53 protein-coding genes, 1 tRNA gene and 4 pseudogenes (1 of these 58 running past the window's edge) are annotated in these 56,167 nt (G+C 69.0%); 22 read left to right on the top strand and 36 right to left on the bottom strand.

Translation table 11 applies throughout. The features are described from left to right. From ppk2 to rsmI, 13 genes are all read right to left on the bottom strand, one after another. Positions 1-504 carry the 5' portion of a polyphosphate kinase 2 gene (ppk2, locus tag V7E05_RS00310; protein WP_333617682.1) on the bottom strand. Its footprint begins 495 nt before the window's first position, so the window shows 504 of its 999 coding nt (coding positions 1-504); the start codon lies at positions 502-504; its stop codon lies off the left edge, out of view. A gap of 99 nt (positions 505-603) precedes the next feature. Further along, positions 604-1,401 (bottom strand): LLM class F420-dependent oxidoreductase, encoded by a 798-nt coding sequence (locus V7E05_RS00305; RefSeq protein WP_333617681.1) that lies wholly within the window; start codon positions 1,399-1,401, stop codon positions 604-606. 90 nt (positions 1,402-1,491) lie between these two features. Continuing rightward, positions 1,492-2,730 (bottom strand): MFS transporter, encoded by a 1,239-nt coding sequence (locus V7E05_RS00300; protein WP_333617680.1) that lies wholly within the window; start codon positions 2,728-2,730, stop codon positions 1,492-1,494. Positions 2,731-2,791: 61 nt separating this feature from the next. Continuing rightward, positions 2,792-4,636: an ABC-F family ATP-binding cassette domain-containing protein gene (locus tag V7E05_RS00295; RefSeq protein ID WP_333617679.1), complete on the bottom strand. Its 1,845-nt coding sequence runs from the start codon at positions 4,634-4,636 to the stop codon at positions 2,792-2,794. Positions 4,637-4,716: 80 nt separating this feature from the next. Then, positions 4,717-5,148: a hypothetical protein gene (locus tag V7E05_RS00290; protein WP_442891556.1), complete on the bottom strand. Its 432-nt coding sequence runs from the start codon at positions 5,146-5,148 to the stop codon at positions 4,717-4,719. Between the two features lie 803 nt (positions 5,149-5,951). Continuing rightward, the gene (locus V7E05_RS00285; RefSeq protein WP_333617678.1) at positions 5,952-7,019 is read right to left on the bottom strand and encodes a 4-(cytidine 5'-diphospho)-2-C-methyl-D-erythritol kinase; all 1,068 of its coding nucleotides are present in this window, start codon (positions 7,017-7,019) and stop codon (positions 5,952-5,954) included. Continuing rightward, positions 7,012-7,986 carry a 16S rRNA (adenine(1518)-N(6)/adenine(1519)-N(6))-dimethyltransferase RsmA gene (gene rsmA, locus V7E05_RS00280; RefSeq protein ID WP_333617677.1) on the bottom strand — a complete coding sequence of 325 codons (975 nt, stop codon included), beginning with the start codon at positions 7,984-7,986 and terminating at the stop codon, positions 7,012-7,014. The genes V7E05_RS00285 and rsmA overlap by 8 nt, the downstream gene beginning before the upstream one ends. Positions 7,987-8,112: 126 nt before the next feature. Then, positions 8,113-8,508, bottom strand: coding sequence for a hypothetical protein (locus tag V7E05_RS00275; RefSeq protein ID WP_333617676.1), 396 nt, complete (start codon positions 8,506-8,508; stop codon positions 8,113-8,115). 243 nt (positions 8,509-8,751) lie between these two features. Then, complete coding sequence (locus V7E05_RS00270) at positions 8,752-9,957, bottom strand: transglycosylase family protein (protein ID WP_333617675.1); 1,206 nt, start codon at positions 9,955-9,957, stop codon at positions 8,752-8,754. 170 nt (positions 9,958-10,127) lie between these two features. Continuing rightward, positions 10,128-10,976, bottom strand: coding sequence for a TatD family hydrolase (locus V7E05_RS00265; RefSeq protein WP_333617674.1), 849 nt, complete (start codon positions 10,974-10,976; stop codon positions 10,128-10,130). 34 nt (positions 10,977-11,010) lie between these two features. Continuing rightward, complete coding sequence (metG, locus tag V7E05_RS00260; RefSeq protein ID WP_333617673.1) at positions 11,011-12,930, bottom strand: methionine--tRNA ligase; 1,920 nt, start codon at positions 12,928-12,930, stop codon at positions 11,011-11,013. A gap of 141 nt (positions 12,931-13,071) precedes the next feature. Then, positions 13,072-14,835 (bottom strand): BCCT family transporter, encoded by a 1,764-nt coding sequence (locus tag V7E05_RS00255; RefSeq protein WP_333617672.1) that lies wholly within the window; start codon positions 14,833-14,835, stop codon positions 13,072-13,074. Positions 14,836-14,979: 144 nt separating this feature from the next. Then, positions 14,980-15,882: a 16S rRNA (cytidine(1402)-2'-O)-methyltransferase gene (gene rsmI, locus V7E05_RS00250; protein WP_333617671.1), complete on the bottom strand. Its 903-nt coding sequence runs from the start codon at positions 15,880-15,882 to the stop codon at positions 14,980-14,982. Between the two features lie 72 nt (positions 15,883-15,954). On the opposite strand from rsmI, the gene V7E05_RS00245 reads away from it, so the two are divergent. Continuing rightward, on the top strand, positions 15,955-17,895 hold the full coding sequence (locus tag V7E05_RS00245) for a dolichyl-phosphate-mannose--protein mannosyltransferase (protein WP_333617670.1): 1,941 nt from the start codon (positions 15,955-15,957) through the stop codon (positions 17,893-17,895). 25 nt (positions 17,896-17,920) lie between these two features. On the opposite strand, the gene V7E05_RS00240 is transcribed toward V7E05_RS00245, so the two are convergent. The 4 genes from V7E05_RS00240 to V7E05_RS00225 all read right to left on the bottom strand — a co-directional run bounded on the left by V7E05_RS00240 (position 17,921) and on the right by V7E05_RS00225 (position 23,556). Then, entirely contained in the window at positions 17,921-18,325 is a 405-nt protein-coding gene (locus V7E05_RS00240; RefSeq protein WP_333617669.1) for a DoxX family protein, read from the bottom strand. Positions 18,326-18,489: 164 nt separating this feature from the next. After that, positions 18,490-19,383 (bottom strand): SDR family oxidoreductase, encoded by an 894-nt coding sequence (locus tag V7E05_RS00235; protein ID WP_333617668.1) that lies wholly within the window; start codon positions 19,381-19,383, stop codon positions 18,490-18,492. A gap of 139 nt (positions 19,384-19,522) precedes the next feature. Then, the gene (locus V7E05_RS00230) at positions 19,523-22,189 is read right to left on the bottom strand and encodes a bifunctional lysylphosphatidylglycerol flippase/synthetase MprF (protein WP_333617667.1); all 2,667 of its coding nucleotides are present in this window, start codon (positions 22,187-22,189) and stop codon (positions 19,523-19,525) included. After that, entirely contained in the window at positions 22,159-23,556 is a 1,398-nt protein-coding gene (locus tag V7E05_RS00225) for an alpha/beta hydrolase (protein WP_333617666.1), read from the bottom strand. Before V7E05_RS00225 ends, V7E05_RS00230 begins: the two co-directional genes overlap by 31 nt. Before the next feature lie 327 nt (positions 23,557-23,883). Between V7E05_RS00225 and V7E05_RS00220 the strand changes: the two genes are divergently transcribed. The 4 genes from V7E05_RS00220 (at position 23,884) to V7E05_RS00205 (ending at position 26,930) form a co-directional block, all read left to right on the top strand. Beyond that, the gene (locus V7E05_RS00220; RefSeq protein WP_333617665.1) at positions 23,884-24,528 is read left to right on the top strand and encodes a sugar O-acetyltransferase; all 645 of its coding nucleotides are present in this window, start codon (positions 23,884-23,886) and stop codon (positions 24,526-24,528) included. Positions 24,529-24,841: 313 nt separating this feature from the next. Then, positions 24,842-25,432, top strand: coding sequence for a methylated-DNA--[protein]-cysteine S-methyltransferase (locus V7E05_RS00215; RefSeq protein WP_333617664.1), 591 nt, complete (start codon positions 24,842-24,844; stop codon positions 25,430-25,432). A gap of 95 nt (positions 25,433-25,527) precedes the next feature. Further along, positions 25,528-26,151 (top strand): alpha-ketoglutarate-dependent dioxygenase AlkB family protein, encoded by a 624-nt coding sequence (locus V7E05_RS00210; protein WP_333617704.1) that lies wholly within the window; start codon positions 25,528-25,530, stop codon positions 26,149-26,151. A gap of 122 nt (positions 26,152-26,273) precedes the next feature. Next, entirely contained in the window at positions 26,274-26,930 is a 657-nt protein-coding gene (locus V7E05_RS00205) for a DNA-3-methyladenine glycosylase I (RefSeq protein WP_333617663.1), read from the top strand. A 6-nt stretch (positions 26,931-26,936) separates the two neighbouring features. Here V7E05_RS00205 and V7E05_RS00200 read toward each other — a convergent pair whose 3' ends face one another. The 6 genes and pseudogenes from V7E05_RS00200 to V7E05_RS00175 form a co-directional block, all read right to left on the bottom strand. Further along, on the bottom strand, positions 26,937-27,941 hold the full coding sequence (locus V7E05_RS00200; protein ID WP_333617662.1) for an LLM class oxidoreductase: 1,005 nt from the start codon (positions 27,939-27,941) through the stop codon (positions 26,937-26,939). A 15-nt stretch (positions 27,942-27,956) separates the two neighbouring features. Next, positions 27,957-28,223, bottom strand: coding sequence for a TM2 domain-containing protein (locus V7E05_RS00195; RefSeq protein WP_333617703.1), 267 nt, complete (start codon positions 28,221-28,223; stop codon positions 27,957-27,959). 756 nt (positions 28,224-28,979) lie between these two features. Continuing rightward, positions 28,980-29,682: pseudogene (locus V7E05_RS00190) on the bottom strand (magnesium transporter); the annotation flags it as partial. A 52-nt stretch (positions 29,683-29,734) separates the two neighbouring features. Continuing rightward, positions 29,735-29,848: pseudogene (locus V7E05_RS00185) on the bottom strand (nucleotidyltransferase family protein); the annotation flags it as partial. Between the two features lie 192 nt (positions 29,849-30,040). Then, a complete protein-coding gene (locus tag V7E05_RS00180) occupies positions 30,041-30,484 on the bottom strand; it encodes a MarR family winged helix-turn-helix transcriptional regulator (RefSeq protein WP_333617661.1) in 444 nt (147 codons plus the stop codon). Further along, complete coding sequence (locus V7E05_RS00175) at positions 30,481-31,197, bottom strand: SDR family oxidoreductase (protein WP_333617660.1); 717 nt, start codon at positions 31,195-31,197, stop codon at positions 30,481-30,483. Before V7E05_RS00175 ends, V7E05_RS00180 begins: the two co-directional genes overlap by 4 nt. Positions 31,198-31,424: 227 nt before the next feature. Here V7E05_RS00175 and V7E05_RS00170 point away from each other — a divergent pair, with 227 nt between their 5' ends. From V7E05_RS00170 to V7E05_RS14240, 4 genes and pseudogenes are all read left to right on the top strand, one after another. Then, entirely contained in the window at positions 31,425-32,582 is a 1,158-nt protein-coding gene (locus V7E05_RS00170; RefSeq protein WP_333617659.1) for an MFS transporter, read from the top strand. A 48-nt stretch (positions 32,583-32,630) separates the two neighbouring features. Then, a complete protein-coding gene (locus V7E05_RS00165; protein ID WP_333617658.1) occupies positions 32,631-32,834 on the top strand; it encodes a hypothetical protein in 204 nt (67 codons plus the stop codon). A gap of 284 nt (positions 32,835-33,118) precedes the next feature. After that, positions 33,119-33,879 (top strand): annotated as a pseudogene (locus tag V7E05_RS00160) (transposase). A gap of 12 nt (positions 33,880-33,891) precedes the next feature. Continuing rightward, positions 33,892-34,062 (top strand): annotated as a pseudogene (locus V7E05_RS14240) (recombinase family protein); the annotation flags it as partial. A gap of 68 nt (positions 34,063-34,130) precedes the next feature. Here the strand turns inward: V7E05_RS14240 and V7E05_RS00150 are convergent. The 6 genes from V7E05_RS00150 to V7E05_RS00125 form a co-directional block, all read right to left on the bottom strand. Beyond that, positions 34,131-34,529: a hypothetical protein gene (locus tag V7E05_RS00150; protein WP_333617655.1), complete on the bottom strand. Its 399-nt coding sequence runs from the start codon at positions 34,527-34,529 to the stop codon at positions 34,131-34,133. 88 nt (positions 34,530-34,617) lie between these two features. Beyond that, positions 34,618-34,690: transfer RNA gene (locus V7E05_RS00145), tRNA-Ala, on the bottom strand. 117 nt (positions 34,691-34,807) lie between these two features. Then, positions 34,808-36,172, bottom strand: a complete 1,365-nt coding sequence (gene sepX / locus V7E05_RS00140) for a divisome protein SepX/GlpR (protein WP_333617654.1) — start codon at positions 36,170-36,172, stop codon at positions 34,808-34,810. A 312-nt stretch (positions 36,173-36,484) separates the two neighbouring features. Then, the gene (locus tag V7E05_RS00135; RefSeq protein ID WP_333617653.1) at positions 36,485-37,147 is read right to left on the bottom strand and encodes a GNAT family N-acetyltransferase; all 663 of its coding nucleotides are present in this window, start codon (positions 37,145-37,147) and stop codon (positions 36,485-36,487) included. A gap of 10 nt (positions 37,148-37,157) precedes the next feature. Beyond that, a complete protein-coding gene (gene glp / locus V7E05_RS00130) occupies positions 37,158-38,615 on the bottom strand; it encodes a molybdotransferase-like divisome protein Glp (protein WP_333617652.1) in 1,458 nt (485 codons plus the stop codon). Positions 38,616-38,685: 70 nt separating this feature from the next. After that, entirely contained in the window at positions 38,686-39,591 is a 906-nt protein-coding gene (locus V7E05_RS00125; RefSeq protein WP_333617651.1) for a UTP--glucose-1-phosphate uridylyltransferase, read from the bottom strand. 117 nt (positions 39,592-39,708) lie between these two features. Here V7E05_RS00125 and V7E05_RS00120 point away from each other — a divergent pair, with 117 nt between their 5' ends. The 4 genes from V7E05_RS00120 to mscL all read left to right on the top strand — a co-directional run bounded on the left by V7E05_RS00120 (position 39,709) and on the right by mscL (position 42,159). Next, positions 39,709-40,308 carry a 5-formyltetrahydrofolate cyclo-ligase gene (locus V7E05_RS00120; RefSeq protein WP_333617650.1) on the top strand — a complete coding sequence of 200 codons (600 nt, stop codon included), beginning with the start codon at positions 39,709-39,711 and terminating at the stop codon, positions 40,306-40,308. Between the two features lie 72 nt (positions 40,309-40,380). Further along, complete coding sequence (locus V7E05_RS00115; RefSeq protein ID WP_333617649.1) at positions 40,381-40,725, top strand: FmdB family zinc ribbon protein; 345 nt, start codon at positions 40,381-40,383, stop codon at positions 40,723-40,725. Positions 40,726-40,867: 142 nt separating this feature from the next. Beyond that, complete coding sequence (locus tag V7E05_RS00110) at positions 40,868-41,578, top strand: SAF domain-containing protein (RefSeq protein WP_333617648.1); 711 nt, start codon at positions 40,868-40,870, stop codon at positions 41,576-41,578. 152 nt (positions 41,579-41,730) lie between these two features. Then, positions 41,731-42,159 (top strand): large-conductance mechanosensitive channel protein MscL, encoded by a 429-nt coding sequence (gene mscL, locus V7E05_RS00105; protein WP_333617647.1) that lies wholly within the window; start codon positions 41,731-41,733, stop codon positions 42,157-42,159. A gap of 362 nt (positions 42,160-42,521) precedes the next feature. On the opposite strand, the gene V7E05_RS00100 is transcribed toward mscL, so the two are convergent. After that, positions 42,522-43,085 (bottom strand): MogA/MoaB family molybdenum cofactor biosynthesis protein, encoded by a 564-nt coding sequence (locus V7E05_RS00100; protein WP_333617646.1) that lies wholly within the window; start codon positions 43,083-43,085, stop codon positions 42,522-42,524. A gap of 209 nt (positions 43,086-43,294) precedes the next feature. Here V7E05_RS00100 and V7E05_RS00095 point away from each other — a divergent pair, with 209 nt between their 5' ends. From V7E05_RS00095 to V7E05_RS00080, 4 genes are all read left to right on the top strand, one after another. After that, positions 43,295-44,254, top strand: coding sequence for an ABC transporter substrate-binding protein (locus V7E05_RS00095; RefSeq protein ID WP_333617645.1), 960 nt, complete (start codon positions 43,295-43,297; stop codon positions 44,252-44,254). A 33-nt stretch (positions 44,255-44,287) separates the two neighbouring features. Then, a complete protein-coding gene (locus V7E05_RS00090) occupies positions 44,288-45,337 on the top strand; it encodes a FecCD family ABC transporter permease (protein WP_333617644.1) in 1,050 nt (349 codons plus the stop codon). Continuing rightward, positions 45,334-46,464, top strand: a complete 1,131-nt coding sequence (locus V7E05_RS00085) for a FecCD family ABC transporter permease (RefSeq protein ID WP_333617643.1) — start codon at positions 45,334-45,336, stop codon at positions 46,462-46,464. The genes V7E05_RS00090 and V7E05_RS00085 overlap by 4 nt, the downstream gene beginning before the upstream one ends. Positions 46,465-46,584: 120 nt before the next feature. Further along, entirely contained in the window at positions 46,585-47,520 is a 936-nt protein-coding gene (locus V7E05_RS00080) for an ABC transporter ATP-binding protein (RefSeq protein ID WP_333617642.1), read from the top strand. Here V7E05_RS00080 and V7E05_RS00075 read toward each other — a convergent pair. From V7E05_RS00075 to V7E05_RS00050, 6 genes are all read right to left on the bottom strand, one after another. After that, entirely contained in the window at positions 47,483-48,445 is a 963-nt protein-coding gene (locus V7E05_RS00075) for a siderophore-interacting protein (protein ID WP_333617641.1), read from the bottom strand. The two genes, V7E05_RS00080 and V7E05_RS00075, sit on opposite strands and share 38 nt — an antisense overlap. 211 nt (positions 48,446-48,656) lie before the next feature. Further along, positions 48,657-50,321, bottom strand: a complete 1,665-nt coding sequence (locus V7E05_RS00070) for a S1C family serine protease (protein WP_333617640.1) — start codon at positions 50,319-50,321, stop codon at positions 48,657-48,659. A gap of 112 nt (positions 50,322-50,433) precedes the next feature. Beyond that, entirely contained in the window at positions 50,434-52,080 is a 1,647-nt protein-coding gene (locus V7E05_RS00065; RefSeq protein WP_333617639.1) for a sensor histidine kinase, read from the bottom strand. 215 nt (positions 52,081-52,295) lie between these two features. After that, complete coding sequence (locus tag V7E05_RS00060) at positions 52,296-52,979, bottom strand: response regulator transcription factor (RefSeq protein WP_333617638.1); 684 nt, start codon at positions 52,977-52,979, stop codon at positions 52,296-52,298. 230 nt (positions 52,980-53,209) lie between these two features. Further along, positions 53,210-53,380, bottom strand: a complete 171-nt coding sequence (gene rpmF / locus V7E05_RS00055; RefSeq protein ID WP_333617637.1) for a 50S ribosomal protein L32 — start codon at positions 53,378-53,380, stop codon at positions 53,210-53,212. 71 nt (positions 53,381-53,451) lie between these two features. Beyond that, complete coding sequence (locus V7E05_RS00050; protein ID WP_333617636.1) at positions 53,452-53,712, bottom strand: type B 50S ribosomal protein L31; 261 nt, start codon at positions 53,710-53,712, stop codon at positions 53,452-53,454. An 825-nt stretch (positions 53,713-54,537) separates the two neighbouring features. Here V7E05_RS00050 and rpmB point away from each other — a divergent pair. From rpmB to V7E05_RS00025, 5 genes are all read left to right on the top strand, one after another. Then, on the top strand, positions 54,538-54,774 hold the full coding sequence (gene rpmB / locus V7E05_RS00045; RefSeq protein WP_333617635.1) for a 50S ribosomal protein L28: 237 nt from the start codon (positions 54,538-54,540) through the stop codon (positions 54,772-54,774). Continuing rightward, positions 54,774-54,938, top strand: coding sequence for a 50S ribosomal protein L33 (gene rpmG, locus V7E05_RS00040; protein WP_333617634.1), 165 nt, complete (start codon positions 54,774-54,776; stop codon positions 54,936-54,938). Before rpmB ends, rpmG begins: the two co-directional genes overlap by 1 nt. Before the next feature lie 4 nt (positions 54,939-54,942). Continuing rightward, positions 54,943-55,248, top strand: a complete 306-nt coding sequence (rpsN, locus tag V7E05_RS00035) for a 30S ribosomal protein S14 (RefSeq protein ID WP_333617633.1) — start codon at positions 54,943-54,945, stop codon at positions 55,246-55,248. Between the two features lie 6 nt (positions 55,249-55,254). Next, entirely contained in the window at positions 55,255-55,506 is a 252-nt protein-coding gene (gene rpsR / locus V7E05_RS00030; protein ID WP_333617632.1) for a 30S ribosomal protein S18, read from the top strand. 274 nt (positions 55,507-55,780) lie between these two features. Beyond that, on the top strand, positions 55,781-56,167 hold a 387-nt coding region (locus V7E05_RS00025), incomplete at its 3' end, for an AEC family transporter (protein ID WP_333617631.1).

The raw sequence follows: 56,167 nt of genomic DNA, 5'->3' as shown, positions 1-56,167 counted from the left end.
GCGGTTGTACCACGAGCGATCGAGCAGGACGATCTCCCCGGCGGCAGGCAGGTGCTCGATGTAGCGCTGGAAATACCACTGGGTCTTCTGCCGCTCGGTGGGCGCCGGCAGCGCGACCACGCGGCAGAGCCGCGGGTTGAGGTATTCCGAGATCCGCTTGATCGCCGAGCCCTTCCCCGCCGCGTCGCGCCCCTCGAAGATCACCACGAGGCGACTTCCGGTCGCCTTGACCCACTCCTGCATTTCTACGAGGTCCGCCTGCAGGCGCTTGATCTCTTTGTTGTAGGCCTTTTTCGGCAGCTTCTCGAGGCCCGAGGGCAGGAGATCATTCTTCGCCTTGCCGGCCTTCTTGGCCGGCTTCTCCGCCTTCGCGGTCTGCGCGGTCTTCGCGGTCTTCTCGGTCTTCTCGGTATTGGCGGTCTTCGCGGGCTTTGACTGCTTTGCCTGCGCGGACGCCTTTGCCGGCTTCGACTTCTTGGACTCGTCCTTCTTTTTCTCGCTCATGGGAAAATCTTACGTTTATGACGGCGGAGGCCGGACACGCCGGGCCGATCCGAGCTCCAATCTCCCCTGACCCAGGCGGCCCCCTCGAGGCCCCGCCGCCTACGAGTTCTGCTCGTCCCGCCAGTCGATCCACTTCTGCACGGCGTCGAGGTCGTAGTCGGGTCCGGAGATCCCGACGGTGAACAACGAGGCGCCGAGCTCCCGGATCGCCTCGACCTCGGAGCGTTCGCGGTTGCCGACTTCCGTGGAGATCTCGATCTCGGATACATCGCGGCCCACGTCCTCGCCGTGCTTGGCAAGCACACCGAGCTTGTGCCGCAGCGTCTCCGGATCGGAGAAGCTGTGCCAGATATCGGCGTGCTTCGCGACGATGCGGAGGGTCTTCTTCTCCCCGCCCCCGCCGATGAGCACTGGGATCTTGCGCGTGGGCGCCGGATTGAGCTTGCCCCAGCGGTTTTCGATCACGGGAAGCGCCGCGGCGAGCGCGTCGAGACGGCTGCCCTTGGTGCCGAACTCGTAGCCGTATTCGTCGTAGTCGCGCTCGAACCAGCCCGAACCGGTGCCGAAGACGAAGCGGCCCTGTCCGCCCTTGGCGCTGATGTGGTCGATGGTCCGGGCCATGTCGGCCTGGAGATTGGGGTTGCGGTAGCTATTGCAGTTGACCAGCGCGCCGATCTCCACGCGGCTCGTCTGCTCGGCCAGCGCGGCGAGCATCGCCCACGACTCGAAGTGCGGGCCGTCGGGCTCGCCGTAGAGCGGATAGAAATGGTCCCAGTTGAAGATCACGTCGACGCCCATCTCCTCGAGCGCCGCGGCAGTGGTGCGGATGTTCTCGTAGGTCGTGTGCTGCGGCGCCATCTGGGCGGCGATGCGGACGGGGCGAAGTTTAGGGCTCATTGTGGAAGTCCTCCTGTAGGCGACGACCACACGTTACGCGCGCTCGCGGGCCTGGAACGGTCGCCAGCCCCGATGACCGGTCCGGCGCGATTATCGCTCCACGGGCTCGGCAGGCTTCTTCCGGAACGCGGTGATCACCAGCGCGCAGATTCCCGCGACCATCGCGAGCGCCACGTACCCCGTGCCCACGTCGGGCAGTGACATCGATTTCGAGGCCTGCCCGGCTGCGAGGCCCGGGAGGGCCGCGCCGCTATAGGAAATCAGGTACATCGTGGCGAGCGTGCCCGCGCGGTCCTTGGTCTCCACGTTGTCGAGCACGGCGCGCATTCCGCTGCTGTTCGCGGCGCCCTGCGCGAGGCCGCCGACGAGGCTGATGACGAGGAATGGCACGACAGCCTCCGCGTGGAGCGACACCATGATCGCGACGGTGGCGATGAGGAAGGCCACGATGCCGATGCGGAACGCCGTCACCGGAACCATGCGGCCCGAAATGCTGCCGCCGAGGGGCGCGAGAAACACCGCGGAAGCGAAGACCACCGAGATCATCAGCGCGCTGTCGGAATGGAAGTAGTCCGCCGTCATACCCGGGGCGAAGGCCTGGTAGAAGCCGGAGAACGACCACGTGGCGACAAGCGCACAGCCGGCTGCCGCGAGGATCCGGCCCGAGCCCTTGGGCACGTGGACACGCGGCATGAGCGCGCCGAAGGCGCCCGGTCGGCGCGGCATGGTCTCCGGACACAGTGCGACGAGGACGGCGACGGCAAAGAGCACGCCCGCCGTCAGACACAGGGTGAGTGTCCGGGGGAACGGAGCGAACTGCGAGAGCGTGCCGGAGACGAGCGCGCCTGCGGGAATGGCGAACGGCGGCGCACTGCTTGTGACCACTGCGGGGAGCCACAGCAGACGGCTGCGCGGCGCCGAGTCGATGACGAACGCGCCGGCCGCCGTCGAGGCGAGGCCGCATGCCAGCCCCTGGAGCATCCGCGCGGCGAGGAGAACGGGGAGCGAGTGGACCTGGGTCATCACGGCGCAGCCCGCGATGGCGAAGAACAGCGCCGCGAAGATCACCGGCTTGCGGCCGAGGTGGTTCGACAGACGCCCGAGCAGCAGAAGCGAGAGCGCCGTGAAGGCGAGGTAGGTGACGGTGGTGAGCGCGAGGTCTCCGTCGGTGATGCCGTCGGCCTCGCGGAACATGTTGTAGAGCGGGACGGGCACGCCCGAGGAGACGAAGATGAAGATCAAGGCGGCCGAGGCCATGGCGAAGACGCCGGCGCGGGGCAGCGTGGGGACGTGGGGCCGGCGTTCGATTCGGGCCTGCGCCGCGCTCATGCGCGCATAGCCGATTCCGCCCGAATCGCCTCATGTTGTTCGATCGTGTCTGCCACCATCGCTAGTCGAGCCCTTCCGAGAGCTCCATCCACTGCTCTTCCAGCGCGTCGACCTCGTCTTGCTTCGCCGACACCTTCTTGCCGAGATCGGAGAGCCCGCCGACATCACTCTGGTCGTGTGCGGCCATCTCGGCGTTGAGCGCCTCGATCTCCTTGCTCACTTTGTCGAGCTTCCGCTCTACAGCCGCCACCTGCTTCTCGGCGGCGCGCCGCTCCGCACCGGAGAGCTTAGGTTCGACTGACGGCGCAGGTGCCTCTCCGTCCCGGTTCGCCGCGGCGCCGCCGGATGGGGTCGCGGAGCGCATCCCGCCGGAGCTCTCGGCGCCCTTCGCGGCCTCCGCGCTGCGGCGCAGATATTCGTCCACGCCGCCCGGGAGATGCCGGAGGTGCCCGCCGAGGATCGCGTACTGCTGATCGGTGACGCGCTCGAGGAAGTACCGGTCGTGGCTCACCACGACGAGCGTGCCCGGCCACGAATCGAGGAGGTCCTCCATCGCCGCGAGCATGTCGGTGTCGAGGTCGTTGGTGGGCTCGTCGAGGATGAGCACGTTGGGCTGCTCGAGGAGGATGAGGAGCAGCTGTAGGCGGCGCTGCTGCCCGCCGGAGAGATCCTTTACGGGTGTAGAGAGCTGCGCGGCGGCGAAGCCGAGGCGCTCGAGGAGCTGCGAGGGAGTCATCTCCTGCGCCTTCGAGCCCGAGCCGAAGGTGTAGGAGGTCTGCAGCTCGGCGAGCACGGCCCGCACCGGCTGGTCCATGTGCTCGTCGAGCTCGTGGGTCTGCTGCGTGAGCGTCGCGACCTTGACCGTCTTGCCGCGCTTTACCCGCCCCGCGCTCGGCTCGACGGCACCGGTGATGAGCCCGAGGAGCGTCGACTTTCCCGCCCCGTTGGCGCCGAGGATGCCGGTGCGCTCGCCCGGCGCGAGCCGCCACGTGACGTCCTCGAGCACCTCGCGCTCGCCGTACGACACCGAGGCGTCCTCGATGTCGACGACGTCCTTGCCCAGCCGCGAGACCGCGAGCGATTCGAGGGCGACCTTGTTGCGGATCTCGGGCTCGTCCGCGATGAGCTCGTTCGCCGCGTCGATCCGGAACTTCGGCTTCGAGGTGCGCGCGGGGGCGCCGCGGCGCAGCCAAGCGAGCTCCTTGCGTGCGAGGTTCTGGCGCTTCTGCTCGATGGTCGCGGCCTGCCGGTCGCGCTCCACGCGCTGGAGGATGTACGCCGCATAGCCCCCCTCGAACGGCTCGACAATCCGGTCGTGCACCTCCCACGTGGTGGTGCACACCTCGTCGAGGAACCACCGGTCGTGGGTCACCACGAGGAGCCCGCCGGCGTTCTTCGCCCAGCGGCCCTTGATGTGCCGTGCGAGCCATGTGATCGCCTCGACGTCGAGGTGGTTGGTGGGCTCGTCAAGCGCGAGAACGTCCCAGTCCCCCGCGAGCAGAGCGGCCAGCGCGACGCGGCGCCGCTGCCCGCCGGACAGGGTCCCCACTTCGGCGTTCCAGTCGAGGTCCGAGAGCAGCCCGCCGATCACGTCCCGCACCTTCGGGTCCGCCGCCCACTCGTGCTGTTCAGCGTCCCCGACCACCGCGCGGCCCACCGTCAGCTCGTCGGCGAGGGTGTCCTTCTGGTCGAGCACCCCCATGGTGACGCCGCCCCGCACCGTCACCCTGCCGCCGTCCGGCTCGCGGAGCCCCGCGAGCATGCCGAGGAGGCTGGACTTGCCGTCGCCGTTGCGGCCGACGATCCCGATCCGGTCCCCCTCGTTGACGCCGAGGGAGACCGAGTCGAAAACGACCTTGGTGGGGTATTCGAGGTGCAGGGCTTCGGCCCCGAGAAGATGTGCCATATCGAGGTCCGATTCTAGCGCCCGCCCGTGGGTGTCCGGACCTTCGCTGTGTCTCCCCTCCGCCGGCTGTCTTCCGACCGTCAGTTGCCTGGCGAGCCAGTACATGCCGAAAGGACCGAGAGGACGCACTCGGGCGCGGCGGGATCGTCGGAGCCATCGGGATCTTCCTCCCTGGCGCCGTAGGCCAACTGAACTCCCTTGCGGTCGAGCTCGGAGAGCTCCATGTCCTCGGAGATGCCGTTGCAGTGCGGGTAGTGCATGATCGACCGGCTGTCGTATGGCGTCAACGGGACCAGGTTGTCGTCCTCGAAGCAGGTCCCCGCCTCGGGCCGATTGTGCTCGTGCCGGAAGCCGAGCACATGCCCGAGCTCGTGCCCCATGACGCTGGCGGGCGAATATGCGTTATCCGCCACGATCGGCGACACGAGGATGTTCCGCCGCGACTTCGAAGCACCGGGAAGGAACGCCCGCGCCACGTAGTTCTCCGATTTCGTCGGCTCGATCGAGAACATGACGTTCGAATTGTCGGTGTCGCAGTCCGCGTCCTCGCCCGGGAGGTGCCGGAAGTCGATCGCGGTCGAAGCATTCTCCCAATTGGCGGCGCCGGAATCCGTGGCATCGACGATGGTCTCCTTGAGGTCGCCGAATTCATCGGAGAGGCAGTAGGTGACGTTGCCGACGTGCTCCTTGCTCCACAGCTTCGGCTTTCCGCGGTCGTTCTTGTTCGCCCGGAGGTCCGCGAAGTGGCTCTCGTGTGGGTCCTACGGCATCGCCTCGTAGAACTCGCGCAATTCCTTCTCATCGGCGATCGGGATGTCCCCGTCGACGATGTACTGCCCGTCGGAATCGGCATAGGTTCCGACTCGAATTCCTCCCAACTCGGCTTCTGCATGGCAGCCTGCGCCGGTTCCGCTTAATCCGACGGCGCCGAATCGGCAACCGCAGGAGAAACGGCTCCCGCCGACAGCCCCGCGCAGCCCGCCACGAACAGCGCCGACGTGCGGTTTCTCATAGATTTTCCGAAGATGGTCGTCCCCCCAGGGTGCTCTCGCGCCCTTCGGGTACTTCAGGAATGAAAAGCCCCTACGGACCGTCCTTTCGGTACGGCCCACTTTCCGCAGCACACGTTAGGTGGGGCAAAAGCCCCCGGCAATCGGTTGACCGGCTCGGGAATCTCGCCTGTCGGCGGCCCCATGCCCGCCGAGACCGCCATGCCTCGTGCCTCGTGCCTCGGACGAACGCAGCACTCGTACGGGCCCTCACTACCCGCCGCGAACATGCCCCTCTTACGGATGGAACAAAGCGCCTCGTCCGCTCACTCCTCGATAAGTCGCGCCCCACCTACGGGGCTGCTCGCCGTGCGGATCGCGTGTGCTGCTCCGCTCGTCGCGAGCTCCGTGGCGATGTCCACAGCAGCCTCCGCATCGGCGCAGAGGAAGAGGCAGGTGGGACCCGAACCGGCAACAAGCGCGGCGAGCGCGCCTCCCTCTCGCCCGTCCTCCAGCGCGCGCCTCAGCGCCGGGCGCAGCGCGAGTGCCGCGCCACCCAGCTCGTTGCGCACGTTCGCGGCGATGGCCCGAGCGTCGCCGCCGGCGAGCGCGCGGGCGAGATCGATGTGGCCGTCGTCGATGGCGTCGCCTTCGGCATCGAAGCTCACCGACACCGGAGCGCTGCCGGCCTGCCTGCGACGGTCGAGTTCCGCGTAGGTCTCTGCCGCGTCGAGCCCGTCCCGCGCCATCGCCACCACCCAATGGAGGGCGGACCCGCGGAACGGCATTGGGGTGATCGACTCGCCGTGCCCGATCCCGAGCACGGTCCCTCCGTGCAGGGCCAGCGGGACATGCGTGCCGAGCGAGGCGGCAATGCCGGCGAGCTCGCTGATCCCCAACCCCAGTCCGAACACCTCGTCGGCGGCGAGGAGCGCGGCCGCGGCGTCGGCCGCTCCCCCGCCGAGGCCCGATGCGACGGGAATGTCCGTGTCGATCTCGATGCGCACCGGCTCCGGCGGTCTGCGCGCCACCTCGAAGCACCGCCTGATCGCGCGCTGCACCAGCGCCCCGGGTTGCGGGATCAGCTCGGTTCCGGGTCCGGAGGCGACGAGGGAGTCCTCGGCGGAATCGGGCTCCGCCGTCAGGGTGACGCGCGAGTAGAGCGAAAGGGATTGCGAGACGGCGACCAGCCCGTGGAGACCGTCGGGGCGGAGCGGGCCGACGCCGAGGTGGAGGTCGATTTTCGCGGGCGCGAGCGCCGAGCGCCGGCGTTCTCCGCCCGTCTGCGGCCGGGACACGCCGGACCCGCGGGAGCCTCCGGGAGCCCGGGACCAGCGCGGTTCGCGGGCCGACGCAGCGTTGCGCCCCGCTCCCCCGGCTCGACCCTCAGGCACGCGGGAAGTCCTTGTCGCCGTCGCCCGACCGCAGCGGGCCTTCGGCGACTTCTGTGGCTTCGGCGGCTGATGCGATGCGCACGAAATCGGCGACCTCGAGCTGCTCCCCGCGCGTCCGCGGATCGATCCCGGCAGCGCGAAGGATCTCCTCCGCCCGGGCCGAGGTACCGGCCCAACCGCCGAGAGCCGCGCGGAGGGTCTTGCGGCGCTGCGCGAACGCGGCGTCGACGAGCGGGAAGAGGCGCTCGCGCAGCTCCGGTCCCCGTTCCCAGCCGATCCCTCTACCGATGTCGATGCGCACGAGCCCAGACTCGACGTTGGGCACGGGCCAGAAGACGTTCCGCCCCACCGCGCCGGCGCGGGAGACGCGGCCGTAGTACGCGGCCTTGACGCTCGGGACCCCGTAGATCCGGGAGCCCGGTGCCGCGGCGAGGCGGTCGGCAACCTCGGCCTGGACCATGACGAGCACGACCCGGAGGTCGCCGAGCTGCTCGAGGAGGTGGAGCAGCACCGGGACGGAGACGTTGTACGGGAGGTTCGCGACGAGGGCGGTCGGCGGTTCCCCGAGCTCGTCGGCGCTCACTCGGAGAGCGTCGCCGACGACCACGTCGAGGTTTCCGGAGAGCTCCTCGGCGCGCTCGGCCACCGTGCGCGGGAGCTGCTCGGCGAGCACCGGATCGATCTCGACCGCGACCACGGAGCCGGCCGCGTCGAGCAGGGGGAGCGTGAGAGAACCGAGGCCCGGGCCTACCTCTAGGACCCGGTCCGAGCGCGTGATCCCCGCGGCCGTCGCGATGCGGCGCACCGTGTTCGCGTCGTGGACGAAATTCTGCCCGAGGGTCTTGGTGGGGCGGATGTCGAGGGACGCCGCGAGCTCGCGCACCTGGTTCGGTCCCAGGGGCGCGGCGAGCCCGCGGAAGCCGCCGGGATCGGCGCGGTCGGCGGGATCGTGCTCGCTGTTCGGCATACTCACCCCTCCATCCAAGCGCACGGCCACCGCCCGGGGCGAATGCGACGGGCCGGGGAGGGCGGATCTGCGGCGTCAGGCCACATGAAAGAACGGAAGAACGCCGGATGACGGCGGAGGCCGCTTCTACCCGAGAGGGGTCACGAGCCGCAGGTCGCGTTCGACGCTGTCGGCGAACCCGAGATCTCCGCTGATCCGTTCCACCCACGAGCGGAACTCGGAGTCGAGCCAGGGGGCCGGCTCCTCGGTGCCGGCTGAGGCGCAGCGGCCGGAATCGGCGGGAGTCTCGGCGCCCTCTTCTGCCGCAGCGGGCTCGGTGCCGAAAACGGCCTCGAACTCCCCCTCGTCTTCGAGCGCCGCGAGCAGGTGAATCGACTGGTCGGGCGAATCCGCCCCGAGGTCGGCCGCCGTCCGGGCTGCGTCGAGAGAGGTGGAATCAGTGGCCGTGTCCGTGAAGGTGAGTGTGGACTCCTGCACGGAGAGCGACTCGCCAGCCACCAGGGGAAAAGCGGAATGCTCCATCAACCATCCTGGAATGCGTCGTGGGATGCCGGGCGGGATGCGGCCGCTCGGCAAGGTGGAGAACTGGGGTGGATGCATCGTGGTCGACGCACCTGCCGACAGGGCGCCACCCCGGATCACGGCTCAGCCTAGGACATACCCGGCGCTTTGGCTACACTCCTCCGGCCCCGATTCGGGGACCGGAAAAGCCCGGTTACGAGCGACTATCCGAGTCTGCGGCGAATCGAGGGGCCGCTAGGGCGACTAGCCGATGCCGAGCTTGGCCGTGCACGCCGGCCAGGCACCCCAACCCTGTGCCGCCTGGACCTTCTCGGCGACGGCGATCTGCTGCTCACGCGAGGCCTGCCACGCCTGCGGGGCGTATTCGCCTCCGCCGAAGGCCTGCCAGGTCTGATCGGTGAACTGGAGGCCGCCGGAGAACCCGTTGCCCGTGTTGATCGACCAGTCGCCGGTCGCCTCGCACTGCACGATCTGGTCCCAGATCGTGCCGCCAGCGGCGACAGAAGGCGCGGCGGGCGCAGGCTTCTTCGAGCCGACACGGACCGTCGCCGGCTTCGGTTCGGTGATGGTCCGCTCCGAGGCGATGTGACGCTCGGTCTCCTGGCCGTTGACCTTGGTCACGGTCCAGGTCTGCTCGGTCTCGCCCGGCGTGCCGGGATCGGTGACCTCCTCGTTGCCCTCCTCGAGCTCTGGATCGTCGACCTCGTTGCGCGGCGGATCGATGTGCGCGGTGGTCTTCTCCTCTTCGTCGGTGACCCGGAGGACCTTGACGAACATGCCCGGCAGGACCGGGGTATCGGCCGAGGGGAGGATGATGTCGCGGTCGCCGACCTGGTGACCGGAGGCGTTGAGCGCCTCGCGAACCGTCTTGCCCGTGAGCGCGACGCGAGTGGGCGCGCCCGTGCCGTCGAGGAGGGTCACCACCCGGGGCGTGTCGACCTCGACCTGGGCGCCCTCGAGCGGGAGCTTGTCGTCCGGCGAGCCGGCGCGCAGCGCGCCGGCATCGAGGCCGTTCTCGGAGAGGAACTCCCCGATCGTCGTGGCGGTGGTCTGGGTGTCGATGACGCCGGAGTCCGCGACAAGCTCGACCGTGCGGTTGCGCTGAACGGTGACGGTCTCGCCGTCGCCGAGCTGGGAGTCCGCCGCGGGGTTCACGACGTCGTTGTCGCCGATCTCGTATCCCGCGTCCTCGAGTGCGCTCGAGACGTTGCGCTTGAAGGTGGTGAGCTCGACCTGCTCGCCGTCGATGTCGACGGTGACGTTCTTGCGCATTTCGAGTGCCGAGACGCCGCCGATGGTGACGGTGGCGAGGATCGCGGCGATCGATACGCGGAGGAACTTGGAATTCGACGTCCGCAGGCGGTTGACGTGCCGGTTGCCCTTGCGCCGGCGACCGGAGGGGGCATCGGGGTTGACCTGGGTCGGCTCGGCCTGGAGCGGGGAAGTCACGTTGCAGTCGTCCTTGCTGTTTTTCGGGCGCGCCGATCGACGCGCAAACAATAACGACACGATAACGAAGCTGACCTAATGGTGACAAAAAACGTGTGCCCAGCGAGTCGACGTTGGTCAGATGATTCTTTTGTGACCAAAGTTATCGATTTTCGGGGCCCGATCGGGACCTACCGAGAGTCGAGACCGAAGATCCGGCGGGCGTTCGCAGTGGCCTGCGCGGCGAAATCCGCGGGATCCTCGCCGCGCGCCTCGGCGAGCACTCGCGCGGTGTAGCCGATCAGTTGCGGTTCGTTCCGGGCGCCGCGGAACGGGACGGGAGTCATGAACGGCGCGTCGGTCTCGATGACGAACTGCTCGCGGCCCGCCGCCGCGCAGGCCTCGCGGAGGTGGGAGTTCGCGGGGAAGGTCGAGTTCCCGGCGAAGGAGAGGATGTAGCCGCGGTCGAGGACCTTCTCGGCGACCTCGAAGGGCGAGGAGAAGCAATGGAGGATCACGGTTTCCGGCTCTCCCGCCCCCGCGAGCTCGCGGAGCAGGTCGGCATCGGCTTCGCGATTGTGGATCATGAGCGGCTTGCCGAGACGCTTGGCGAGATCGATGTGCCAATGCAGCGCCTCGATCTGCGTGTCCTTGTCCGCGGTGTCCCCCGTGGTGTCCTTGTCGATCCAGTACCAGTCGAGGCCACACTCCCCCACGGCCACGACCTTGGGGTGCGCGGCGAGCTCGGCGAGTTCGGCCCGGATCTCGTCGGTGAGGTGATGCGATTTGGTCGGGTGGATCGCCGCCGCCGCGACGATCCGCTCGTCCCATTCCGCCTGCGCGACGGCCTCGCGGGTCTCGTCGATGTCGTCACCGACGTTGCACACCATCTCGACGCCGGTCGCCGCGGCGCGGTCCATGAGCTCGCGGACCTGCTCCGGCGTGCGCGCTCCACACGACCACAGGTGCGTGTGCGCATCGAAGAGCGCGGGCAGGGGCTCCGGCGGAACCGGGATCGGACGGGGCTTCTTCTTTCCCACGGTTCGGGCCTTTCGGGCTGTCGGGTAGTGCTGTCTACTTCTCGGCCGTCTCGGCCTGTGCTTCCGTTGCCTCGGACGCCGTTTCCGCCTCCGGCGATGCGATCGGCGCCCACTCGGGCCCGGTCTCGCCGAGCTCGGGGTCGAGCTTCGCGAAGATCGGCTTGGGCTTGACCAGCGCCGTTCCCGGCACGATCGGCGTGCGGGCCCACGTGGCCTTCGCGGAGGCGTAGTCCCCGGTGATCACCGCGTAGCTGCGGCCTGCGGCGGGGACGCCCACGCCCACGGGCTCGACCGGCATGTCGTCCGTCTCTTCCCGCGCCTCGGGCATCGCCGCCCACACGCCCTCGCCGCCGAGGGCCTCGAAGACCTGCTGGGAGGAGTGCGGGATAAAGGGGGTGAGCAACGCGTTGGCGTCGGAGACCACCTGGAGTGCGGTATGAAGAACCGTCGCGAGGCGCTCGCGCTGCGCGGGATCGCCGGCCTGATCGCCGTCACCCTTCGCCGCCTTCGCCAGCTTCCACGGTTCGGTCGCCGCGATGTAGCGGTTCGCGGCGCCGACGAGCCGCATCGCCTCGGTGGCGCCGGGCTTGAAGCGAGAGTGCGAGAGGTGCCCGCCGACGGTGTCGAAGGCTTCCTCGGCGGTGCGGAGCAGCTCCGTGTCGATCTCCTGGAGCTCGCCCGGTTCCGGGATCTCCCCGAAGTTCTTGTGCGCCATGGAGATGGTCCTGTTGACCAGGTTCCCCCATTCGTTGGCGAGCTCGAAGTTGACCCGGCGCACGAACTCGTCCCAGGTGAAGTCCGTGTCCTGGTTCTCGGGGCCTGCGACGGCGATGAAGTACCGGAGCGCATCGGCGCCGTACGTCTCGAGGAAGTCCTTGACGTAGATCACCACGCCGCGCGAGGAGGAGAACTTCGAGCCGCTCATCGTGAGGAACTCCGAGGAAACGACCTCGGTGGGCAGCTCGAGCGCGCCGAGCGCGCCGGGCTCGCCGCCCTTGCTCCCGCGGCCTGTGTAGCCGAGGATCTCGGCCGGCCAGATCTGGGAGTGGAACGTGATGTTGTCCTTGCCCATGAAGTAGTAGGCGAGGGCCTCGGGGTTCTGCCACCACTCCTTCCAGGCCTCCGGGTCGCCGGAGCGCCACGCCCACTCGATCGAGGCGGAGAGGTAGCCGACGACCGCGTCGAACCAGACGTACAGCTTCTTGTCCCCGCGGTCCGCCCAGTCGTCGATGGGGATGGGGATGCCCCAGTCGATATCGCGGCTCATCGCCCGCGGGCGGACGTCCTTGAGCAGGTTGAGCGAGAACTTGAGCACGTTGGGGCGCCAGTCGCGGCGACCTTCGAGCCACGCGCCGAGCGCGTCGGCGAGCGCCGGGAGGTCGAGGAACCAGTGCTCGGTCTCGATGAACTCGGGGGTCTCTCCGTTGATCTTCGACACGGGCGAGATCAGGTCGATGGGGTCGAGCTGGTTGCCGCAGTTGTCGCACTGGTCGCCGCGCGCCTCGGTGTAGCCGCAGATCGGGCAGGTGCCCTCGATGTAGCGGTCGGGCAGCGTCCGTCCGGTCGACGGGCTGATCGCGCCGGTGGTGGTCTTCTCCACGAGATAGCCATTCTCGTGTAGCCCGCGGAACAGCTCCTGCACCACGGCGTAGTGATTGCGCGTGGTGGTGCGGGTGAAGAGATCGTAGGAGAGGCCGAGGCCGACGAGATCGTCGACGATCACGCGGTTGTAGCGGTCCGCGAGCTCCTGGACCGCGACGCCCTCCTTCTCCGCCTGGACGAGCAGCGGCGTGCCGTGTTCGTCGGTACCGGACACCATGAGCACACGGTCCCCCGCCATTCGGTGATACCGAGCGAAGACGTCCGAGGGGACGCCGAATCCGGACACGTGGCCGATATGGCGAGGACCGTTGGCGTACGGCCACGCCACGGCGACGAACACAGCTTTACCCATGCCTTAGACCCTAATGGACGCGAGCTCACCGCCCCGAATGGCCGGAGCGCTCAACCGTCCGGGAACGACGACGCCCGCCACGGATTCCGTGACGGGCGTCGTCATAGCGGGTCGAGCGCGCTGCGCTGCGACCGAAGGGGCCTAGGTCGAGAGGCCGTGCTCTCGTGCCTCTTCCTCGGCGAGTTCGGCCTCCATCCTCTTCGCCTCGTAGGTCCCCGGCATGGGAACGGGCCCGTCGATGTGGGCCTGCTCCGTGCTCGCGCCGGAGAGGCGGCGCCACGCGTACGGGCTGCGCATCGCCGAGAGCGTCCTACCGGTGGGATCGGAGCGGAGCATCCGCACGATGGAGACGCCGAGCGCGATAATGATGAGAAGGAACGGCGAGGCCGCGATGATGGTGAGCGACTGCAACGAGTCGAGCGCATCGGATTCGCCGCCGCCGGCGAGAAGCATGATCACGGCGATCACGGCCGTGCACGCGCCAAAGAAGACGGTGACCAGTCGGCTCGGCTCCTCGATGCCGAACTGCCCCATGCCGCCCATGACGACGGACGCCGAGTCCGCGGAGGTGATGAAGAAGATCGCGATCACTGCCATCGCGATGACCATGGCCACCTGCGAGAGCGGGAGGTTGCCGAGGACGTTGAAGAGCTCACGCTCGGACACATCGGTGTCGACGATCTTCTTGCCGACGTCCTCGAGGTGGAGGGCGGTGCCACCGAAGATCGAGAACCACACGATCGACATGCCTGCGGGGACGAGCACGACGCCCGAGATGAACTCGCGGACCGTGCGCCCGCGCGAGATGCGCGCGAGGAACATGCCGACGAACGGCGACCACGAGACCCACCAGGCCCAGTAGAAGATCGTCCACGAACCGAGCCACTCCCCGGCCTCGCCGTTGCTGCTCGCGCCGGTACGCGCGGACATCTCGAGGAAGTTCTGGAGGTACTCGCCGATGGTCGTGGGGATGAGGTTGAGGATCATCACGAGCGCGCCGGAGAACAGCGCGACGAAGAGCGCGAGGAGCCCGGCGAGGACCATGTTGATGTTCGACAGGAGCTGGATGCCCTTGGACACGCCGGATGCCGCGGAGGCGAGGAACGCGAGCCCGAGGACCACGATGACGCCGATGACCACGAGAATGCCGGTCGTCGAGATCATGCCGGTCTCGTTGAGGCCGGTCTGGATCTGGAGTGCGCCGAGGCCGAGCGAGCACGCCGTGCCGAAGATCGTCGCGAGGATCGTGAGCACATCGATGAACTTGCCGAAGGCGCCCTTCGAGTTGCGCTCGCCGATGACGGGGATGAGCGCCTGCGAGATGAGGTGCGTCCTGCCGTAGCGGTACGCGGTGAGGGCGAGGGCCAGGCCGACGACGGCGTAGCCCGCCCACGGGTGGAGCGCCCAGTGGAACGCGGTGGTCGACATCGCGATGCCGTAGGTCGACTTGTCGACCCCGGGCGGCGGGGTGTGGAAGTGCGAGAGCGGCTCGGAGACGCCGAAGAACATGAGGCCGATGCCCATGCCCGCGGCGAACATCATCGCGATCCACGAACTCGTCTTGTATTCGGGATTCTCACCGTCTTGACCTATACGGATCGAGCCGTATTTGGAAAAGGCGAGGTAGACGACGAAGATCACGGCGCCGGTCTGGACGATGACGAAGAGCCAACCGAGGTTGTCCGTCGTCCAGGAGAAGGCGTTGGTCGCCGCGGTGTTGAAGCCGCTGGTCCAGAACACGCCCCACACGACGATCGCCGCGACGACGACGAGCGTCGAAATGACGACGACCCAGTCGGTCTGCTTCTTCGGGGCCACGGCCGGGGCGCTGGATCCGCCCTCGTCACCCGCCCCCTCATACAGGTCCCCTCCCGGGGATTCGACGTTCTCTGAATAATCCGACATAAGAACAAGCTGTCATTATATGAAGGTTCTGACAAACCGTTTCGCCGAATTCGATCCGGGTATCCCCTGAGCGGAGCCGAGCACTCCGGGGCAAAATACGAGCGTCCCCGCAGGTAAAGCAACCGGGCAGATGCCCGGGCTCCCTCAGTGCCGCGAAACCGCCGCGTCGTAGAGAGTTTTCCGGGACAGTCCGCTCGCGGCGGCAACGCGGCCCGCGGCGTCCTTGACCCGGATCCTCTCGGCCTCGGCGAGGCGGAGGACTTCGTCGACCGCGGATTCGACGTCGTCGACCGTCGCCTCCTTCTCCTCCGCCGGGCCGAGAACGACGACGATCTCGCCGAGCACCCCGCCGGCGGTCCGTTCGGCGAGTTCGCCGAGTCCACCGCGCAGCACCTCCTCGTAGGTCTTGGTGAGCTCGCGGCACACCGCGGCGGGACGCTCCGCGCCGAGGACCTCGGCGGCATCGGCGAGAGTCGCGCGGAGGCGGTGCGGGGACTCGAAGAACACCACGGTCCGACGCTCGTCCGCGAGCCCTGCGAGCCAGGTCCTGCGCTTCCCCGCCTTGCGGGGCGGGAATCCGTCGAAGGCGAAGCGGTCCACGGGGAGGCCGGAGAGCACGAGTGCCGTGGTCACGGCCGACGGGCCGGGAAGGCAGGTTATGGGGACCTCCGCCGTCATCGCTTCGGACACCACCGCGAAGCCGGGATCCGAGACCGAGGGCATCCCGGCGTCGGTGACCACGAGGACGGAGTCGCCGGCCTCCGCGCGCTCGATGAGCCACGGCGCGCGGGCGGTCTCGTTGTGCTCGAAGAAGGAGACGACCCGCCCGCCGATCTCCACGCCGAGGGCGGCGGCGAGCGCACGGGCCCGCCGGGTGTCCTCGGCGGCGACGATGTCCGCGGCACCGAGCGCATGGCGCAGGCGCTCCGAGGCGTCGGCGGGGTTGCCGATCGGCGTCGCGGCGAGGTTGATGCCGGCGGGCAGCTCCCGTCCGGCTCCGCCGTCCGCCTCGGTTGCTTCGTGTCCCGTTCCCGGCTCTCGCTCCATACCGCCACGGTACGGCTGCCGCCCGGCGGCGCCGCACGGACACCCTCGGGGCCTGCCGTTAGAGTGATCCGGGTGAAGTCCAGCCACGATGCAGCCGCCGCCGATCCGAGCGCCGCCGGCGCGCCCGCCGCGACGATGGAGCGCGGGGGTCGCCGCTTCGGCCCCGCCCTGCCCGTCCCGGATTTCGGTCCCACGGACACGGTGCGCGGCTGGGTCATCACAGGCGTGGTCACGCTCATCGCGCTGGTCACGCGCTTCTGGTCCCTCGGCTCCGCCTCCGATGGCGGCACGCCGATCTTCGACGAGAAGCACTATGCGCCGCAGTCGTTCCAGGTCTCGCAACTCGGGATCGAGGAGAACCCCGCGTACGGGCTCGTCGTCCACCCGCCGGTGGCCAAGCAGGTCGAGTCGATCGGTGCGTGGATCTTCGGATACACGCCGATGGGCTGGCGATTCACCGCAGCGATCGCCGGCGTGCTCGTCATCACGCTCATCGTGCGGATCACCCGCCGGCTCACCCGCTCGTCGTGGCTCGGCGGCCTCGCCGGACTGCTGCTGTGCTGCGACGGCGTCCTCTTCGTCACCTCGCGGGTGGGGATGCTCGACATCTACCAGGTGTTGTTCGTGACGGCGGCCGCCGCATGTTTCCTCGCCGACCGCGACGCGATGCGCGAGAGAATGCACTCCGCGGCGCTCGCCGGGCGGATCCGCTCGCTCGTGGCCGGTGATGCCCGCGACGACGAACCGGTCGTCGGCCTGCGCTGGTTCGCCGTGGTCGTCGTGCTCGGGGTCCTCGGGGTCATGGCGGTCGGCGTCGTCACCCTGTCCGGTGGGGTGTCCTTCGGCGCCCTGGCCGCCATCGTCGCTGCGGCGGCCGCCGTCACGGCGGTGTGCCTGTACCTGCTGCGCGCCTCCCACGGCGGCCGGCTCCCCGTCGCCGACCTCGGGCCGCGACTGGGCTTTCGCTGGTGGCGCTTCGCCGGCGGCGCGATGCTCGGGCTGGCCATGGGGGTCAAGTGGTCGGGCCTGTACTACGTCGCGTTCTTCGGGGTGCTCGTCGTGTGCTTCGACATCGCCCTCCGCGCGCGCTACAAGGTCAAGGCGCCGGTGCTCGGCATGCTGCTGCGCGATGCCGTGCCGGCCTTCGCCTCGATCGTCGTGTGGCCAGCGATCCTCTACATGCTCTCGTGGCTTCCCTGGTTCGCCGACGAGAACTCGGTGTACCGGCACGCGGCGCCGGCGAAGGTCGACCCGGGCGGACTCGCCTCGCTCCTCCCCGACTCGGTGCGCTCGTGGATCTACTACCAGTCCTCGGTGATGGACTTCCACTCTTCGCTCACCAACTCCAACGGCAACATGCACCCGTGGGAGTCGAAGCCGTGGACGTGGCCGATGTCGCTGCGGCCGATGCTCTACTTCCTCGAGCAGGGGCAGGACGTCCAGGGCTGCGGGCAAAACGAGTGCGTGCGGGCGATCATGCTCAACGGCACGCCGGCGATGTGGTGGCTCGCGATTCCCGTGCTCGCGTTCGCGCTGTGGCGCGCCGTGTTCTGCCGCGACGGGAGGTATGCGTTCGCGCTGGTCGGGTACGCCGCGGGGATCCTGCCGTGGTTCTTCATGTTCGACCGACAGATGTATTTCTTTTACGGGGCGCTGCTCATCCCGTTCTTCGTCATCATGCTCGCGATGATCCTCGGTGAGCTCGCCGGGCTCCTCCGCGCCGGCCGGCGCTTGTCTCCCGTGGAAGCGGCGGACCTTCGGCTCGGCGAGGCGCTGCGGGCGCGGGCCGTCGGCCGCGGCGGCGCGGAGGAAGCCGGCAGAGTCCGCGGTGTCGGCGGTATCGGTGTGGCGCTGCAGTCGCTCACTCCGCGGCGGATCGTGGGGATCGCGATCGTCGCTGTCTATGTGGCGCTCGTGGTGCTCAACTTCGTCTACATGTGGCCGGTACTTACGGGCGAGCCCATCACACAGGCCGCATGGCACAATCAGCAATGGCTCCCGAGCTGGTCTTAGCTGCCTGCCGGCGCGGCACCGGGAGCTAGCCGCCGAGGACGTGGTCGAGGCTGAACCTCCCGGCCCCGACTGCGGCGAGCATGACCACCCCGACGAACAGCGCGACGACGAGCTCCCAGCCCTGGTTCTCCACGAAGGGACCGTGGGTGGCATGCACGAAATAGAACGCGCCGAGCATGTCGACGGCCAGGAGGATGCCGGCGAGCGGCGTGAGAATGCCGAGAACGAGGGCGATGCCGCAGACGAGCTCGACGCCGGCGACGGCGGCTGCGGTGATCTCCGGCTGCGGGACCCCGATGGTCTGGAACTGCCCCGCGACGGTGCCGAGACCGGTGTCGAAGAACTTCTGCCAACCGTGCAGCAGGAACACCACGCCGAGGCCGAGGCGGCCGAGGAGCAGCGCGAAATCCCGCAATCCATCGAAACTCATCACGGATCGGGATACTAGCGCGGCGCGTGGCCTCCGCCGCGACGACCGGGCCGCGCCCGCGCGCCTTACGTGCCGATTGCTGGCCGATCTCTGCGTAAATCTCTGGGCCAATCTCTGCGCCGAACTCTGCGCCGAACTCTGGGCCAATCTCTAGGCCGATCGCCCTACGCGTCGATCCCCGCGTCCCGCGCCACCCGCATGAGCTTGCGGTTGAGAAGCCGCATCGCGAGCGAATACGCCGGCGGGAAATAGCGCTGCGCGGCGAAGGCCAGGGCGATGTCCGGCGAGGTCTGGATGATGTATTTGCCCTTGGTGACGCCGGCGATCATCTTCGCCGCAGCCTGTTCCGGGCTCACCGCGTGCCGCGAGAACTGCTGCTGAGCCTTCGCCACCGCAGGGTCCGAGGTGTCGACTCCCGAGATCTCGAGACTCTTGACCAGGGGCGTATCCACCGCGCCCGGGGTGACGACGTGGATCGAGATCTGCTTGGACTCGAGGTCGAAGCGGAGGACCTCCGCGATCCCGCGGACTCCGAATTTCGTGGCGCTGTACGCCGAATGCCACGGCATACCGATGAGCCCGGCCGCCGAGGAAACCATGGCCAGCGCGCCAGGGCGGCCCGCGGAGATCATCGCGGGGACGAAGGCACGGACCACGCGGACGGTGCCCATGAGATTGATATCGATGAGGCGTTCCCAGTCCGACTGCGGCATCACGTCGATCGCGCCCCAGATGGAGATCCCGGCGACGTGGAAGACGGCCTCGGGGACCCCCAGCTCGGCGAACACTGCCGCAGCGAACGCTTCGGTTGCCTCCGTCGAGGTGATGTCGAAGGCCTGGACGAACGACTTCGTGGCGGCTCCGGCCGTCGATCCGCTTGCGGCACGAGCCGCACACTCGCGGGCGGTCTCGGCGAGGGCATCGGGGTTGCGGTCGCATAGCGCGAGCCGCGCTCCCTTGCCGGCGAGCTCGATCGCGGCGGCGCGGCCGATCCCGCTGGCCGCGCCGGTGACCACGCAGATCCGCCCGTCGAAGTCCTTGATCCGTGCTCTGCCCATCCCGGGGACCGTGCCCTTTCCGCTGCGCTGATGATTCGGATGCTCGATCCGGCCGAGAACGTTGACCCCGCTCGGCCGGCCCGGTAGCCCCCACCCACGGTAGTGAGGTTCCCCTGGGAACGGGGGCGAACGCCCGGGACTACTCGGCTGCCTTCTTGACGGTCTTGGCACCCGCCTTCTCCGGCGCCTCCGTTGCTTTCCCGGCGGTTTTCTCCTTTTCCTTCCCTTTCTCCTTCGCCTTCTGTTCCGCCTTCTCCGAGCGCCGCCCGCGCACGGCGGTGCCGAGCGCCGCGAGGAGCCGCGCGCTCTTTGCCGTCGAAACGTCGCCGAGGTACGCGCGGGTCACGGCGGCGCCGATCGCGCCTAGGGATGCCGTGTCCTCGTAACACATGTAGAGCGGCTCGTAGCGCGGCTGGAACTTCGCCTTGAAGAACAGCAGCGAGCGGAATCCGTAGACGGGTTCGAGGGTGTGGCCCGTCCACTCCAGGAGGGCGTCGAGGGAACTGTGGTCGACGTCGGTCCCGGCCCCTTCGCCGTCATCGGCGATGACCCCCTTCGCAGCGGTCGCGGTGGAGGCGAGGGGCGCTGCGGAAAGGGAGACGAAGCTCAGCCCCTCGTCCTTCGCGTCGAGGGCGCACGTGGCGATGAGGAATTCCATGACCGGGCGGAAGCCCTCGGAGCGGCGGCGCATGAAGTCGAGGGTGAGCCCGACGAGCTCGCCGTCGCGATACACGGGCATCCACGAGGTCACCCCGTGGACGAGCCCGCGCGCATCGCTCGCGATGAGCAGCCGCACGGCCGGGTCGTCGAGCTCCTCGATCCCGCCGAGCGTGAACCCCATCTCGGGCAGCCCCTTGTCCGACACCCACGACTCGGAGATCTCGACGATCTGCTCGCGCACGGCCAGCGGGCAGTCGGACCACGTGGTCCAGTGCCCCGCGATCTCCTCCTTCTTCGCACGATTGAGCGCCGTGCGGATGTCCTGGAACTTCTTTCCGCGGAACTCGAGCTCGGGGAGCTCGATCACGGTCTCCTCGGCGACCCGGACGCTGCGGAAGCCCGCCGCCTCGCACGCGGCGCGCGCGTCTTCCGACACGCTGTAGAAGCACGGGATCGCGCCCGATGCCAGCGCGAAGTCGGTGAACCCGCGGACGGTCTCCGCGCGCGCATCCGCGTCGGCGATCGCCTCGCCGAACGCCTCCCCCACCGTGAGGAACACACCACCGATGTCTCGGTACGCCACCGCCGAACGCTCACCCGGGGCGATCCAGTGCGCGTTGCCGTCCCACGTGCTCATCCACGACAGATCCGCCCCACCGGGGTTCTCGAGGAGGGCCCGTGTGACGCCGGAGGTCCCGTCGCCCGGTCGCTCCACCCTCGCGCGGCACAGGAGGACGAGCGCCGCCCCCACGGCGAGCCAGGTGAGCACCGGCACCCACTCGATGACGAAGGTCGCCGGGAAGGACACGGGAAGCGGCGTGGTGGGGAACGGATCGGAGGCCGAGGCGCTCGCGGCGCGGAGGTCGAAGGCGCCAAGGAAGCGCGGCGGCAGGAGGCGCCGTGGGAAATCGACGACGAGCGCGAGGAAGCCGGGCCGCGTGGCGAAGCCGGAACCCACTGCGAGCGAGAGGCCGACGTAAGCGATCCAGCCCGCGGCAAACGCGGCGAGGAGCCGCACGCCCGCGACGCGGCCTGCGGACCTCGGCACGGTGATCCGGAACAGTCGCCGCGCGCGGAAGAGCACAACGAGCGCCACGAGCAGCGGAAGGATCGAGCAGACGGTCCACAGGTAGGCACCGACGCTCTCCTCCCCGTTGACCCCGAACGCGACGATCTGCGCGACCGCCGCGGCGAACCACACCGCGAACACCGCGCACACAACGATCCACGCGGCGCGCCGGCCGCGGCGCAGCGCCGGGGCGAACACGAGGACACCGAAGGTGGGGAGCAGGGACATTGCGAGCGGGCCGACGCCGCCGACGCGGAGTCGCTCGGACGCGTAGAGGCACCGCTGCCCGTCGGCTGCGTTTTCGCAGATCTCGGCGACCTCGGACGGCGAGAACTGCGAACGGTCGAGGAGGCCCGCAATGGGGCTGAGCAGCCCGTCCGCTCCGGGCAGTAGGTGCGCGAGCAGCGGGCCGAGCGCGGCGATGCTCACGAGGAGGGCGACGAGGTTGCGGCGCTCCCGCATGGTGGCGGCGCGCGTACCGCGGAAGCCGGGGCCGCCGGGACCGCCCGTCACATCGGGCCCGAGCACCAGGCCGATGAGCGCCGCGGCGAACAGCTCGGCATTGGACTCGTGGCCGAAGTAGAGGACGGCCGTGGTGCACGCGCCGAACACCGCGATGCGCACACGGCGCTTCCACAGCGTCGACATCCAGCCGCTGCTCGCGAGGAGCACGGCGACGAGCCATGGGAAAGGCGAGGATTCAGTCCACGACGGCCGGTGTTCGGCACCGCCGCGCACGTACCCGCGCGAGCGGTCCCACTCGAGGTGGTGCCAGCCGACGTGGCTCCCGAGAAGATCGAGCCCCCAGGTCACGAGCGCGCCGAACGCCGCGGCACCGACAGCGGAGAGCACGATGACGACGAGGGTTCGACGCCAGCCGAGCCGCGGCTCGAGGAACTTCCCGAGCGCTGCGACGCCGATGAGCGCGAGGAGGAACTCCGCGACATTCACCGTGGTGAAGCCCGGGATGTGGAGCCGGGCGAGGTGCGCGATGATCAGGGCTACGGCCGCGACGGCGCTCACCGGGGCGCCGGCGATCCGGGACCTCACGCCAACCTCAGCGTCTGTGCGAGCCATGGCAAGTACTCCTCGAGCGAACGATGCCACAGCGCGAAGTTGTGGCCTCCGGGAACTTCCTTGAGCTGAGTATCGATACCGGCCTTCTCGGCCGCGGCCGCGAGCGTCTCCGTTCCCGGCCGGAACTCCTGGTCCTCTGTGCCGACTGCGAACGCCCCGCGCAGTGTGGGGAACTGCGTCTTGGCCATGATATCGATCGGATTGTGCGCAGCGAAGGCTGCTGGGTCGCCTGCGAAGAACGCGTCGAGCGTCTCCTGTCGGGTCCCGATCGTCGGCTCGACCTGCGGGGAGAGCGCGAGGAAGTTCGGGTACAGGGCAGGGTGTGCGAGCGAGAGCTGCACCGAGCAGGTGGCGCCGAAGGAGAGGCCGCCGATCATCCAGTTGCTCTTGTCCTCAGACGCCTGGAGGTTCCCCTCGATCCAGTTGGGCACGTCGGTGGCGAGGTAGGTATCGGCATTGCCGCGCGGGGAATCCACGCACAGGGTGTTGCCGAGCCGCTCGCCCGTGGGATCGGCGACCACGACGATTGGCGCGACGCCGTTGTGCGCGGCCGCGAACCCGTCCAGCACCTGCGGCATCTGCACCGAGTTCGTCCAGTCGTCGGGCCCGCCGGGGATTCCGGCCATCATCACCACGACGGGCAACTCCGGCCTGGTGCTCGCGAAGTACGCGGGCGGCAGGTATACCTCCGCCGGGCGCGCGCGGAATCCGGATGCCGTCGCGGGGATATCGACCTGGGTCACGACACCGCGGCTCGGCCGGCCTCCCCCGGGCGCCGTCCAGTCGGTCGGCACGAGGTTCTCGAAGGTCTGCCCCGCCCCGAGCGCCACGGTGTTCTCGCGCTTGACCAGCGCCTCCTGCGCGGGCTCGCTCGCGTAGCCCTCGATGCCGAAGATCCCGCCCAGGTTGGGGAAGGCGGAATATTGCAGGTTGATCTGGGTCAGGGTCCCACCGAGCATCATGACGACGGACGCCACGACCACCACGCCCCGCCCGATCCGGCGGCCGATTCCCCTGCCGCGCCGCCTGCCCATCGCGGGCACGGCGACCGCGATCGCCGCGACGGTCGCGTAGATCATCGCCCACGTCGGCCACGGGACCGGGTCGGGGAAGGGCTTCCACACGTCCTCGATGAGGACCTTCGCGATGAGGATCACCGCTGCCGCGACGAGGAGCGAGGCGAGGACCCGGAGCCAGGACCTCGTGGCGGTCGGAGCGGTGGCCGGACCCGGCCGGTGGCGGGCGCGAAGAACGGTCGCCAGGGAAACGAGGATCAGCGCGGCGACAGCCATGACCACGCCCGACACCCACGCGGGTGTCAGGCCATTGAGCTGCACCGTCGTCATCCAGGTCTTGAAACCACTCACGGCTTCTCCCCTTCGCGTCGTGAGACGGTCTCTCGTCGGGCGTCGCCGGCGGTGGCAGCCGAGTAGCCACGGGTGGCTCCCACCGGCGCCGGGAGCGCTCGCGCCCTGGCCGCGCCGGAAAACTCATGGACGTGTGTCTGCACCGGATCAACGTAGAGCACGTACCTGTGGGCGCGCTGGGAGTCCGCCCGGGTCGTCCGGGAGTTTCGTGTATCGAACCTGTGTGCCGAGATTCGGTGGGCCGCGCCGGGCTGCGCGCGCGGCCACGGTCGGGCACGATCGAGGGTGCGCGGTCGCATGTGTGGAGCCCGCGCACGGCATCGATGAGTGACTTGGGAGGTCGCCGTGGGACTTCCGCGCGAGGAATCGGAAAACGACGCTTGGAAACGGATGCTCGGCGGCCGGTGGTATCACCCCGTCTCCCCCGAGCTCGTCGCCGCGCGCGGACGGGCGGCAGAGGCGCTCGCTCGCGTAGAGGCGTGCGGCACCGCGGGACGGGAGCATGAGCGAGACGCAGCACTGCGCGAACTCCTCGGCTCCCTCGGCGAGGGCGCACAGATCTCCGCCGGCCTCCGCGTCGACTACGGGTGCAACATCCACGTGGGCCGGGACGTGTTCGTCAACTACGAGCTCGTTGCCCTCGACTGCGCGGAGATCCACATCGGAGATGGGGTACTCATCGGCCCGCGCTGCCAGCTCCTCACCCCGATCCACCCGATGGACGACGTAACGAGCCGCCGTGCCGGCTTCGAGCGGGCGCTGCCGATCGTGCTCGAGGAGAACGTGTGGCTCGGCGGCGGGGTCGTGGTCAATCCCGGCGTCCGGATCGGCGCGGGCTCGGTGATCGGCTCGGGTTCCGTGGTGACCCGCGACGTCCCCGCAGGGGTGTTCGCCGCGGGCGTTCCGGCCCGGGTGGTTCGACCTCTTTCCGAGGATGTGCTCGATCCTTCGGAGCTGCCCGGCGAGCGGTAGAAGGCGAGCCGATATGGAACCTGAATACGCGAAGCTCACGTTTCGCCCGTGGCGGGCGACTGCACGACGTACGGGGATTTCGGGCGTTTCGGGTGTCTCGGGCGTTTCGGGTGATTCGGGCGTTTCGGGTGATTCGAGTGATTCGAGTGATTCGGGCGCCATGCCCCGGGCTCGCCCCGACCCGGCACGGCGCGCTCGGCGGTCCACAGCGGCGGCCCGAGCCTCCGCAGCGGACCCAGAATGTCCGGGAGGTCCCGTAGCGTGTGCCGCAGATCGAACGGGGGGTGTGGAGATGGATGAGAGGGAAAGGTGTGTGAGGACGGTGGACTCGAGCTCGGTGGTGGAGATGGAGGTGGACGCCGGGTGTGGTGATCGCCGCGGTTCGCCGGGCACCGATCGGCGCCACGCCTTCGTTCCGTCCCCGCTCGGGGACCTGCTCGTTGCCGCGGAAGGTCCCGCTCTGTGCGGGCTGTTCTTCTCGCCTCACAAATACGCCCCGGACATCGGCGAGCTCGGCCCGCAGGTCTCCGCTCCCTCGGACCCCGTATTCGCCGCGGCGGCGGCCGAGCTCGGCGAGTACTTCGCGAGCCGGCTCACGGAGTTCACGGTCCCCGTCGCCGCGCGCGGAGACGCGTTCTCCGAATCGGTGTGGCGCATCCTCACCGAGATCCCGTGCGGCGCGACCCGGAGCTATGGGGACATCGCGGAACAGCTCGGGAACCGGAGCCTCGCCCAGCGGGTCGGCCAATGCGTCGGGCACAACCCCGTGTCCATCGTCATCCCGTGTCACCGCGTCGTCGGCTCCGGCGGGGAGCTCACGGGATACGCCGGCGGACTCGAGCGCAAGCGCCGGCTCCTCGCCATCGAAGAGCCACCGGCGGAGGTCGCCGGCAGGCTCTTCTAGGAGGCGCAGTGTCGAATTCCAGGCCTCCCACCGGGCCATCGCCCCGCACCGGGGAACTCTTCGGGCGCGAGGCCGTCCCTCGGGCGCGCCGCGAGATCGCCCCCGGCGCCCACTGGATCCCCGACTTCCTCCCGCTCACCGAGCAGGAGCGAATCGTCCGGGAATGCAGGGAGCTCGGCCGCGGCCCGGTCCCGTATCACTCGGCGCAAATCGGCAGCGGCAGGATGAGCGTCTCGTCGCTCTCCCTAGGCTGGCATTGGTACCCGTACGGCTACAGCCGCATCGCGGGAAACGTCAACGGCCGGCGCGTTCTCCCCGTTCCCGAGTGGCTCCTCGAGATCGGCAGGCGCGCGGTCGCCGCGGCCTCGGGCGACCCGGCCGCGGGGCGCCGCCATGCGCCCGACGCCGCGCTGGTCAACTTCTATTCGCCCACGGCCACGATGGGAATGCACCAGGACGGCGAGGAGAAGTCCTCCGCCCCCATCGTCTCGCTCTCGATCGGCGATACCTGCACCTTCCGCTTCGGCACCCCGGAATCGCGGGGCCGCCCCTACACCGATATCGCGCTCGCCTCCGGGGACCTCGTGGTCTTCGGCGGCTCCTCGCGCCGCGCCTTCCACGGGGTGCCGAAGATCCATGCAGGCACCGCGCCCGAGGGCTGCGGCCTCGCGGAGGGCCGCCTCAACATCACCCTCCGGGTTACGGGCATGCAGGACTGAGCCGCCCCGAGGGCATCAACCAAGACCACCGCCTCCGCCATCTGTCCCGGTGCCGCACCGAATTTCTCGAATAGCGAACGATCACAGAACAATAGAGCGCTACAGCGAACACGAGGACGACCATGGCTGCCGAAGACCCCACCGACACCGCGACCGCTACCGCTACCGACTCCGGCGACGCCGCTCCACTCGTCACCGGCGAGGATGGGCTCCGCCGGCCGACCTGGGCCGAATCCAGCGCGCTCATGCGCGAGTACTACGACACCGAATGGGGCCTACCGGTCCGCGACGAGCAGGGCATCTACGAACGAATCACCCTCGAGGGCTTCCAGTCCGGGCTGTCCTGGGCGACGATCCTCCGCAAGCGTCCGGCCTTCCGCGCAGCGTTCGCGGACTTCGATCCCGAGACGGTCGCCGCGTTCACTGAAGCCGATGTCGAACGGCTCATGGGCGACGCGGGGATCGTCCGGAACCGCGCGAAAATCAACGCCGCCATCCGCGGCGCGAAGGCGACGCTCGACCTGCGCGCCGAGGGTGGACTCGCCGAGTTCGTGTGGTCCTTCCAGCCCGCGGAGACGCCCCGCCCACTCACGTTCGAGGACGTTCCCACTACATCTCCGGAGTCCGAGGAGCTCGCCAAGGCTTTGCGGGCCAGGGGTTTCCGCTTCGTCGGCCCGACCACGATGTTCGCGCTGATGGAAGCCATCGGGATCGTCGATACGCACCTCGTGGGTTCGCACCGCCGCGGCAGTTCGGGGGTGTGGCCGGAGTCGGCGTAGCTGCTCTCAGCACAGCGACGGGAAATGCGGGAGGACGTGCTCGGCGAGTTCGGCGAGCACCTCGTCCGCGGGGCGCGAGGAGGGCTTGAGCCCGAGGATCACGTGCCCGACCCCGATGCTCTGGAGCGTGCCGAGCAACTCGATCAACCGGTTCCGGCCGAGGCGCCAGCCGAAGCGCATGGGTACCGGCGGGGCGTCGGGATCGGCGAGGAGGTCGAGCGGCAGGGATTGCGCGAAGGGTTTTTCGCCGGCCTCCGGAGCGTGCTCTCGGACAGCCTCCCGCCACAGCTCGATTTTGAATCGCTGCTCGCGCAGCCCGCGCGGGTACGTGAGCCAGCCGTGGGCGTTCTTCGCGATCCACGAGAAATCTTGCTGGCTCGTGCCCGTCACGAGCAGCGGGATCTCGGCTGCGAGCGGCTTGGGAACCACGTCTCCGCCCATCAGGGCGCCGCCGGGCCAGCGCGTTGGGCGGAAACTCGTGGCGTGGGCGTGCCGCATGACGCGCACGTGTTCCCGGAAGATCGCGCCCCGGTCCTCGGTCTGCTGGCCGAAGCCGGCGAATTCTCGCGGCCGGTCGCCGGAGGCGACACCCATGACGAAGCGACCGCCGCTGAGGCGATCGATGCTCGCGGCCGATTTCGCGAGGAGAAGGGGGTTCTGGAACGGGACCACGAGGGAGCCGGTCCCCAGGGCGATGTTCCTTGTCTGCCCTGCGATGTAGCCCAGGTACGTCCACGGGTCGTAGACCTGCCCGACGTCACCGAAGTCTGGGTCGCGGAGAGGGATGTCGCGCACGAAGAGCGAGCCGAAGCCACCGTCCTCTGCCGCGCGGGCCAGCTCGACTTGGCCGGTCATGCTCGGGGTGTCTCCGCTATACGCCTCGATGGGAAAGAACAGCCCGAGCGTGAGGCGTCCGGGCGCGAAGATCCGCCGCCACCCGGGCAGATCCGAGTGGCGGCGGCCCGATGGCTCGAAAAGCGAATCGCTGGTGTGGATTTCAGGGTCCGACATGGGGCTGGCGACCGGTTAGACCAGCGGGACCCCGTTGCTGTCGTACCCGTAGGAGCCTGAGCGGCAGAGGATGAGGATGAACTCGATGAACGCCCAGATCCAGACCGCGAGCAAGAGGAGGAACCCGACTCCGATGATGGTGGTTACGAAGCCGAGAATCGTGATGATGAGCTGCGCGACGCCCTTGCCCGTGTAGCCGAGGTAGAAATTGTGGACGCCGAGGCCTCCGAGGAAGAAGGCGAGGAGGGCCGCACCGGCGTAGGACTTCGGCTGGTAGCCCATGGGCGCGTAACCGTAGGCCGGGACTAGCGGCGCGCCAGGACCCGGATACTGGCCCATCGGCGCCGCGCCTGGGGCGAAGCCCGGCTGGAAGCCCTGGGAGTAACCAGGCTGCTGGAAACCCGGCTGGAAGCCCGATTGGTAGCCGAGTCCGGGTTCGACGAAGGGGGCATCCTGCCCGACTCCGGGAGGCACGGGATTCCCGTATCCGCTGCCCGAGGCGTAGCGGTTGTCGTAACCGGGATCCGCGCCCACGCCGGAGTCGGGGAACTCGTAGGGTGCCGGGCCCGAGGGGAACGCGCCGGAATCGGTCGACCCGGTGGAAGCAGATCCGCTCGAGTCGGAGCCGTACGCCCCCGAGTATGCGGAATCGGCGGCGCTCGAACCGCCGTACTGGCTGTAGCTGCTGCGGAAGCCGTCCCCGCTGCCGCCGAAACCGGCGTCGCCGTTGTTCTCCCCAGGCGTTGTCATGAGCCCCTCCTTCTGTGTGTATCCGCTGTCGGCGTGCTGCATTCGTATGCGAACGGCGATCGTCGAGCTCGTCCTTGCGACCCTATGAGAGCAACGCTCCTCGGAGATCGTCGACGGCCGATTTGTTCCGCAAATCGTGTGCTCGCGTCGCGCTGTCTGTGTTGACCTGCGCTCAACGTTAGCCGCCGGCGAGCGACCGCGAATCGGGGCCAACCCTGATTTCCTGCCATTCCCTACCCCGAGGCCGTGGGGATTCCGTGGCCCGGTTGCATAGCCGCGGCTCCCTAGCAATCCGAGGATCGTGATTGCGACCGAGAAGCACAGGAGTAGGCCGGTGGCATCGCAGAACGTGGAGATGAACGGCGTGGAGAAAACGGCCGGGTCGACCTTGCACGCTTGGGCCACGAGCGGAATGAGGCCACCCATCGTCGCGGCGATCGGACAATTGGCAATAATCGTGATCCCGATGACCAGCCTGATATCGACGCCGTAGACGAGTGAAGCGACGCAGAACGCGATGATCCCGAGGGCGAGTCCGAGGGCGATGCCCGTGCGGAACTCCTTGAATGCGACCTCGGCGAAGTCCCTCTTTCGGACGTTTCCGAGGGACAGGGCCCTCGTGACCGTCGTCGCCGCCCGAGAACCCGTGTTCCCCCCGATTCCCGTGAGCAGAGGGATGAAGAGCGCGAGGGCAACGACTTGATCCAGTGTCGACTCGAAGATCTCCAGCACCTCGACAGTGAGGACCGCCGAAATGGCGAGGGCGAGGAGCCATACGACGCGGGCACGGGCGATGCGGAAGACCGGCGTCAACAAGTAGGGGCGACGGAGGGGTTCGGAACCGCCCGCTCTGGCGGAATCCTCGTCCATCGCGCTTGTCGAGACCCGCAGCATCGCCGATGGGAAAAACGCCGACGAGTCGCTTCTCCGTGTCGACGACGGGGAACAGGAGATCGCCGGAGTCGAGGACGCGGCGGGCGACCTGCTCGGCGGGTCACGGCATCCACGGCCTCCCAGGACAGGTCGGTGTCGTCGAAGTAGAAGACGTCGAAGTCCTTGATCCCATACCCCGGAGCATGCCCCTCGACGGCGTTCCACACGTTCTGGACGACGGAGCCTGCAGTGATCCACCATTCCGAGAGCCCGAGGTGAGGCATTCGGTCGAGGATCGCAGCGCAGACGGGATCAGCGGCAGCGGCCGCAATGGTACCGACCTCCAGGGACGACGCGGGTTGGTTCACCCCGCCCTTCATGGTTCATCGACCCCCACCGCGTCGGCGACGCCACGAGCGCAACCCCAGCCTCCCCGCGGCAGTTGAGTGCGTTCGCACCCTCCCAATCGCGCGGAATCAGGATCGAAGCGCTTGCACCAAAGATGCGAATTCCTCCTCGTCCGCGAGGGCGTCCAGGGCATGATTGAGGGACTCCTGGTTGGACGGCCGAGCTCGTTCGAGCAGGGCGCGCCCCTTGTCGGTCACCTCGGTGTAGATCCCGCGGCGGTCGGTGGGGCAGATGTAGCGCGTGAGAAGGCCGCGCTCCTCCAGGCGTGAGACCAGCCGGGTGGTGGCGCTCTGGCTCAGGGCGACGGAGCGGGCCAGCTCCTGCATCTTCAGATGGCCGCCCTCACCATCGTGCTGGCGTTCGAGCACCTCCAGCAGCGAGAATTCGCGCACGCTGATTCCGTGGCGTGGTTGCAGCACCTTCTCCACGTCACTGGCGATGCGGTCGTGGAGCAGTTGCAAGGCGCACCAGCGCTGGGCCAGCGAGGTCTCGCCGTTCACCACCTCGCTCATGCGAACCGCGCCCCACCGTCGACGTGGACGGTCTCGCCGGTGACGAAACCAGCACCCAGCAGCCAGACCACCGCTTCGGTGATGTCGTCGGATTCGCCGTGGCGCCCCACCAGAGTGCCGGCGGCGGCGCCCGCGAGGAAGCCCTGTTTGTCATCCATCTGGTCCCAGCTGCCGGAGTCGATGATGCCCGGCGACACCGCGTTGACGCGGATCGGCGCCATCTCGCGGGCCAGGTGAGAGGCAGCGAAGGAGACTGCCCCGTTGGTGATGCCCATCACCGCGTATCCCGGTGTCGGGGTCCAGGCGGCAACACCCGAGATCAGGACGAGCGAACCGGTGGGCGGAAGCACCGTGGCGGCGTGCTTGGCGAGCAGCAGCGGCCCGGTCACTTTTGCGGCGACGGCTCCGGCGAGCCCCTCCGCGGTGAACTCCGTGACGGGGACGTTGTGGTGAGCCGAAGCGAGCACCACGATGTGATCGATGTCGCCCACCTGGGCCAAGGCCCGGGTGATGGACGTCTCGTCGGTCACGTCGACCTGCACTGCCTCGGCGCCGGGGATGGTGGCGGCGGCCTCTCGGGCATGTTCGATCGAGCGTGCTCCGACCAGGGCGGTGGCCCCGGCGTCGCTGACGCGACGGGCGATAGCCAAACCGAGGTCACGTGCGCCTCCGACGATCAGCACACGCTGGCCGGTGAGTCGTGCGGTGTCCATGTCTCCATTCCTCCTGTGTTCCATCGGCGATGGGGACTTCGCCCCAGATGCCACCAGCCTAGCCCTCGAATGCTGGCGCGTGAAGTGTCGCATCAAAACAGACGGCGTTTGCAATGGATTTGTCATCGGCCTATCGTCAACTGCATGCGCCGATATAACGCGTCTGCAATCAAATCCTCTGATCGCTTCACGCTGTGGGCACTCGCCTTGGTGTCTTCGGTGTGGGCGTGACCGAGTTCGTCCCCGTCGGGCTGTTGCCGCAGGTGGCGGCGAACTTCGCGGTCTCAATTCCCGGGGCGGGCTGGGTGGTGTCGTCCTATGCCGCGGGCGTGCTGGTCGGCGCGCCACTGATGACGATGGCCACCGTTCGCATGTCGCGCAACCGTAGTCTCGCACTGCTCATGGCGATCTTCACGATTGGCAATGTGGTCGCGGCCCTCGCCCCCAGCTTCGCCACGCTGCTTGTCGGGCGCGTGATCACCTCGTTCACGCACGGATCCTTCTTCGGGATCGGCTCGGTGGTCGCCGCCGAGCTGGCGGGGCCGAAGGGGCGGAGCAAGGCCGTCGCGTTCATGTTCAGCGGGCTTGCCGTCTCGAACCTGGTGGGTGTTCCGTTGGGGACGTGGCTGGGTTCTGCCGCCGGTTGGCGCGCCACATTTGCCGCCATCGCCGTGCTAGGGGTCGTGACCGTCGCCGCAATCACTTGGCTCGTCCCGCACCTACCGGCCCCGCAGGGCGTGCGCCTGGGCACCGAGTTCAAGGCCCTCGGCAATGTCCAGGTGGTGCTTGCCCTGGCCATGACGCTGCTCGGTTTCGGTGGCGTCTTCGCCGCCCTCACCTACCTGGCACCGATCATGACTCAGGTGGCCGGCTTCGGGGAGTCCGCCATGACCCCCATCCTCGTGGTGCTCGGTCTGGGCATGTTCATCGGCAACTGGCTGGGCGGCAAGATGGCCGACCGAGCACTGATGCCCACCGTGATCGCCAGTCTCGCGGCGCTGGTCGTCGCCTTGGCGGCGTTCGTTGTGACCGCCCACGTTCCGGTGCTGGCCGTGGTCACCGTGTTCTTCCTCGGCCTGCTCGGCATGGCCACCATCCCGCCCCTGCAGACCGTCGTGCTCCAGCGCGCTTCACACGCCCCGACCCTCGCCTCCGCGGTGAACATCGGCGCCTTCAACTTCGGCAACGCCGTGGCGGCCTGGCTCGCCGGTGGCGCGATCGCCCATGGTCTCGGCCTCACCTCCGCCAGTTGGGTCGGCGCCCTGATGAGCCTGGGCGGACTGGTCCTCGCGATCATCTCCGTGGCCATTGCCCGCCAACAAGCCGCCACATCCACCACCAGCATGACTGCCGCCGGCGATCGTGACCTTGCGCTGGCTGACTGAGCTGCATCCCCTCCTCGTACCCATCCCATCTCCACTCAGGAGAACCCCATGTACCGCCTCACCGCCACGACCCTCCGATGCTTCGTGCTCTCCTACATGAGCACCCGGCAGGCGCTGTACATGCAGCGACAGGCCATCGTCCTCGACGAGAGGGACTACCGCGGAGCCCCCCGCGGCCGCGTCACGACGGACCGCGCCGGCCAGCTCGGCCTCACCCGCGGCGTGACCCACCGGAACACACCCGAGCCCTGATCCAAACAACACCTGGTGGCCGCCCTACGGCGGCCACCAAGTATTGAAGCGGACCCAATGCGACGAGCGTTCGGATCAACTACCAGACACACGAGCCCGGGTGGGTCTGTCCGGAACTTTATGTAAATGACTCCTGCTGGACAGCCCGTGTTAGCGGGCAGGAAGGAGGCTGCGAGCCATGGGCGCGCAGCGTATACAGCGTAGGACGGTCGAGCCTGGCCAGGAGGTGTTTGAGGCCGCGTCTTCGGCGGTCGTGCCCGCGGGTGCAGGTGCGGATCACGCACATGCAACGCATGGTCGAGTCCCGGCTGCGTGCCGTGCTCGAGGCGTATCACCCGGCGCCGCTGCACCTGTTCTCCTCGTTGGACCGCGACATCACCCTCGCGTTCCTACGTGACTACCCGAATCCCGACGCCGCGCGACGGGTCGGTCTCGAGCGGATGGCCAGGTTCTGCCGCCGGCACGGCTACTCCGGACGTACCGATCCCGCGGTCCTGGTGGAACGGCTTCGCCCGCACCTGCTGAACGCTTCCTCGGGCACGAAGGCTGGCCAGCAAGTCGCAACGCTGGCGATGGCCGACCTGCTCAACCGGCAGCTGCGCAGCTACGACGCGCTGATCACCGACGCCGTGTCCGCGCACCCGGACGGGGCCCTGTTCCTCAGCTTCCCCGGCATCGGGCCTGTCATCGCCGCCACCTTCATCGCCGAGATGGGAGACGATCGTGCCCGGTACCCAACGCAGCCGCGCTGCTCGCCGATACCGGCCTCGCGCCCGTGACCCGCGCGTCCGGGCGCACCCACCAAGTGCGGTGCCGGTACGCCGCGAACAAGCGGATGCGCCACGCGATCGACTTCTGGATGACCGTAGCAGCCCGTGAGTACGACTGGTCGAAGACCATCTACGAGAGCGCCCGCGCCCGTAACCAGGGCCGCTTCCGCGCCTATCGCGGTCTCGGCGCCCGATGGACCCGGATGCTGTGGCGCGCCTGGGCCGACCACCAGCTCTACGACCCAGCCCGAGGCCACAAGACCCTCGCCGCCTGACCCGCCCCGGTCCTGACGACCCGGCCCACCCCCTCTCAGCCCGGCAAGCCAGTCACCACCACCGGGCTGCACAAGATCCTGACCAACCCCTACTACCAGGGCACCGTCACCTTCCGCGGCGTGACCTACGACGGCACCCTCGAGCCCGTCGTCGACGCGGAGACCTGGCTGCGCGTCCAAACCAACCTCGACGCCAACAACGCCCGCGGCGAACGACCACAGAAGTACGACCATTACCTCAAAGGCACCCTCTACTGCGCCTGCGGAGCCAAGCTCATGATCGAACGCCCCGCGACAAGACCGGGGACCGCTACGAGTACTTCACCTGCTCCGGACGACGCCGCAAGACCACCAACTGCACTCGCTCCGCGATCCTCGCCGAACGCGCCGAAGGCGAGATCGAACGCACCTACCAGCGCAACTCCCTGAGCCCTACCCAGGCTGAGCACGTCCGTAAGGTCCTCAACGACGTGTTCGACCAGCTCGAAGGATCCAGCGAGGACGAACGCAAGCTCCTGACCGCCCAGCGCGACAAGCTCGAAGCCGAACGACGCATCCTCAACCGCGCCCTGTTCACCCTCATCACCATCGACGACGAAGAAAACGCCACCTACACACCCGACAAGACCACCGCCAGCATCATCGCCCACACCAACATCGACGCCTCGGCGCAAGTCACCGCAGAAACAAAACTGCCCCACCATCAGGCGGGGCAAGTTTCGATTTTCTCTACTTACGTGGAGCTAAGGGGAATCGAACCCCTGACCTTCTCGATGCGAACGAGACGCGCTACCAACTGCGCTATAGCCCCTGACCGCTGCTCGGACTCCGAACCGATTTCTCGGCTCACTTTCCGGAGCAGCGTGGTCAATACTAACAGCCCGGCTTTGGGGCGGGAAATCCGCCCCGACCCGCCGGGTCTGCGCAGCTAGACCGCTCGGCGGGCCGGCTGCCGCGCGGAGCGGGCGCTGCGGGAATCGGACCGCTCGGCCGCCTCCGCACCGGCGCGTGCGCGATCGGCGCGCGCCACGGTCTGCGCGGACTCGAGGTGATCGAAGACCGGGTCCTCGTCGTCGACCTCGAGGACGACCGAACCCGGGCGGCGCAGCCGCTGGGGAACCACGGACAGCTCGACGTCATGCCGCGATTCGACCCCGAGCCGGGCGCGACGCAGGCGCTCGGTACGGCGCGCGCGGAGGCGCTGCTCGGCTTTGACCTGCTTGCGCAGCGACCAGAGGTAAGCCGCCATCACCACGGCGCCGAGGGCGGCGACCGACCACAGGTGCGGGGTCACGGACATCGCGAGAACGGCGAAGAGGATCACGAACGCGAGCAGGCCGATGGTCGTGCGCTGACGGCGGACCGCACGGCGCGCGGCCGCCTCGGAATCGGCGCGCGGGTCGTAGACGCCGCGGCCCCGGCGGCGCTCGACGAAGTCGTAGTCGGCGTCGTCGAGCTCGGCGGGACGCTCGGCCTCGCGGGCGGCGAGACGGGCGGCGTGCGCGGCCTCGGCGCGCTCGCGGAGGCTGGGGCCGTGGTCCTCGCGGGCCTCGGCGACCTCGTCCTCTTCTGCGAACTCGAATACCTCGCCGTCGACCACGTACGTCGACTCGGCGGCACGGGTCTCGGCCGCGGCCTCGATGCGGGCTTTCTCCGACTCGAGCTCGGCGGCGCGGCGGGCCTCGGCCGCAGCCTCGCGCTCGGCGGCGGCAACTGCGGCGCTCTCCGCTGCCACCTCGGCGGCGGAAGGCGCAAAGGCCGCCGTCACCTCGAAGCGGGAGGACTTGGCGGGAGTGGCCGCGGCGGCAGTCTCGGCCGGCGTGGACTCGACGGCCGCGGTCCGCTCGGCACCGCGCTCGGCCGTCGCCGAAGCCGCGACCTCCTCGGCAGCGGGAGCGGACTCCTCGCTCCCGGTGCGGACGCGGGCGGGCCGCACTGCGTCGCGGTTCGCGATCGCGCTGCGGAGGCGCTTGCTGCGGGTCTCGGCGAGGTGGCGGGCGCGGTCCTCGTCGAGGCGGGCGAGCCACGAATCGGCCTCGACGAGCTCGGCGTCCGTGGAACCGACGCCCGAGGGAAGCCCGAAGAGCTCGACGTCCTCGGGCTCGTCCTCCGCGGCGGCCGACACCCGGCCCCGGCGCGGCTGCAGCTTGCGGCCGCCCCCGGCATGGAGCGTGCGGGTCTGCGCCAGTCCGTCACCCGTGCGGCGGATCGGCCGGCGTGCGCGGATCGCCATCGGCGCAAGCACGAACAGCCAGACCGCGCCCAACACGACGATCAGCAGCGAGCTCGACATGAATAGCCTTCCCTCGAGGTCTTACGGGGCTTCCCCAGTGTGTCCATCCGCGTGGTCCCCAATGGGCCGTCTATCGCGGGTGGCCGGAAGGGAAGCGGTGAGGCATACGCTATGAGTTCGCACGCCGCCGTTACCGCAGGCACGCCGCCGGAGACTCAAGGATTATGCTGCTGAGTTTTTCCCTAACGCGCAGAGGCGCCGTGCCGCGACGTCTAAGCGCGCATTGATCGGTCTGCGCCGAGCGCGCCGTGCAGCATGCATCCCCCGACGTTCGGCCCCGGAGACTCAGCCCCGATCGCTCCGCCCGGGCACTCATCCCTCGACCCGGCGCACCCGTCCCGACAGCTCGAGATCCTTGGCCGCGGGCAGCATCCGCTCGGTGAGCAGCGCCGCGTACAGCAGATGATCGCGCCGCGCCCCGCCGATGCGCAGGTGGTTCCGCAGCCTCCCTTCCTCGAGGAAGCCGAGCCGCTCGAGCACGGCGATCGACGCGGCATTGTCCGGCTTGACCGTCGCTTCGACCCGCTCGATGCCCAGCGCACCGAAGGCGACGTCCAGGACCATCGCGACGGCGGCCGTCCCGATCCCCCGACCCGCGTACTCCTCGCCGATCCAGTACCCGAGCCAGCCCGACTGGTTCGCGCCGCGCACGATCCCGCCGATCGATACCTCGCCGGCAAAGCGCCCGTTCACGTCGACGGCGAGCACGAGCATCCGCCCGGATTTCGCCCCCTGCCGCTGCGCCCGCAGCGCGCCCTTGAGCCGCCGCGGCGCGTACACCTTCTCCCACGGTTCCTCGAGCTGCGGCTCCCACCGCTCGAGGTGCCCGCGGCCCACCGATCGAAGCCGAGCCCACTCGGCGACGTCCCCTCGCCGGGCCGGTCGCAGGCGCACGAGCTCCTCCCCCACCTGCAGCGCGGTGGGAGGCAGGGCCTCGAACGCCTTCCTGACGTCGGTCGTGCGGATATCGGCCATGCCCGCGACGCTAGCCCCTCTGGGCCAGGAACATGACGTCGACTTCGTCGCCCGCCCGGACATGTGTCGTCTCCGGCGGGATGGAGACCAGGCAGTTGGCCTCGGAGAGAGCGGCCAAGAGGTGCGTAGACGCGCCGTCGGCGCCGCCGAACGCGCGCACGAGGTAGCGGCCGGTCTCGTCGTCGCGCATCAGCTGACCGCGCAGATAGCCGTGGCGCCCCTCAATCGAGGTGATCGGCGCGACGCTTCGCGCGCGGACGATGCGGCGCGCGGACTGCCTCTTGCCCAGCGAGATGCGGACGAGCGGGCGCACCATGACCTCGAAGACGACGAGCGCGCTCGCCGGGTTCGAGGGAAGCAGGAACGTAGGCACCTCGTCGCGGCCTAGCCGGCCGAAGCCCTGCACGGAGCCCGGGTGCATCGCGGCGCGGAAGAGGTCGAGGTTGCCGAATTCGCGCATCACCTGCCGGGCGCGGCTCGTCGCCTCGCCGCCGACGGCGCCGGAGATCACCACGAGCTCGGAGCGGATCAGCTGATCGGCGAGGACCTCGCGGAATCGGGAGGGCTCGGTGGAGACGATGCCCACCCGGTGGACGTCGGCGCCCGCGTCCCCGGCCGCGGCGGCCAGCGCGTAGCTCGACACGTCGTAGACCTGCCCGGGCGCGGGCATCCTGTCGATGTCGACGAGCTCGTCGCCGATCGAGAGGATCGCGACGCGCGGCTTCGGGTGGACGAGAACCCGCGAGCGTCCGACCGAGGCGAGGAGGCCGACCTGCGGGGCGCCGATCACGGTGCCCTGGCGGACGGCGACGTCGCCGGGCTGGACGTCGTCGCCCACGCGGCGCACGAATTGCCCTGAAAGCACGCGGCGGCGCGCCTCGATCTCGAGCCCGCGGCTGCCCTGCCGCTCCCCCGCCCAGTTGAGCGGAAGAACGGCATCGGCGACCGTCGGGAGCGGCGCTCCGGTGTCGACGCGGACGCACTGCAGGGCGCTCATCGTCGCGGCGGCGGCCGACCCCGCTGTGGTCTGGCCGACCACCGAGAGCACACGGCGCGGTTCCTCCACCGCCGGGGCCTCGTTCCCGGCTTCGCGCTCGTCGAATTCCGCGTCGTCGAGTTCGTCGGCCGACTCGGGGCCGAATTCCCCGGCCTCCCGGATTCCGGGTCCCTCTGCATCGTCATCGAGCTCCGCCGCGAAGCCAACGCGACCGTCCGTCGGGTCCGCGGCGGCGGGGGCGATGGGAGCTCCGGCGTCGTTTGCTGCCCGACCCGAACGCGGAGGGGCGAGGTCCACGGAGCGAACCGCGTATCCGTCGATCGCGGCCTGGTCGAACGAGGGCAGAGGGCGCTCGGCGACGACCTCTTCGGCGCACAGCAGCCCGAGCGCGTCGAAGATGCCGACGCGCACGGGGCGGGGGCTCATCGCGGAGGCGGTGATCTCCGCAAGCTGATCGGCGACCGAGCGCATGTATTCCATCCTCGTCTCGGGGTCGGGTCTTGGGCGGTTGGTGCAGGTTGACGGCAGAGGCCGCGCCTCCCTAATCCTGCAGCCGCTCACCGAGCCATTCCCGCAGGTCCGCACCGTAGGCATCGGAACGGAGCGCGAAGTCGACGCAGGCCTTGATATAGCCGCCGGGGTTGCCGAGGTCGTGGCGCGGGCCATCGTGAACGACCACGTGCACTGGGTGCCCCTGCTCGATGAGCAGCGCGATGGCGTCGGTGACCTGGTACTCACCGCCGGCGCCGGGGCCGATTTCGCGCAGCGCATCGAAGATCGCGCGGTCCAGAAGGTAACGGCCTGCGGCGGCTAGGTTCGAGGGCGCGTCTTCGACGGCGGGCTTCTCCACCATCCCGGTCACCTTTTTGACGTCAGAGTCATCGGTGTCCTCGGTGGCGAACACGCCGTACGAGGAGACCTGGTCCTCGGGCACCTCGAACGCGCAGAGCACCGTGCCGCCGTGCTGGCGGCGCACCTCGGACATGCGCTCGAGCACGCCCATGGGAAGGACGAGGTCGTCCGGGAGAAGCACTGCGACAGCTTCCTCGGAGTCATCGAGGATCTGTTCGACGAGCCCGATCGCGTGCCCCAGGCCCAGCGGACGCTCCTGGCGCACGGACTCGACCTCGATGAGCCCGGGGGCACGCTTGACCTTGTGTAGCAGCACATCCTTGCCGCGCCTCTCGAGCGTGCCCTCAAGGGTGGGATCCTCGGAAAAGTGCGCCATGACCCCGACCTTGCGCTCGGAGGTGACGATGGCGAGGCGGCCCGCACCCGCAGCGGCGGCCTCCTCCGCGATGAGCTCGATGCCCGGCGTGTCGACGACCGGCAGCAGCTCCTTCGGCACCGTTTTCGTAGCCGGGAGGAAACGCGTCCCGAGGCCGGCGGCCGGCACGACCGCAGTGGCGAACTGGGCATTTCCATTGGGGGATCCCGCAAAAGTCATGCCGACAGCATAGCTATGGACGACGCGCCGGAACCGAGGCGCGCGGCGCGCCACGCCGCCACACCGAGTGTTCACCGGTGTGTTTACCGCGGTCCCCCAAAGGCCTACTGTGAGAGGATGCTCGACACCCCCACCACCCCGGCCAACGCGAAACGCGAGGTCCGCGCCTCGGTCCGCGCCCGGCGCGAGAGTGTCCACGAGGATCTGCGGCTCACCAACGACGCCGAGATCAGCCGCGTCCTCCTCTCCTACATCGCCACACTCCGCCCCGCAGCCACCATCTGCGCGTTCGTCCCCTCGCTCGGCGAGGCCGGCGGCCCTGACCTGCCCTCGGCACTCCACCACGCCGGCGTCCGCGTGCTCCTTCCCGTGACCGGCGAGCCCGGCCCACTCGACTGGGCCGAGTTCGATTCCGCTACTGACCTCTCCCCCGGGCGCTTCGGGATCCCCGAGCCACAGGGCCCTGCGCTGGGCGCGGGCGTGATTGCCGAGGCCGACGCCGTTCTCGTCCCGGCCGTGGCAGTCGACCTCCACGGCCGGCGCCTCGGCCGCGGCGGCGGCTACTACGACCAGACACTCGGCGGCGTGCGCCCCGGCGCCGAGCTCGTATGCGTGCTCGATGCCGGGGACGTGCTCCCCTCGGTGCCGGTCGAGCCGCACGATCTCCGTGTCGACGCCGTGATCACCGAAGAAGGCCTCCATCGATTTCCTCGCTAGCGACGGGAGGGAATAAAATTCTCGGCGGTCGCGCCTCGTCGGGCGCCTGCACCTAGAAGGGGAAAGAACGACATGCCGATGTACTCCTATAAATGCCGTGACTGTGGCGAGGCGTTCGATATCCGGCAGGAGTTCTCCGACCCCTCACTCACCGAATGCCCCAATTGCGGCGGCACGCTACGCAAGCTGTTCAACTCGGTGGGGATCACGTTCAAGGGCTCCGGTTTCTACCGAAACGACAGCCGCTCCGAAGGCCGCTCGACCGGTTCTGACGGCGCAGGTTCCACTTCCTCCTCGACGTCCGAGCCCTCGTCCTCTTCTTCCTCCTCGAACTCGGGGTCGGGGTCGGGCTCTGCGGGTTCGTCGTCGGCTTCGTCTACGTCGTCGTCGACGTCCGGCTCCTCTTCTTCGTCCTAGCCCACGCCCCGAGTCCGGTTCCACAGGGGTTAGCGGCGTCCACAGCGGTTGCTGTTTCGGTCGCTTCCCCCGACCTCGGGGTGTCGGGCGGCCATAGGGTCCGTGGCGTCAGGTTTCGCCCAGCGCCCCGAGGACGTCGCCAGTGTTTCGCTCCCCGCCTACGGAGTTCCGCCGGAGTTCCGGCGCGCGTACTCCCCTGGACTCCCTTCGCCTGCGCCGGAGGTGGCGTCAGCTCGCGGCGCTCGCGCTCGTCCTCGCCGCCGCCCTCGCCCACTTCGCCGGTCCATCGGTGAGCCGCACGGTGCTCGTCGCCCGCTCCGATCTCGACGCCGGACACGTCCTTGCCGACTCCGACCTTTCCGAGCGCGAGGCCCCGCCCGAGCTCGTGCCCGAGTCGGCGCTCACCCCGGAGGCCGCGGCGGGCGCCGCGCTCTCCGCCCCGATCGGGCGCGGCGAGATCCTCACCTCCGGCGCGATAGCCGGCCCCCGGGACGAGCCGCCGCGCGGCCAGAACCGGATCGTGTCCGTCCCCGTTGCCGATCCCGGCACTCTCCCCCTGCTCCGCGAAGGCGGAACGGTCGACGTCTACGCGGGGGACGCCGGCTCTGGGGACTTCACGCGGGACCTCGCGCGCGAAAGCCCGCGAGGCGAATCCGGGGAAGGGCCCGGAGCTCCCGCATCGCCGTCGTTGCCGCGAGAGCCTCTCATCGCCGGGGCTATTGTTACCAAAGTGCCGCATGATTCTCGTGGTAACACCTCGGGGACGGTCGCACTCAGCGTTCCTGCAGCTCAGGCGCCGGTTCTCGCCCAAGCCGGGCTGGAGGTGCCGCTCGCACTCATCATCGCGGAATAGGTTTCGCCGCCGACCGCGCATGTAATTCCCGTCCAGGAGCGTCCAACCCTAGAACTGGCTGGCTTTCTCTTGATAATCTCCGTTCGTTCGTTGCGAACTCGGTGTATGCCCGAAACAGCGTCGAACCCGACACAAGCGCAAAAGGGAGAATCATGCTCAAGGGCTTCAAGGAATTCATCATGCAGGGCAACGTCGTCGACCTCGCGGTCGCCGTTGTCATCGGCGGCGCGTTCACCGCGATCGTCACGGCGTTCACCGACGGCATCGTCAACCCGCTCGTCGCGCTGCTCGGCGGCAACAGCGAGGTGGGCTTCGCCTACCAGATCCTCGACAGCAACCCGAAGACCACGCTCGACTTCGGTTCGGTCATCACCGCTGCGATCAACTTCCTGCTCATCGCTGCCGTCATCTACTTCGTCCTCGTGCTCCCGATGAACACGATGAAGGCCCGTATGGCCAAGGACGAAGGGGCCGATGCGCCCGCCACGGACAACGAGCTCCTCACGGAGATCCGCGACCTGCTCGCCGGCCGTCCGCTCGAGCACCCGAAGCACCCGGACTACGACCCGAGCGACTCCTAGGTCCCCGTTCCTGGAATTCCGGGCGTCCGAGAATTCGCCGGACGCCCTGCGGCGCCCGCCTCACCCTCCGTGGTGCGGCGGGCGCCCTTCTTCGTAATGGCGGGCATCGAAGCCTCCCGAAGCGGGAGCGCTCCCCTGCCCCGGGTACATGCTGCCGAAGACCTTCGCGCGGCGGGCCCTCGCCCGCGCACGGGACAGCGCCTCGGCTCTGTCTCCCGATTCGTTGCGCGTGACCGCGCCATCGCGAGGCCCAGATTCAGCTTCGTCCTCGGCCCCGGTTACCTCACCCGTACTTTCGCCAGGCTTACCGGACACACTCATCGCTGCCTAGTACCTGCGGACTCCAGACAATTCCGGGCCGCTCAGCTCCGGGAGAAGTCCATATCGGCCTCGGAGAACTCCGGGTCCTCGTCGAGCTCCGGGAGTTCGTCGTCCAGACCCTCGAATTCCTCCGAGAGCTCGCCGACAACGTAGGCGACGAGCGGAGCCACCGTGGACATGCCATCGCGGATCGCCGCGCGCGAGCAGGCCATGTTGACGATCACGGTGCTGCCCGAGATCCCGGCGACGCCGCGGGAAGTGACCGCGTCGATCACGGAAGCGCCGATGGCCGAGAAGCGGATCGCCTGCTCGATGCCCGGGAGGCGACGGTCGAGAATGTCCTCGGTGGCCTCGGGCGTGACATCCCTGAGGCCGGCGCCGGTGCCACCGAGCGTGATCACGGCATCGACGCCGCCCACGACCGCGGTCTCCAGCGCATGGCGCACCTCGTCGATATCGCTGCGGACGCCGACGACGGCATCGACGATGAACCCGTCTTCCGCGAGCAACTCGGACACGAGCCCGCCGACGTTATCGGGGTGGTTCGACACCTCATCATCGACGACGACCACCAGTGCCCGGCCAGCATGCGCCTTGTCATTCATGGCCGTAGGTTATCACTCCCCGGTGACACTTCTCCCCGGTCGCGCACGATCGATTCGACCGAACGAGGTCCGGCGCTTGTGAACCGAACTCGCATGGGATTACCGTGGTCACCCTGATCGTCTTTAGCTAAGGCTTCCCTACCGCCGAAGCCCAAAGACTCGGATGTCTCGTTCCCCGACCCGTCACCCGCACACAGGAGAGTCCCGCCTTGAACACCAACGTCACTCGGAGGAAGCTCCTCTCCTCGATCGGCATCGCCGCCGTCGCGGTCGCGGGCCTCACCGCCTGCTCGAAGTCCGACGGAGACACCGGCTCCGGGGAGTCCACCGACGCGAAGACCCAGTCGGTCGCGGCGCTCGGCTTCGGCGACGCTGACACCCTCCTCGCGCTCGGCATCCAACCCACGGTCGTCGCCCCGTTCGGCACCAGCGCCGATACCGGCGCCAAGGGCGTCGGGCCGTGGGCCGCCGACGCCTTCACCGGCCCCGAGCCCGTGATCGTCGAGAACCTCGGCCAGGGATTCACCGCCCAGGCGATCGAGCAGATCACCTCGGCCGCGCCGACCAATATCGTCGCGATCAACCAGGCCGTCGACGCGCAGGCGAAGAAGGACCTCGAGGCCATCGCCCCGGTCGAGACCCACGATCCCGAGTTCACCGACTGGCAGATCCCGTGGAAGGACCAGATCCGCGGAGTCGCCGAAGCCGTGAGCAAGAGCGGCGAGGCCGACCGCCTCATCGACGAGTCCACCGCGAAATTCGACGAGTACCGCTCCACGCACCCGGAGGCCGAGGGCAAGAAGGCCGCCATCGTCATGCCCTACGCGGGCAAGCTCGGCCTCTACACCGAGGGAGATGGCCGCGGCACCTTCATCACGGAGATGGGCTACACCATCCCCGAAGACCTCCAAAAGGCCCAGGACGGATCGTTCTTCGTCGACATCTCCCCGGAGAACTACGCCTCGCTCGACGAGGTCGACCAGCTCTTCGTGCTCGAGTACGGCGGGGAGGAGAATAAGCTCAAGGAGAACGAAGCGTTCAAGAACCTCGACGTCGTCAAGACCGGCCGGGTCACGTACATCCCGCAGGAGGTCGGCAACGCGATGAGCATGCCGAACCCGCTCACCATCCCGTGGGCGCTCGACCGGCTCTCGGGCGCCGTCAAGTAGGCGAAGAGCCAGAAGACCGCGCGAGGACCACCAGTGAGCACAGCCCTCTCCACCGGCCCCGATGTGGCGCGACCGAACTCCCTCTCGCCCACATCGGCGGGGACTCCGCTCGCCCTCGTCATCGGCATCGCCGCCGCGGCATTCGTCGTGGCGGCGGTGGCCTCGCTGTTCCTCGGCGCGCGGTGGACGTCTGTCGGCGACGTCATCGGCGCCCTCCTCGCCGGCCCCCACGCGGAGACTAGCGATATCCACATCCTCGTCTGGGACCTCCGCTTCCCTCGCACGGTGCTCGCCGCCGCCGCGGGGGCATCCCTCGCCGTCGCCGGCGCGTTCTCGCAGTCGTGGACGCGCAACCCGCTCGCCGACCCCGGCATCATCGGGATCACCTCGGGCGCCTCGTTCGTCGTCGCCCTGTTCTACGGCTTCGGCCTCGCGGGCGGCGCATGGGGCGCCTTCGGCGCGATCATCGGCGCGGCGGCTGTCGCCGCCGTCGTCGTGCTCACCACGCGCCGCACACAGGACCCCATCTCCCTGATCCTCGTGGGCTTCGGCCTCACCACCGCACTCGGCGCCGGCTCGACGCTCGTCGCTCTGCAGTCCTCATCCGTGCTCGACGCCATGCGGCAGTGGGTCGTCGGCTCGACGGTGGGGCGCGGAGGCACCGACATCGCCATCGCGCTCACCGGGCTCCTCATCGGGCTCGCCCTCGCCGCGTGCATCGCGCGGCCCATGGACGTCCTCGCCCTCGGCGACGACGCGGCCGCCGGCCTCGGCAGCTCGCCGACCACGACCCGCACGCTCGCCGGCGTCGTCGTGGTCGTCCTCGCGGGCCTCACCACCGCCGCGGTCGGACCTATTGTCTTCGTCGGCTTCGCGGCACCGCACCTGGTCCGCCGATTCACCGGCCCCTCGCTCACCCGCATGCTCGTGCCCGTCGCGCTCACCGGCGCGGCCGTCACTGTCCTCGGCGACATCGTCGGCAGGCTGGTGTTCCAGCCGGGCGAGCTCGAGGTCTCAGTCGTCCTCGCGTTCTTCGGAGCCCCGCTCCTCATCCTCGCCGTGTCGAAGGGGGTCGGTCGATGACGACGGACGTCCGCACCGACATGCCCCCGCCGCCCCCTGCCGGCGGCGGCGAACCGGGCGCAGAGCGGCCGGGGAAGCCGGAGCGGCCGCATGGCCCCGACACTGCGCGCTCCACCGCCCCGCGGGTGCCACGCGCCGGACACCCGTGGATCGCGACCCTCGCCTTCGCCGTGGTCGCCGCGCTCGCCTACATCGCGCTTCTTAGCCTCGGGCCCACGAAGCTCTCCCCGCTCGAGGTCATCGACGCGCTCACCGGCGGCGGCACCCGCCAGGTGGTGAACATCGTGTGGGACCTCCGCCTCCCCGTCGCGATCACCACGGTCGTCGTCGGCGCGGCATTGGGCCTTGCGGGTTCGTGGACCATCACGATGTCCCGTAACCCGCTCGCCTCCCCCGATTTCCTCGGAGTCTCCGGCGGCGCCTCCGTAGCGGTCGTCGGCGGCATGACGCTCATCGGCCCCGCGATGGGCCTCTCGCTCGATTCGTTCTGGCCGCGCGCAGGGCTCGCGGTGGTGGGCGCGCTCATCATCCTCGGGTTGCTCGTCGCGCTCGGCGGCTTTGGGGAGTCCAAGCGCATCGTTCTCATAGGCTTCGCCCTCGCGCTCATGTGTCAGTCGGCGGTGTCGTACATGCTGCTGCGCACGGATCTCAATCGCGCGTCCTCGGCGCAGCTCTGGCTCGCGGGTTCGACGGGCATGGTGCGCCAGGACTCGCTGCTCCCGCTCGTCCTCGGGCTCATCCCCTTCCTCCTCGTCGCCACCATCGTCGGCCGGCAGGTCCCGTTTCTCGCACACGACGACGACACCATCCTGTCCCTCGGCATCGACGTCGCCCGCGTCCGGGCGGTCCTGCTCGTGTGCGCATCCGGCCTGGTCGCGGTCACGGTGTCCGTGGTCGGGCCCGTCGTCTTCGTCTCGCTCGTCGGCCCGCACCTCGCGCGGCTCGTCTCCCGTTCCCCCACGCCGCCGCAATGGACCTCGGCGGCGGCGGGCGCGGCGGTGCTCGCGGTGTGCGGCGTCATCGCCGAGATCCTCCCGGTGTCGGCGCCGGTCGGGCTCATCACGTCGATCGCGGGTGGGCTCACCCTCGTGGGTCTGACGCTCTTCCGGATCCGCGGGTCCGCGTGATGCCGCGGCACCTCCGCCGTCATAGACGACCGGGCACTCCCCCGCGCACCACCGTCGGCGCCACCACGAACCTCGTCGCACCGCAGACCCCGGCCGGGTCGCCCGAGAGAAAGGCCTCTCATGACGCCTAAGCCCAAGCCCCAGAACCCGGCACCCGCCGCCGACGGCGCCGATCCGAACGCCGAGCGCGACGCGCCACTCACGCACCGGGATTCCCCTGCGGCGGTCCCGACTAACGTCGTCATCGACGGGCTCCGCTCGGGCTACGACCATGGCCCCGACATCGTCAAGGGGGTCTCGCTCACGGCGAATCCGGGAGAGGTCACCACACTCCTCGGGCCCAACGGCTGCGGCAAGTCGACGCTGCTGCGGAGCGTCTCCCGGCTGCTCGCGCCTCGCGCGGGGACGGTCCACATCGGCACGGACGACGTGTTCTCGCTCAAGCCGCGAGAGGCAGCGCTGCGCATAGCACTGCAGCCGCAGACGCCGATCGCGCCGGAGGGGCTGCGAGTCGGCGAGCTCATCGCGCGCGGCCGCTACCCGCACCGCGACCGTTGGCGCGGCGAGTCCGCCCACGACCGCGAGAGGGTCTTCGAGTCGGCCGAGAGCACGCAGCTCACCGAGCTGCTCGACCGCGACGTCGCCTCGCTCTCGGGCGGGCAGCGGCAGCGGGCATGGTTCGCCATGGCGCTCGCGCAGGAGACGCCGGTGCTTCTCCTCGACGAGCCGACCACCTACCTCGACCCGGCGCACGCGGTGGAGATGCTCGATCTCGTCCGATCTGTTGCGCGCGCGGGCCGCACGGTCGTCATGGTGCTCCACGACCTCATGCTCGCCGGGATGTTCTCCGACCGCATGGTGATGATGCGCTCCGGCGAGATCGTCGCCGACGGCACGCCCGCCGAGGTGCTCACCGCGGACACGCTCGACGAGGTCTACGGCCTCAAGGCCGATATCGTCGCCGATCCGAAGAGCGACGTGCCGATCATCGTGCCCCGCACGACGTCCGGGTACTCGCTCAGCTCGCGGCCGAGCCCAGCTTCCAGTACCCCATAAAGGACACGGCGCGCTTGTCCACGCCGAGGTCACGGACGAGATGGCGCCGCAGACGCGTCACCGCGCCGGCCTCCCCCGCGAGCCACGCATAGGAACCCGTGGTGACGGCGGAGTCCGCGGTATCCCAGACCGCCTCGGCCCCCTCCGGGACCCCCGAGCCCTCTTCTGCCGGCGGCCCATCGGCGTGCGCGAGCAGCCCGGGTCGCTCCTCGAGGAGCGCCCGGACCTCTGCCTCGAGGCGTTCCCCCGGGGTGTCGCCCTGACCGCGGATCACCCGGCGGACTTCCCAGCCGGGCGCGATGGGGAAGTCCTCGATGTCCGCGGGGTCGCCCGCCTCGACGACGATGCACACCGTGCTGTCGGTGGCGTCCGGCAGCGTTCCCGACTCTGCGATTCCCGCGATCGCGGGGAGAGCCGTCTCGTCGCCTGCGACGAGGATCCTGCGTGCGCTTCCCGGGTTCCACTCGATTCCGGACCGCGAATTCTCCGAGCGCGCGTCCGGGCCCACCACGACGAGCTCGTCGCCGATTCGCGCGCCGCGCAGCCAGCGGGCCGATGGGCTGGTGCTGCCGTGGAGCACGAGGTCGACCTCGAGGACGCGGCGCTCGGGATCGATACGGCGCACGGTGTAGGTGCGCCACACCGGAGGGGTGTCCAAAGCCATCGTCGACTTGTAGAGCTGCACCATCCCCGTTGGCTCGGCGAATTCTTCGGGGCCCAGGTCCGGCATGGGCAGATGGGCGTCCGCTTCGTCGTCATACGGTGGGAAGACGAGCTTGATCCGCTGATCCAGGCCCGCGCGGCCGAAGTGCTCGAGCGAGTCCGCCGTGAGCGCGAGCCGAACGAGGCTCGGGCGGCTCGCGTCGATCGACGCGATCCGCGTGCGGAACAGCCTGAAGGCGGGGCGGGCGGCGACGGTGGCCATAGGCGCGGTCTTCCTCTCGACGAGTGTCGCCTCAGGCTACCCGATAGTTCCTTAGCCTTACCTAATTCGCCCTGCGGGTCGTGGCCTGGCGTGTGGACCCCGACATGGCGCGCTCGGCCGCTCCTTGCGGCGAACGGCCCGCCCCTGGAGCAGGGGCGGGCCGTTGTTTGCCGACGTCCGTCGATGCCGGCGGACATCTATCGCGGGGCGCCTACTTGGCCTCGCCGAGGGTCACCTCGACGGTTTTCTCGGGGCCGTTTTCGCCCTCGTGGTAGGTGATCTGGACCTTGTCGCCCGGGCTCTTCGAGCGCACGGCAGCGACGAGCGCGTCGCCGGAATCGATGGTGCGGTCGTCGAGCTTGGTGACCACGGCCTTGTCCGGGATCCCGGCCTTGTCCGCGGCGCTGCCCTGCTGCACGCCGTCGATCTGCGCGCCGGCGACCGTCGAGTCGCTGCGCACGCTCGCGCCGAGTACAGCGCGGGTCGCGAAGCCCTGGTCGATGAGCTGCTGCGCGATGCGCTGCGCCTGCTCAACGGGGATTGCGAAGCCGAGACCGATCGAGCCGCTCTCCTGCCCGCTGCCGAGCGAGGCGATCGCGGAATTCATGCCCACGAGGTTGCCGCCCATGTCGACCAGCGCGCCGCCGGAGTTGCCGGGGTTGATCGCCGCGTCGGTCTGGACGGCGTCGATGACCGTCGATTGCCCGGATTCCGCGCCGCCGGCCATGACCGGGCGGTTGAGCGAGGAGACGATGCCTGTGGTGACGGTCCCCGAGAGGCCGAGTGGCGAGCCGATGGCGACGACGTCCTGACCGACCTTGAGGTTGGAGGACGTGCCGATGTTGATCGGCTGCAGACCCGTCTTGTCCTTGACCTGGATGACGGCGATGTCCGAGGTCGGATCGGTGCCCACGACGGTGGCTTCCGCCATCGAACCGTCGTTGAACGAGACCTGGAGCTGCCCCCCGTTACCGCCCGCCGCGACGACGTGGTTGTTGGTGAGGATCTTTCCGTCGCCGGAGATGATGATCCCCGACCCCTCGCCTCCACCGCTGGGACCGACCGCGGCGATGGACACCACCGAGGGCAAGACCTTCTCCGCGACCGACTCGACGGTGCCGTCGGTGGGCTCCGACGCGGGGACCGCCTGCGCTCCCGACGAGCTGCCGATGATGCTCGAACCGCCCGAGTGGCTCATGTTCGCGCCGACGACGCCGCCGACCCCGCCCGCGATGACCATCGCGGCGACGATCCCCAGCGCCGTGAGCGCCTTCGGGGACTTCTTCTTCGCGGCGAGCTCCTGCCCGTTGTAGCCGTAGGGCTGCTGCATCGGGTCCTGCGGGCCACCGAACTCCGCGCCCGGCTGGGGTGCGTACGGCGGGATCGCTCCCCCGCCGGGCTGGGTTCCGGGCTGGGCTCCCTGCGCGCCCGGCGCACCGTGTGCGCCGCCCACCGGGTAGCCGAAGCCGCCCGGGTAGCCGGGGCCCTGCTGGCGGCCGAATTGGAACTGCTGGGTCGGCTGGCCCGGTGCGCCGGGGTGCCCGGGATGCGCGGGCTGGCCCGGTGCTCCGGGGTTGCCCGGGTTGCCGTAGCCGCCCTGCGGGGGCTGCCCTACATGCGTAGAGGCTGCCCGATTACCGATGCCTTCCGGCCGGCCCGCCTGCCCCGCGCCCGCAGGGAATTCCCGGGTGGCCTCGGTGCCGTGCGCGCCTTTCGGCGCCGCGCCCTGCGGGGTAGCGCCCTCGGCCCCGTTGGCGCCCGCGCCCTGCGCGGTGCCCGGCGATTCGGTGCGGGCCCCTTCGGCGCCGCCGGTGTCCGCGCCTCCGCGACTGCCGGCCGCGCCGTTGCCCGATGGGGTGCTCTCGTTGCTATCCATGCTGTCGATGATTCGCTTCCTGGCTGTGCAGTGTCTGTGAGCCGTGTGGGATGCTCGTGGGAATCGAGGGGGATCGCAGAAGATCCCGGCCCGGTGCCCGTGCTTCCGCTATCTACCCAGTGGTGGAGTCCGCTGGCCGCTCCGGTGTTCCCGGAACCTCCATATGCAGTTGTGCGCCACCGCCTTCGGCCTCGCGCGCCTCGATGGTCCCGCCGTGTTTGACCACGACCTGCCGGACGATTGCGAGCCCCAGGCCGGAGCCCGGCATGGTCCGCGATTCGGTGGCGCGATAGAAGCGCTCGAAGACGAGAGCGCGATCGGACTCCGGAATGCCCGGGCCCTGGTCGGAGACGTCGAGGGAGAGCAGCCCGCCGGACGCGGCCATCCGCACCGACACCGTCCCACCCTCGGGCGACCACTTGGCCGCGTTGTCGCAAAGGTTGAGCACCGCCCGCTCCCAGGCGGACTCGTCGCCGTAGATGTACCAGTGCATCGTCTGCACGTCGAAGGTCACGTTCTTGCGGCGGCGGCGCGCCCGCTCGAGGGCGGACTCGACGACGTCTTCGAGGTCGATCAGCTCGATGGTCTCCGCCCCGGCATCGTGCCGCGCGAGGTTGACGAGATCCCCGACGAGCGTGGAGAGCTCCTCGATCTGCGCGATGATGTCCCGTTCGAGCGCGCGCTTTTCGGCCTCGGGGATGTCCGGCGAGTTCGGTTTGTCGAGCGCGATGAGCAGCTCTGCGTTGGTGCGCAGCGAGGTGAGCGGGGTTTTGAGCTCGTGCCCGGCATCGGCCACGAGCCGGGATTGTCGTTCCCTGCTCTCTTGCAGCGCGTGGAGCATCTGGTTGAACGCGTAGGTGAGGCGCGCGAGCTCGTCGTCCCCGGCGACGGGAATGGGCCGCAGGTCGTCCGTCCGCGCCACGCGCTCGACGGCGCGTGTGAGCCTTCCGACGGGCGCGAGCCCCGTCCGCCCCACCGCCGTGCCCGCGGCCGCGGCGAGGACGATGCCCAGCGCGCCCACGATCGACAGGACGATCGCGAGCCGGTTGAGCACGGCGCGCGTCGGCCCGAGGTCCTGCGCGAGCACGAGAGTCGACCCGTCGCGATTGGCGACGGCGAGGATCTGCTTGCCCCCGGCCGTATTGAGCGAGGATGCCGCGTGGTGCTGGATAACCTCGCGCTCCGAATCCCCGATCTCGAACGGCAACTTGTACGGATCCTGCGGATCGGGACCGTAGGCCAGACCGTCGCGCGTGACCACCACCGGCTCGAGGTCGGGATTGAAGGTCGTGACGGCGAAGATCCAGGTCCGCGGCTGCGCGTTCGCGGAATCGGCGGCGCCCGATTCCAGCATCGAGACCACCTGCCGCTCGAGGCGGTTGCTCGCATTGTCGACAAGTGCGTTGGTGACGACGAAGTACGCGGCGACCGTCATCAGCGCGACGGCCACGCCCACGGTGGTGGCGGCGAGCAGCGCGACCCGCCTGCGCAGGGACATCGGGGGGCGCGTGGCCCGAAGCTGCGCGGTGTACGGCATGGTCGCCGACTCTGAGACTCCGGGCGCGGGGAGAGGGAGGACTCCGGCGTCAGAACCGGGGTCGACGGGCCTGGAGCCCTTGTCCGCCCTGGCGCGCTGCCGGTCGCGGCGGCCGCGACTCCCGGCCTGCGGGGGCAGCCCGTGGAGCACCTGCTTGTTCGGCGAATCGACGGGCACGGTCTGTTCGGGTGTCCCGGGCAGTGTGGATTGCCCGGGATCCACGGGCGGCACCGGAGTTCCCGGCTGCCCTCGTACGCCGGGCTGCGCGGGGTACCCCTGCGCCCCGGGAACAGCAGATATACCCGGCTGCGCGGCGTGTTCGGGCAGTGGCGCCCGCCCCTGTTGCGCGGCCGGTGCCGCAGGGAGATCCTGCGGGTACGGCGAAGGGCCGCCGGTCTGCGCCGAAGGGCGCTTCCGGCGGCCGCCGAAGAGTCCCACTATGGGTTCTCCCGCAGGACGTAGCCGACGCCGCGGACGGTGTGGATGAGGCGCGAATCGCCTTCGCCCTCGGTCTTGCGGCGGAGGTAGCCGATGTAGACCTCGAGCGCGTTACCGCTGGTCGGGAAGTCGTATCCCCAGACCTCCTCGAGGATGAGGGAACGGGTGAGCACCCGGCGCGGGTTGTGCATGAGCAGCTCGAGGAGAGAGAACTCGGTGCGCGTGAGCTGAATGGAACGCTCGCCGCGACGGACCTCTCGCGTTCCGAGGTCCATGGAGAGATCCTCGAACTGGAGGGTCTCGTTCTCGTCTTCAGCCCCGGTGCCGGTGCGGCGGAGGAGCGCGCGCAGGCGAGCGAGCAGCTCCTCGAGCGCGAACGGCTTCTGGAGGTAGTCGTCGGCGCCCGCGTCGAGTCCGGCGACACGCTCCGAGACCGCATCCCGCGCGGTGAGCATGAGCACCGGGATGTCGTCCCCGCGACTGCGGAGGATCCGGCACACCTCGAGGCCGTCGCGCCTCGGCATCATCACATCGAGGATGAGCGCATCGGGGCGGTTGGAGTCGACGTGGTCAATGGCCTCCACGCCGTCGCCGGCGAGCTCCACCTCGTATCCGTTAAAGCTGAGGGAACGGCGAAGCGATTCGCGAACCGCCTGGTCGTCATCTACGACAAGGATTTTCATGACGCCCAGTCTTACAGTCCCGACTGTGTGCTCGCTGAGTACGCGCCCAAAGGTCGGTCAGAACGATTGCAGAAGCCGGCGGCCGTCCGCGAGCGGTCCGGGTCCGGCGACGCGGTGCCCGCGAAGAGCGAAATACGAGACGCCGCCCGGCCCCGGCCGCCCCGGTGAAGGGGCGATCCGTAGGCGGGCGGCGTCTCGGAGAATCGTGTGGTGGCGCCGAGCCGGCGCTACTAGCGGTCGAGGTCGACGAGGCCGAGCTTGACGGCCTTGACGAGACGACGCGGGACGGTGACCTCGCGGCCGTCGATACGCTGCGTCTGCAGGGCGGCGTTATCGGCCTTCCACTGCGAGCGGCGGGAGTGGGTGTTGGCGCGCGACAGGCGCCGCTTGGGAACTGCCATTGTTCTTCCTTACGTGAAAGTGTGCACGGCCACGGGCCGTCCGCCGGTGGGCGGAGCGACCTCTGGGTCGATTACTTGTTGCGGCGGACGCGGTTGCCGTAGCGGCGCTGGAACTTCTCGACGCGACCCGCGGTATCCATGACGCGCTGCGCGCCGGTCCAGAACGGGTGCGACTCGCTGGTGACGTCGGCGACGATCAGCGGGTACTCGTTACCGTCTTCCCACTCGACCTTGCGGTCGGAGGTGACGGTCGATCGGGTGAGGAACTTGGTCCCGGTACCAGCATCCTGGAAGACCACCGGGTGGTAGTCGGGGTGGATGTCCTTCTTCATCTGCTTCGATTCCTAACGCTCTTGGCTCATACCTTCTGGCGCGCGGCGCATGCCATCGGAAAGCCGTTTCCGATACCTGCCTCGGTACCGAATCCGAACCTGCCGACGAGCAAGCCGCGAAAGCGCGGCGACGCCCTCGACGCCCCGCCCCCTCGAGGAGGGAAACGAACGGCGAGTGCGTGCGCTCGACGCGCCGTGTAGGTGGAGTAACCGGGCGGACCCGCCCCTCCCGTGGCCGCGCAAGACGGCGGAAACCGCAGGCCCAGGGCCTGCGGACCGGCGACCGTCCCGAAATGGGAAGCGGCCGACCACTGGAGGTGAGGGCACCGTGGATTCCGGCACCACCACACACGCTTGTGTCAAGCGTACTCGGAGGCCCGTTCTTTACCAATTCCGGCGGGACTACGGCGAGATCACCGCGGAATCGCCGGAATCGACCACGGCAATCGACCAAGGCGCGATCGCCTGAGACACCTGTCTCTGCCACCGTATGTAAATGCCCACCCGAGGGCCCGCGCGCACGCGAGGGCGGCGAGAACCGCCCTGAGCTGCCGATTACCAATTTTCGGGGCCGCACGGTAACTTAGACAGTCGCTGTTGTCTGCACATTTGCTATCGCCCGATTGCGCGAGATGAACATCTGTTGGCGGACTTACGAACACGACGCAACCAGCGCCTTGAGACCGGCCCGGAGATGGCCCGGCCCCACTGCGCCGGCCGAGAGTTCCGGATCAGTATTTTTACGATTCGGTTCTGCGGCCCCCTGCGCGCTGAACGATTCGTAGGTCCCCGGTTCGCCTCCGCCAGGGAGAAGGAGATCACGCCATGTCGGCGTACTGCCAGGTAACGGGACGGAAGCCAGGCTTTGGTAAGTCCGTCTCGCACTCACACCGACGGACCAACCGTCGCTGGAACCCGAACATCCAGCGCCGTAGCTACTACCTGCCCTCCGAGGGTCGGCGTATCACGCTGAACGTCTCGACCAAGGGCATCAAGACCATCGACCGCGACGGCATCGAGTCCGTGGTTGCCCGCATTCGAGCACGTGGGGAGAAGATCTAATGGCACGTAACGACGTTCGCCCGATCATCAAGCTCAAGTCCACGGCCGGTACCGGGTACACCTACGTGACCCGCAAGAACCGCCGCAACAACCCGGATCGCATCACGCTGAAGAAGTTCGATCCGGTCGTCCGCAAGCACGTCGAATTCCGAGAGGAGCGCTAGCCACATGGCAAAGAAGTCCAAGATTGCCAAGAACGAGCAGCGCCGCGCCAAGGTGGAGCGATTCGCCGAGCGTCGCGCAGAGCTCAAGGCCGTCATCAAGAACCCGAACAGCTCGGACGAGGAGCGTTTCGACGCCCAGACCGCGCTCAACAAGATGCCGCGCGATGCTTCGCCCGTGCGTCTTCGCAACCGCGACGCCGAGGACGGCCGTCCCCGCGGTTACCTCCGTAAGTTTGGCCTCTCCCGCGTTCGCATGCGTGAGATGGCCCACCGTGGCGAGCTGCCCGGTGTGACCAAGTCGAGCTGGTGATACTCAATGGCTAACAAGCGCATCCCGAAGAAGTCGCGGATCCAGGAGGGGCGCCGCCCCAAGAAGAACCCGCTGAAGGCGGCCGGTATCCAGACCGTCGACTACAAGGACGTCAACCTCCTTCGTACGTTCATCTCCGATCGCGGCAAGATCCGTTCGCGCCGCGTCACGGGCCTGACCCCGCAGCAGCAGCGTCAGGTCGCCACCGCCGTGAAGAACGCGCGCGAGATGGCGCTCCTCCCCTTCACGAGCCGGTAGGTTCGTCCGCTCGGATTTCACCCGAGCATCCCGCGCCGCCCCGGCGGCGCACCAAGTCCCGGCCCGGCCCTGATTCCTAACCCAGGGCGAGCCAGTTCCTCAGGGGCAGATAGCAGCACACGAGACCGAGGCGCGAGCCGAATCCGACTCTCACCGGATTCCCGCCTCGGTCTCGAGCTATTTCAGGCGACCCAATATTTCGGGCCGTAGTGGCCCATGCGCGCCGTGCACCCGAATCGACCCACCCGCCCCTCGACCGCCGAAGGAGAGAGCCGTGCTCGGTGTTCTATCGGGATTCGGTGTCATCGCGGTGGTCGTCGCGATCGGTTGGATCTGCGCCCGAACCAACGTCCTCGGTCCCGACGGCCAGCTCACTCTCAACCGGCTCGTCTTCTTCGTGGCGACCCCTGCGCTGCTCCTCGACTCCCTCGCGCGCAAGGACATCGGCGAGGTTCTCACCGCCGTGTTCTTCGTCTCCGCGAGCACGGCGGTGGCGATCGCAGCGCTCTACGTCTGTATCGCGCGTGGGCTCCTCGGCCGGCGAGGCCCCGAGCTCATCATGGGGGCGATGTCGGCCTCGTACGTCAACTCCGCGAACCTCGGCATCCCCATCGCGCTCTACGTCCTCGGCGACCTCGCGTTCGTCGCCCCGCTCATGCTG

Origin of the sequence: Dietzia sp. (genome assembly GCF_036741115.1) — a bacterium.
Lineage (GTDB): Bacteria > Actinomycetota > Actinomycetes > Mycobacteriales > Mycobacteriaceae > Dietzia.
Note: the sequence above shows the minus strand (reverse complement) of the source record. Positions and strands in the feature narration are given on the sequence as shown.

What these genes read in the sequence shown, in the direction of transcription:
- V7E05_RS00305 (WP_333617681.1), bottom strand. Translation starts at nt 1,401, where the DNA reads ATGAGCCCTAAACTTCGCCCCGTCCGCATCGCCGCCCAGATGGCGCCG.
- V7E05_RS00300 (WP_333617680.1), bottom strand. Translation starts at nt 2,730, where the DNA reads ATGAGCGCGGCGCAGGCCCGAATCGAACGCCGGCCCCACGTCCCCACG.
- V7E05_RS00295 (WP_333617679.1), bottom strand. Translation starts at nt 4,636, where the DNA reads ATGGCACATCTTCTCGGGGCCGAAGCCCTGCACCTCGAATACCCCACC.
- V7E05_RS00290 (WP_442891556.1), bottom strand. Translation starts at nt 5,148, where the DNA reads ATGTTCTCGATCGAGCCGACGAAATCGGAGAACTACGTGGCGCGGGCG.
- rsmA (WP_333617677.1), bottom strand. Translation starts at nt 7,986, where the DNA reads ATGCCGAACAGCGAGCACGATCCCGCCGACCGCGCCGATCCCGGCGGC.
- V7E05_RS00275 (WP_333617676.1), bottom strand. Translation starts at nt 8,508, where the DNA reads ATGGAGCATTCCGCTTTTCCCCTGGTGGCTGGCGAGTCGCTCTCCGTG.
- metG (WP_333617673.1), bottom strand. Translation starts at nt 12,930, where the DNA reads ATGGGTAAAGCTGTGTTCGTCGCCGTGGCGTGGCCGTACGCCAACGGT.
- V7E05_RS00255 (WP_333617672.1), bottom strand. Translation starts at nt 14,835, where the DNA reads ATGTCGGATTATTCAGAGAACGTCGAATCCCCGGGAGGGGACCTGTAT.
- rsmI (WP_333617671.1), bottom strand. Translation starts at nt 15,882, where the DNA reads ATGGAGCGAGAGCCGGGAACGGGACACGAAGCAACCGAGGCGGACGGC.
- V7E05_RS00240 (WP_333617669.1), bottom strand. Translation starts at nt 18,325, where the DNA reads ATGAGTTTCGATGGATTGCGGGATTTCGCGCTGCTCCTCGGCCGCCTC.
- V7E05_RS00235 (WP_333617668.1), bottom strand. Translation starts at nt 19,383, where the DNA reads ATGGGCAGAGCACGGATCAAGGACTTCGACGGGCGGATCTGCGTGGTC.
- V7E05_RS00230 (WP_333617667.1), bottom strand. Translation starts at nt 22,189, where the DNA reads ATGGCTCGCACAGACGCTGAGGTTGGCGTGAGGTCCCGGATCGCCGGC.
- V7E05_RS00205 (WP_333617663.1), top strand. Translation starts at nt 26,274, where the DNA reads ATGGCTGCCGAAGACCCCACCGACACCGCGACCGCTACCGCTACCGAC.
- V7E05_RS00200 (WP_333617662.1), bottom strand. Translation starts at nt 27,941, where the DNA reads ATGTCGGACCCTGAAATCCACACCAGCGATTCGCTTTTCGAGCCATCG.
- V7E05_RS00195 (WP_333617703.1), bottom strand. Translation starts at nt 28,223, where the DNA reads ATGGGCTACCAGCCGAAGTCCTACGCCGGTGCGGCCCTCCTCGCCTTC.
- V7E05_RS00180 (WP_333617661.1), bottom strand. Translation starts at nt 30,484, where the DNA reads ATGAGCGAGGTGGTGAACGGCGAGACCTCGCTGGCCCAGCGCTGGTGC.
- V7E05_RS00175 (WP_333617660.1), bottom strand. Translation starts at nt 31,197, where the DNA reads ATGGACACCGCACGACTCACCGGCCAGCGTGTGCTGATCGTCGGAGGC.
- V7E05_RS00165 (WP_333617658.1), top strand. Translation starts at nt 32,631, where the DNA reads ATGTACCGCCTCACCGCCACGACCCTCCGATGCTTCGTGCTCTCCTAC.
- sepX (WP_333617654.1), bottom strand. Translation starts at nt 36,172, where the DNA reads ATGTCGAGCTCGCTGCTGATCGTCGTGTTGGGCGCGGTCTGGCTGTTC.
- V7E05_RS00135 (WP_333617653.1), bottom strand. Translation starts at nt 37,147, where the DNA reads ATGGCCGATATCCGCACGACCGACGTCAGGAAGGCGTTCGAGGCCCTG.
- glp (WP_333617652.1), bottom strand. Translation starts at nt 38,615, where the DNA reads ATGCGCTCGGTCGCCGATCAGCTTGCGGAGATCACCGCCTCCGCGATG.
- V7E05_RS00125 (WP_333617651.1), bottom strand. Translation starts at nt 39,591, where the DNA reads ATGACTTTTGCGGGATCCCCCAATGGAAATGCCCAGTTCGCCACTGCG.
- V7E05_RS00120 (WP_333617650.1), top strand. Translation starts at nt 39,709, where the DNA reads ATGCTCGACACCCCCACCACCCCGGCCAACGCGAAACGCGAGGTCCGC.
- V7E05_RS00115 (WP_333617649.1), top strand. Translation starts at nt 40,381, where the DNA reads ATGCCGATGTACTCCTATAAATGCCGTGACTGTGGCGAGGCGTTCGAT.
- mscL (WP_333617647.1), top strand. Translation starts at nt 41,731, where the DNA reads ATGCTCAAGGGCTTCAAGGAATTCATCATGCAGGGCAACGTCGTCGAC.
- V7E05_RS00100 (WP_333617646.1), bottom strand. Translation starts at nt 43,085, where the DNA reads ATGAATGACAAGGCGCATGCTGGCCGGGCACTGGTGGTCGTCGTCGAT.
- V7E05_RS00085 (WP_333617643.1), top strand. Translation starts at nt 45,334, where the DNA reads ATGACGACGGACGTCCGCACCGACATGCCCCCGCCGCCCCCTGCCGGC.
- V7E05_RS00080 (WP_333617642.1), top strand. Translation starts at nt 46,585, where the DNA reads ATGACGCCTAAGCCCAAGCCCCAGAACCCGGCACCCGCCGCCGACGGC.
- V7E05_RS00075 (WP_333617641.1), bottom strand. Translation starts at nt 48,445, where the DNA reads ATGGCCACCGTCGCCGCCCGCCCCGCCTTCAGGCTGTTCCGCACGCGG.
- V7E05_RS00070 (WP_333617640.1), bottom strand. Translation starts at nt 50,321, where the DNA reads ATGGATAGCAACGAGAGCACCCCATCGGGCAACGGCGCGGCCGGCAGT.
- V7E05_RS00060 (WP_333617638.1), bottom strand. Translation starts at nt 52,979, where the DNA reads ATGAAAATCCTTGTCGTAGATGACGACCAGGCGGTTCGCGAATCGCTT.
- rpmF (WP_333617637.1), bottom strand. Translation starts at nt 53,380, where the DNA reads ATGGCAGTTCCCAAGCGGCGCCTGTCGCGCGCCAACACCCACTCCCGC.
- V7E05_RS00050 (WP_333617636.1), bottom strand. Translation starts at nt 53,712, where the DNA reads ATGAAGAAGGACATCCACCCCGACTACCACCCGGTGGTCTTCCAGGAT.
- rpmB (WP_333617635.1), top strand. Translation starts at nt 54,538, where the DNA reads ATGTCGGCGTACTGCCAGGTAACGGGACGGAAGCCAGGCTTTGGTAAG.
- rpmG (WP_333617634.1), top strand. Translation starts at nt 54,774, where the DNA reads ATGGCACGTAACGACGTTCGCCCGATCATCAAGCTCAAGTCCACGGCC.
- rpsN (WP_333617633.1), top strand. Translation starts at nt 54,943, where the DNA reads ATGGCAAAGAAGTCCAAGATTGCCAAGAACGAGCAGCGCCGCGCCAAG.
- rpsR (WP_333617632.1), top strand. Translation starts at nt 55,255, where the DNA reads ATGGCTAACAAGCGCATCCCGAAGAAGTCGCGGATCCAGGAGGGGCGC.